Source organism: Streptomyces sp. NPDC001443, assembly GCF_053597355.1.
Genome location: NZ_JBSFIA010000050.1, coordinates 1 through 56,187, shown reverse-complemented (window position 1 = coordinate 56,187; position 56,187 = coordinate 1). Strand labels below are relative to the sequence as shown.

51 protein-coding genes, 3 tRNA genes and 2 pseudogenes (1 of these 56 only partly in view) are annotated in these 56,187 nt (G+C 72.5%); 38 read left to right on the top strand and 18 right to left on the bottom strand.

Translation table 11 applies throughout. The features are described 5' to 3' along the window. Positions 1-398, top strand: partial view of a non-homologous end-joining DNA ligase gene (gene ligD / locus ACWC24_RS36665; RefSeq protein WP_450667239.1) — the 3' portion only. 628 nt of this gene lie to the left of the window's left edge; 398 of the gene's 1,026 nt are visible here — the last part of the coding sequence; its start codon lies beyond the left edge, outside the window; the stop codon is at positions 396-398. An 88-nt stretch (positions 399-486) separates the two neighbouring features. Next, positions 487-1,524, top strand: a complete 1,038-nt coding sequence (locus ACWC24_RS36660) for a LacI family DNA-binding transcriptional regulator (RefSeq protein WP_450667238.1) — start codon at positions 487-489, stop codon at positions 1,522-1,524. Positions 1,525-1,552: 28 nt separating this feature from the next. Here the strand turns inward: ACWC24_RS36660 and ACWC24_RS36655 are convergent, their stop codons facing one another. Next, on the bottom strand, positions 1,553-2,344 hold the full coding sequence (locus tag ACWC24_RS36655) for a VOC family protein (RefSeq protein WP_450667237.1): 792 nt from the start codon (positions 2,342-2,344) through the stop codon (positions 1,553-1,555). Between the two features lie 281 nt (positions 2,345-2,625). Between ACWC24_RS36655 and ACWC24_RS36650 the strand changes: the two genes are divergently transcribed. The 4 genes from ACWC24_RS36650 to ACWC24_RS36635 all read left to right on the top strand — a co-directional run bounded on the left by ACWC24_RS36650 (position 2,626) and on the right by ACWC24_RS36635 (position 4,576). Next, on the top strand, positions 2,626-2,871 hold the full coding sequence (locus ACWC24_RS36650) for a WhiB family transcriptional regulator (protein ID WP_450667236.1): 246 nt from the start codon (positions 2,626-2,628) through the stop codon (positions 2,869-2,871). Positions 2,872-2,919: 48 nt separating this feature from the next. Beyond that, positions 2,920-2,991: transfer RNA gene (locus tag ACWC24_RS36645), tRNA-Asp, on the top strand. Between the two features lie 9 nt (positions 2,992-3,000). Then, positions 3,001-3,072: transfer RNA gene (locus ACWC24_RS36640), tRNA-Ala, on the top strand. Between the two features lie 13 nt (positions 3,073-3,085). Next, positions 3,086-4,576 carry an SDR family oxidoreductase gene (locus ACWC24_RS36635; RefSeq protein ID WP_450667235.1) on the top strand — a complete coding sequence of 497 codons (1,491 nt, stop codon included), beginning with the start codon at positions 3,086-3,088 and terminating at the stop codon, positions 4,574-4,576. On the opposite strand, the pseudogene ACWC24_RS36630 reads toward ACWC24_RS36635, so the two are convergent. Both ACWC24_RS36630 and ACWC24_RS36625 read right to left on the bottom strand, forming a co-directional pair. Continuing rightward, positions 4,555-5,157, bottom strand: a pseudogene (locus tag ACWC24_RS36630) (AAA family ATPase); the annotation flags it as partial. The gene ACWC24_RS36635 and the pseudogene ACWC24_RS36630 overlap by 22 nt on opposite strands. Then, positions 5,150-5,977 (bottom strand): annotated as a pseudogene (locus ACWC24_RS36625) (DUF2201 family putative metallopeptidase); the annotation flags it as partial. The pseudogenes ACWC24_RS36625 and ACWC24_RS36630, both read right to left, overlap by 8 nt. Positions 5,978-6,116: 139 nt before the next feature. Here ACWC24_RS36625 and ACWC24_RS36620 point away from each other — a divergent pair. Next, positions 6,117-6,192 (top strand) — tRNA-Trp (locus ACWC24_RS36620). 21 nt (positions 6,193-6,213) lie between these two features. Here the strand turns inward: ACWC24_RS36620 and ACWC24_RS36615 are convergent. From ACWC24_RS36615 to ACWC24_RS36600, 4 genes are all read right to left on the bottom strand, one after another. After that, positions 6,214-7,050, bottom strand: a complete 837-nt coding sequence (locus tag ACWC24_RS36615) for a hypothetical protein (protein WP_450667234.1) — start codon at positions 7,048-7,050, stop codon at positions 6,214-6,216. A gap of 65 nt (positions 7,051-7,115) precedes the next feature. After that, a complete protein-coding gene (locus ACWC24_RS36610; RefSeq protein WP_450667233.1) occupies positions 7,116-8,090 on the bottom strand; it encodes an acyl-ACP desaturase in 975 nt (324 codons plus the stop codon). Between the two features lie 316 nt (positions 8,091-8,406). After that, positions 8,407-9,183: a dimethylargininase gene (ddaH, locus tag ACWC24_RS36605; RefSeq protein ID WP_450667232.1), complete on the bottom strand. Its 777-nt coding sequence runs from the start codon at positions 9,181-9,183 to the stop codon at positions 8,407-8,409. A 166-nt stretch (positions 9,184-9,349) separates the two neighbouring features. Then, positions 9,350-10,963: an ABC-F family ATP-binding cassette domain-containing protein gene (locus ACWC24_RS36600; protein ID WP_450667231.1), complete on the bottom strand. Its 1,614-nt coding sequence runs from the start codon at positions 10,961-10,963 to the stop codon at positions 9,350-9,352. A 348-nt stretch (positions 10,964-11,311) separates the two neighbouring features. On the opposite strand from ACWC24_RS36600, the gene ACWC24_RS36595 reads away from it, so the two are divergent. Then, positions 11,312-12,154 carry an isocitrate lyase/PEP mutase family protein gene (locus ACWC24_RS36595; protein ID WP_450667230.1) on the top strand — a complete coding sequence of 281 codons (843 nt, stop codon included), beginning with the start codon at positions 11,312-11,314 and terminating at the stop codon, positions 12,152-12,154. Here ACWC24_RS36595 and ACWC24_RS36590 read toward each other — a convergent pair. Next, positions 12,151-12,567, bottom strand: coding sequence for an SsgA family sporulation/cell division regulator (locus tag ACWC24_RS36590; RefSeq protein WP_450667229.1), 417 nt, complete (start codon positions 12,565-12,567; stop codon positions 12,151-12,153). The two genes, ACWC24_RS36595 and ACWC24_RS36590, sit on opposite strands and share 4 nt — an antisense overlap. A 345-nt stretch (positions 12,568-12,912) precedes the next feature. On the opposite strand from ACWC24_RS36590, the gene ACWC24_RS36585 reads away from it, so the two are divergent. Further along, positions 12,913-13,980, top strand: a complete 1,068-nt coding sequence (locus tag ACWC24_RS36585; RefSeq protein ID WP_450667244.1) for a WD40/YVTN/BNR-like repeat-containing protein — start codon at positions 12,913-12,915, stop codon at positions 13,978-13,980. Positions 13,981-13,992: 12 nt separating this feature from the next. Here the strand turns inward: ACWC24_RS36585 and ACWC24_RS36580 are convergent, their stop codons facing one another. Then, a complete protein-coding gene (locus tag ACWC24_RS36580; protein ID WP_450667228.1) occupies positions 13,993-14,289 on the bottom strand; it encodes a YciI family protein in 297 nt (98 codons plus the stop codon). A 60-nt stretch (positions 14,290-14,349) separates the two neighbouring features. Between ACWC24_RS36580 and ACWC24_RS36575 the strand changes: the two genes are divergently transcribed. Both ACWC24_RS36575 and mmpA read left to right on the top strand, forming a co-directional pair. Beyond that, positions 14,350-15,063, top strand: coding sequence for an endonuclease V (locus ACWC24_RS36575; protein ID WP_450667227.1), 714 nt, complete (start codon positions 14,350-14,352; stop codon positions 15,061-15,063). A 62-nt stretch (positions 15,064-15,125) separates the two neighbouring features. Beyond that, positions 15,126-15,272, top strand: a complete 147-nt coding sequence (gene mmpA, locus ACWC24_RS36570) for a morphogenic membrane protein MmpA (RefSeq protein WP_392608773.1) — start codon at positions 15,126-15,128, stop codon at positions 15,270-15,272. Positions 15,273-15,517: 245 nt separating this feature from the next. Here mmpA and ACWC24_RS36565 read toward each other — a convergent pair whose 3' ends face one another. Then, a complete protein-coding gene (locus tag ACWC24_RS36565; RefSeq protein WP_450667226.1) occupies positions 15,518-16,696 on the bottom strand; it encodes a saccharopine dehydrogenase family protein in 1,179 nt (392 codons plus the stop codon). A gap of 293 nt (positions 16,697-16,989) precedes the next feature. Between ACWC24_RS36565 and ACWC24_RS36560 the strand changes: the two genes are divergently transcribed. The 3 genes from ACWC24_RS36560 (at position 16,990) to ACWC24_RS36550 (ending at position 21,667) form a co-directional block, all read left to right on the top strand. Continuing rightward, complete coding sequence (locus ACWC24_RS36560; protein ID WP_450667225.1) at positions 16,990-18,129, top strand: CaiB/BaiF CoA transferase family protein; 1,140 nt, start codon at positions 16,990-16,992, stop codon at positions 18,127-18,129. A 105-nt stretch (positions 18,130-18,234) separates the two neighbouring features. Further along, the gene (locus ACWC24_RS36555; RefSeq protein ID WP_450667224.1) at positions 18,235-19,449 is read left to right on the top strand and encodes an acetyl-CoA C-acetyltransferase; all 1,215 of its coding nucleotides are present in this window, start codon (positions 18,235-18,237) and stop codon (positions 19,447-19,449) included. A 40-nt stretch (positions 19,450-19,489) separates the two neighbouring features. Then, positions 19,490-21,667, top strand: a complete 2,178-nt coding sequence (locus ACWC24_RS36550) for a 3-hydroxyacyl-CoA dehydrogenase NAD-binding domain-containing protein (RefSeq protein ID WP_450667223.1) — start codon at positions 19,490-19,492, stop codon at positions 21,665-21,667. Positions 21,668-21,749: 82 nt separating this feature from the next. Here ACWC24_RS36550 and ACWC24_RS36545 read toward each other — a convergent pair whose 3' ends face one another. Continuing rightward, the gene (locus ACWC24_RS36545) at positions 21,750-22,493 is read right to left on the bottom strand and encodes a MerR family transcriptional regulator (protein WP_450667222.1); all 744 of its coding nucleotides are present in this window, start codon (positions 22,491-22,493) and stop codon (positions 21,750-21,752) included. A gap of 82 nt (positions 22,494-22,575) precedes the next feature. Between ACWC24_RS36545 and ACWC24_RS36540 the strand changes: the two genes are divergently transcribed. Together ACWC24_RS36540 and ACWC24_RS36535 are read left to right on the top strand one after the other, a co-directional pair. After that, on the top strand, positions 22,576-23,064 hold the full coding sequence (locus ACWC24_RS36540) for a macro domain-containing protein (RefSeq protein ID WP_450667221.1): 489 nt from the start codon (positions 22,576-22,578) through the stop codon (positions 23,062-23,064). Next, complete coding sequence (locus ACWC24_RS36535; RefSeq protein ID WP_450667220.1) at positions 23,061-23,984, top strand: PfkB family carbohydrate kinase; 924 nt, start codon at positions 23,061-23,063, stop codon at positions 23,982-23,984. The genes ACWC24_RS36540 and ACWC24_RS36535 overlap by 4 nt, the downstream gene beginning before the upstream one ends. Before the next feature lie 52 nt (positions 23,985-24,036). Here the strand turns inward: ACWC24_RS36535 and ACWC24_RS36530 are convergent, their stop codons facing one another. After that, on the bottom strand, positions 24,037-25,521 hold the full coding sequence (locus ACWC24_RS36530; RefSeq protein ID WP_450667219.1) for a M1 family metallopeptidase: 1,485 nt from the start codon (positions 25,519-25,521) through the stop codon (positions 24,037-24,039). 183 nt (positions 25,522-25,704) lie between these two features. On the opposite strand from ACWC24_RS36530, the gene ACWC24_RS36525 reads away from it, so the two are divergent. After that, a complete protein-coding gene (locus ACWC24_RS36525) occupies positions 25,705-27,678 on the top strand; it encodes a Xaa-Pro dipeptidyl-peptidase (protein WP_450667218.1) in 1,974 nt (657 codons plus the stop codon). Between the two features lie 27 nt (positions 27,679-27,705). Here ACWC24_RS36525 and ACWC24_RS36520 read toward each other — a convergent pair whose 3' ends face one another. Next, positions 27,706-28,662 (bottom strand): FAD-dependent oxidoreductase, encoded by a 957-nt coding sequence (locus ACWC24_RS36520; protein WP_450667217.1) that lies wholly within the window; start codon positions 28,660-28,662, stop codon positions 27,706-27,708. Positions 28,663-28,728: 66 nt separating this feature from the next. Here ACWC24_RS36520 and ACWC24_RS36515 point away from each other — a divergent pair, with 66 nt between their 5' ends. Then, positions 28,729-29,823, top strand: a complete 1,095-nt coding sequence (locus tag ACWC24_RS36515; RefSeq protein WP_450667216.1) for an oxidoreductase — start codon at positions 28,729-28,731, stop codon at positions 29,821-29,823. 141 nt (positions 29,824-29,964) lie between these two features. Further along, positions 29,965-31,605, top strand: a complete 1,641-nt coding sequence (locus ACWC24_RS36510; protein WP_450667215.1) for an ABC-F family ATP-binding cassette domain-containing protein — start codon at positions 29,965-29,967, stop codon at positions 31,603-31,605. 123 nt (positions 31,606-31,728) lie between these two features. Here ACWC24_RS36510 and ACWC24_RS36505 read toward each other — a convergent pair whose 3' ends face one another. Further along, positions 31,729-34,158, bottom strand: coding sequence for a Tex family protein (locus tag ACWC24_RS36505; RefSeq protein ID WP_450667214.1), 2,430 nt, complete (start codon positions 34,156-34,158; stop codon positions 31,729-31,731). Between the two features lie 181 nt (positions 34,159-34,339). On the opposite strand from ACWC24_RS36505, the gene ACWC24_RS36500 reads away from it, so the two are divergent. Further along, positions 34,340-35,305, top strand: a complete 966-nt coding sequence (locus tag ACWC24_RS36500) for a GlxA family transcriptional regulator (protein WP_450667213.1) — start codon at positions 34,340-34,342, stop codon at positions 35,303-35,305. A gap of 177 nt (positions 35,306-35,482) precedes the next feature. Beyond that, entirely contained in the window at positions 35,483-36,127 is a 645-nt protein-coding gene (locus ACWC24_RS36495) for a DJ-1/PfpI family protein (protein ID WP_450667212.1), read from the top strand. Here the strand turns inward: ACWC24_RS36495 and ACWC24_RS36490 are convergent. Further along, positions 36,105-36,854, bottom strand: coding sequence for an enoyl-CoA hydratase/isomerase family protein (locus tag ACWC24_RS36490; RefSeq protein ID WP_450667211.1), 750 nt, complete (start codon positions 36,852-36,854; stop codon positions 36,105-36,107). The genes ACWC24_RS36495 and ACWC24_RS36490 overlap by 23 nt on opposite strands. Before the next feature lie 269 nt (positions 36,855-37,123). Between ACWC24_RS36490 and ACWC24_RS36485 the strand changes: the two genes are divergently transcribed. Further along, the gene (locus tag ACWC24_RS36485; protein WP_450667243.1) at positions 37,124-37,645 is read left to right on the top strand and encodes an ATP-binding protein; all 522 of its coding nucleotides are present in this window, start codon (positions 37,124-37,126) and stop codon (positions 37,643-37,645) included. Positions 37,646-37,685: 40 nt separating this feature from the next. Here ACWC24_RS36485 and idi read toward each other — a convergent pair whose 3' ends face one another. The 3 genes from idi to galE form a co-directional block, all read right to left on the bottom strand. Beyond that, positions 37,686-38,279 carry an isopentenyl-diphosphate Delta-isomerase gene (gene idi / locus ACWC24_RS36480; RefSeq protein ID WP_450667210.1) on the bottom strand — a complete coding sequence of 198 codons (594 nt, stop codon included), beginning with the start codon at positions 38,277-38,279 and terminating at the stop codon, positions 37,686-37,688. Positions 38,280-38,532: 253 nt separating this feature from the next. Beyond that, positions 38,533-39,495: a cation diffusion facilitator family transporter gene (locus ACWC24_RS36475; protein WP_450667209.1), complete on the bottom strand. Its 963-nt coding sequence runs from the start codon at positions 39,493-39,495 to the stop codon at positions 38,533-38,535. Between the two features lie 164 nt (positions 39,496-39,659). Beyond that, positions 39,660-40,631, bottom strand: coding sequence for a UDP-glucose 4-epimerase GalE (gene galE, locus ACWC24_RS36470; protein WP_450667208.1), 972 nt, complete (start codon positions 40,629-40,631; stop codon positions 39,660-39,662). Between the two features lie 289 nt (positions 40,632-40,920). On the opposite strand from galE, the gene ACWC24_RS36465 reads away from it, so the two are divergent. The 16 genes from ACWC24_RS36465 to ACWC24_RS36390 form a co-directional block, all read left to right on the top strand. Continuing rightward, complete coding sequence (locus ACWC24_RS36465; protein WP_450667207.1) at positions 40,921-42,747, top strand: DUF5941 domain-containing protein; 1,827 nt, start codon at positions 40,921-40,923, stop codon at positions 42,745-42,747. Next, on the top strand, positions 42,744-43,505 hold the full coding sequence (locus tag ACWC24_RS36460) for a phosphocholine cytidylyltransferase family protein (RefSeq protein ID WP_450667206.1): 762 nt from the start codon (positions 42,744-42,746) through the stop codon (positions 43,503-43,505). The genes ACWC24_RS36465 and ACWC24_RS36460 overlap by 4 nt, the downstream gene beginning before the upstream one ends. Next, positions 43,493-44,554, top strand: a complete 1,062-nt coding sequence (locus tag ACWC24_RS36455) for an iron-containing alcohol dehydrogenase family protein (RefSeq protein WP_450667205.1) — start codon at positions 43,493-43,495, stop codon at positions 44,552-44,554. The genes ACWC24_RS36460 and ACWC24_RS36455 overlap by 13 nt, the downstream gene beginning before the upstream one ends. Continuing rightward, a complete protein-coding gene (locus tag ACWC24_RS36450) occupies positions 44,532-45,311 on the top strand; it encodes a CDP-alcohol phosphatidyltransferase family protein (protein WP_450667204.1) in 780 nt (259 codons plus the stop codon). The genes ACWC24_RS36455 and ACWC24_RS36450 overlap by 23 nt, the downstream gene beginning before the upstream one ends. Continuing rightward, positions 45,308-46,198, top strand: a complete 891-nt coding sequence (locus ACWC24_RS36445) for a glycosyltransferase family 2 protein (protein ID WP_450667203.1) — start codon at positions 45,308-45,310, stop codon at positions 46,196-46,198. The genes ACWC24_RS36450 and ACWC24_RS36445 overlap by 4 nt, the downstream gene beginning before the upstream one ends. Positions 46,199-46,292: 94 nt before the next feature. Further along, entirely contained in the window at positions 46,293-46,472 is a 180-nt protein-coding gene (locus tag ACWC24_RS36440; protein ID WP_450667202.1) for a hypothetical protein, read from the top strand. Next, entirely contained in the window at positions 46,465-47,244 is a 780-nt protein-coding gene (locus ACWC24_RS36435) for an ABC transporter ATP-binding protein (protein WP_450667201.1), read from the top strand. Before ACWC24_RS36440 ends, ACWC24_RS36435 begins: the two co-directional genes overlap by 8 nt. Positions 47,245-47,604: 360 nt before the next feature. After that, positions 47,605-48,507: a squalene synthase HpnC gene (gene hpnC / locus ACWC24_RS36430; RefSeq protein WP_450667200.1), complete on the top strand. Its 903-nt coding sequence runs from the start codon at positions 47,605-47,607 to the stop codon at positions 48,505-48,507. Beyond that, on the top strand, positions 48,504-49,454 hold the full coding sequence (gene hpnD / locus ACWC24_RS36425; protein ID WP_450667199.1) for a presqualene diphosphate synthase HpnD: 951 nt from the start codon (positions 48,504-48,506) through the stop codon (positions 49,452-49,454). The genes hpnC and hpnD overlap by 4 nt, the downstream gene beginning before the upstream one ends. Further along, the gene (locus tag ACWC24_RS36420) at positions 49,454-49,594 is read left to right on the top strand and encodes a DUF6380 family protein (RefSeq protein ID WP_450667198.1); all 141 of its coding nucleotides are present in this window, start codon (positions 49,454-49,456) and stop codon (positions 49,592-49,594) included. Before hpnD ends, ACWC24_RS36420 begins: the two co-directional genes overlap by 1 nt. Further along, on the top strand, positions 49,591-51,015 hold the full coding sequence (gene hpnE, locus ACWC24_RS36415) for a hydroxysqualene dehydroxylase HpnE (RefSeq protein ID WP_450667197.1): 1,425 nt from the start codon (positions 49,591-49,593) through the stop codon (positions 51,013-51,015). The genes ACWC24_RS36420 and hpnE overlap by 4 nt, the downstream gene beginning before the upstream one ends. A 71-nt stretch (positions 51,016-51,086) precedes the next feature. After that, a complete protein-coding gene (locus ACWC24_RS36410; RefSeq protein ID WP_450667242.1) occupies positions 51,087-52,145 on the top strand; it encodes a polyprenyl synthetase family protein in 1,059 nt (352 codons plus the stop codon). A 116-nt stretch (positions 52,146-52,261) separates the two neighbouring features. Then, a complete protein-coding gene (gene shc / locus ACWC24_RS36405; RefSeq protein ID WP_450667196.1) occupies positions 52,262-54,253 on the top strand; it encodes a squalene--hopene cyclase in 1,992 nt (663 codons plus the stop codon). Next, positions 54,253-54,894, top strand: a complete 642-nt coding sequence (locus ACWC24_RS36400) for a phosphorylase family protein (protein WP_450667195.1) — start codon at positions 54,253-54,255, stop codon at positions 54,892-54,894. The genes shc and ACWC24_RS36400 overlap by 1 nt, the downstream gene beginning before the upstream one ends. A gap of 6 nt (positions 54,895-54,900) precedes the next feature. Continuing rightward, the gene (gene hpnH / locus ACWC24_RS36395; RefSeq protein WP_450667194.1) at positions 54,901-55,923 is read left to right on the top strand and encodes an adenosyl-hopene transferase HpnH; all 1,023 of its coding nucleotides are present in this window, start codon (positions 54,901-54,903) and stop codon (positions 55,921-55,923) included. A 4-nt stretch (positions 55,924-55,927) separates the two neighbouring features. After that, positions 55,928-56,187, top strand: a 260-nt coding sequence (locus tag ACWC24_RS36390; RefSeq protein WP_450667193.1) for a flavodoxin-dependent (E)-4-hydroxy-3-methylbut-2-enyl-diphosphate synthase, incomplete at its 3' end; no start/stop codon positions are given.

Here is a 56,187-nt window from a genome sequence, read left to right as displayed (position 1 = left end):
TGACGGTCAAGTGGTGGAAGGAGGAGCGCGGCGAGCGCATCTTCCTGGACTACAACCAGACGGCCCGGGACCGGACGATCGCCTCCGCCTACTCCGTACGGCCCCGCCCGGACGCCCCCGTCTCCGCACCCCTGCGCTGGGACGAGGTCGGCGAGGCGCACCCCCGGGACTTCGACCTCATGACGATGCCCGCCCGCTTCGCCGGACTCGGCGACGTGCACGCCGACATGGACGACCACGCGTTCTCGCTGGAAGCCCTCCTCGACCTGGCGGCGAAGGACGAACGCGACCACGGCCTCGCCGATCTGCCGTACCCGCCGGAGTACCCGAAGATGCCGGGCGAACCCAGACGGGTCCAGCCGAGCCGGGCCCGGCACGAGGAGCCGGGTCAGGCCTGAGCGCTTGGAGCTCCGCTGCGAGAGCGCTCTCACCGATCTTTGGGGCCGGGGCTATCCTGATCCGCAATCGACGGTGAGGAGTCCCGAGATGACCGAGACAACCGCCCGTCCCACGCTGGAGGCGGTGGCCGCGCGGGCCGGCGTCTCCCGGGCCACCGCCTCCCGGGTGGTCAACGGCGGCGACGGGGTGCGCGAACCCCTCGTCGAGCGGGTCAGGCGGGCGGTGGACGAACTCGGCTACGTCCCCAACCAGGCCGCCCGCAGCCTGGTGACCAAACGGCACGACGCGATCGCCGTCGTCATCGCCGAGCCGGAGACCCGCGTCTTCGCCGACCCCTTCTTCGCCCTGCAACTGCGCGGCATCAGCAAGGAGCTGACGGTCCACGACAGCCAGCTCGTCCTGCTGCTCACCGAGGGCCGCGACGACCACGCCCGCGTCGGCCGCTACCTCGCCGGCGGCCATGTCGACGGGGCCCTGGTGTTCTCGCTGCACCTCGACGACGCGCTGCCCGGACTGATCCAGGGCGCCGGAGTGCCGACCGTGTTCGGCGGCCGCCCCGGCTGGGGCGACGGCACACCCGGTCCGGTCTACGTCGACAGCGACAACCGGGGTGGCGCCCGGGCGGCCGTGCGGCACCTCGTCGGACTCGGCCGCACCCGGATCGCGCACATCGCGGGCGCCCTCGACCAGACGTCCGCGGTGGACCGGCTCGACGGCTTCCGGGACGTCATGCCGGACGCCGACCCGGGGATGGTCGTCGAGAGCGACTTCACCCCGGCCGGCGGTGAACGCGCGATGCGTGAGCTCCTCGACCGCTGCCCGGACCTGGACGGCGTGTTCGCGGCCAACGACCTCACCGCCGCGGGCGCCCTGCGCGTCCTGCGCGAACGCGGGCGGCGGGTGCCCGAGGACGTCGCCGTGATCGGCTTCGACGACATGCTGCCCGTCGCGGAGCAGACCGACCCGCCGCTGACCACGATCCGCCAGGACATAGAGGAGATGGGCCGTCTGATGGCCCGTCTGCTGCTGCGCCGCGTCGACCGCGGCACCACCGGTGGGACCGACGCGGCCACGCCGGCCGCCGTGGTCCTGCCTACGACCTTGGTGCGTCGCGCCTCCGCCTGACCCGGACCCCGGAGCGGCGCGGGACCGGTCAGAGCTGCTGCTGCGCGCTCCGGATCACCGCGAAACGGGCTCCGGACGGATCGGCCAGCTTGGCGATCCGGCCCACGTCCGGCACGTCCGTGGCGGGCATCCGGACCGTGCCGCCCAACTCCTGCGCCTTGGCCACGGCCGCGTCCGTGTCGGTCACCTCGAAGTACGGCAGCCAGTACGGGCCGGTCGCGGCCTCCGTGGGGTCGTCGGCGAGCGGGACCAGACCGCCGAACATGGCGTCCTCACCGCCGACGGCGGGGTTCAGACAGGTGTAGGTGCCGCCGGGGAACGGCACCGCCGAGGTCTCGTGGCCGAGCACCTTGTGGTAGAACGCGGCAGCCGCCGCGATGTCCGGCGTGTACAGCTCGACCCAGCACAGCGAACCGGTCTCCTCGGCCACGTCCACACCCTTGATGCGGCCCGGCTGCCAGAGGCCGAACTGCACCCCGGCCGGGTCCGCGAGGATCGCCATGTGGCCCTGGCCCATGACGTCCATCGGCGGGTGCAGTACACGGCCGTGGGCCTGCTCCGCCGTCTTCGCGGTGGCCTCCACGTCCGGGCTCTGGAAGTACACGTTCCAGGACGGCGGCCCCTGTTCCGCGGTGGTCTGCATACCGCCGGCCGCGGTCCTCCCGCCGAGCTGGAAGAAGCCGTAGCCACCGGCCTCGGGGCCCGCCGAGACGAACTGCCAGCCGAACAGGGCGGCGTAGAAGGCGGTGGCGCCCTCGAGGTCGGACGTGCCGAGGTCGATCCAGTTCGGGGAGCCGTCGACGAAACTGGTGGTGAGCATCTACGCCCTCCTTGAAGGGGGTCCCGGTGCCTGCACTGCCGAGTCTTGCACCGCCCACTGACACCCGCTGCCGCAGCGACCCGACGGAGCGGGGCACGACGACGGCGGACACGGAGATCACCTTCCGTGACGGCGGATGCTCCGATTGTTCCTCCCGGCTCCGCGCGCCGCCGTGCGCCACGGCGGCGCGCGGGAGGATCATCGGTCGGCCGGAGCCGTCGGACCGCCGCGTTGATCCGGCGTTGATCGAACGTTTTTCGCCGCCCGGCACGATCCTGACCATGCAGATCGACACCATCGCCACGCCCGACCTCGCCTGGCAGGCCAGGGCTCTGTGCGCGCAGACCGGGGCGGACTTCTTCTTTCCCGAGCCGGGCAGCTCGGTGCGTGAGGCGAAGCGCATCTGTGGCATGTGCGAGATGCGCTCCGCCTGCCTCGACTACGCCCTCGCCAACGACGAGCGCTTCGGGGTCTGGGGCGGCCTGTCCGAGAAGGAACGGCTCCAGCTCCGGCGCACGGCCAACTGAAAAACCCTGTGTTCCACCGCCGCCCGGCCGGTTACGATCATGGCGCGTCCGGACGTAGAGCAGAGGCAGACTCGCCGCCTTGTCAGGGCGGATACGCCGGTTCGAATCCGGTCGTCCGGACGCACTGACGGCCCCGTGGAGCAGAGGCAGACTCGCCGCCTTGGCAAGGCGGATACGCCGGTTCGAATCCGGCCGGGCCCACGGTACGACGGACATGGGGCGGGCGGGACGGATGGGCGAGCTGATCACCGGGTCGGACACGGAGGCGGACACCGGGGCGATCATCCGATCGGACACCGGGTCGCAGACCGGGACGGCGATCGAGACGGCGATCGACGCGGTCGGCGGGGCGGAGACCGAGTCGGCCCCCGTAGCCGTCACCGAAGCCCTCACCGAGGCGGAACTGGCCGCCTTCCACCGGACCGTGGGCAAGCTGCGGGCGCTGCCCGTCGACGACGTCCGCAGGCTGCGGGCGGAGCAGGTCGCCGCGTCCTTCGCCCGCGACGGACGGCTGCGGCGCCGCAAGACGCGCAGCACCGAGGTCTCGGCCGCCGACGCGGCGGCGATGGCGGCCACCGCGACCGGCGCGGCGGACCGGCGCGAGGACGCGCCCCTGGCCGCACCCGGCAGCGGCGGCAGCTTCCACAGACCGCGTACCTGTTATGTCTGCAAGGAGCCCTATCGACAGGTCGACTCCTTCTACCACCGGCTCTGTCCACGGTGCGCCGAGGACAACACGACCCGCCGGGCCCTGAGCACCGATCTCGGCGGCCGTCGCGTGCTGCTCACCGGCGGCCGGGTCAAGATCGGGTTCCAGCTGGCCCTGATGATGCTGCGCGACGGCGCGGACGTGCTCGTCACCTCCCGCTTCCCGCACGACACCGTGCGCCGTTTCAGGGCCGCGCCCGGCAGCGCCGAGTGGCTCGACCGGCTCACCGTGCTCGCCGTCGACCTGCGCGACCCACGCCAGGTGCTGGGACTCTGCGAGGAACTGCGCCGAACGGGCGAGCCGCTGGACATCCTCGTCAACAACGCGGCGCAGACCGTGCGCCGACCGCCCGAGTCGTACGGGCTGCTCGCCGCCGGCGAGTACGACGCCCTGCCCGAGGGCGCCCGGCAGGCGCCGGGCTTCCGCCCGATGCGGATGCTGGAGGGCTCGGCGGCCGCCGTGCCCGCCGCCCTGCGGGAGGCCGACGAGGCCGGGCTGCTCCCGGACCCGTCCCCGGAGAACTCCTGGTCGGCGCGGCTCGGCGCCCTCGACCCGGCCGAGGTGCTGGAGACCCAGCTGGTCAACGCCCTCGCCCCGGCCCTGCTGTGCGACCGGCTGCTGCCGCTGCTGCTCGCCTCTCCGCACCCGCGCCGCTACGTCGTCAACGTCACCGCGGTCGAGGGCCGGTTCGCCGTACGCAACAAGACCGCCGGCCATCCGCACACCAACATGGCCAAGGCGGCCCTGAACATGCTCACCCGCACCAGCGCCGCCGAACTCGCCGAGCAGGGCGTGCACATGTGCGCCGTCGACACCGGATGGATCACCGACGAGAACCCGGCTCCGAAGAAGTCCCGGATGGCCCGGGCGGGGTTCCGCACCCCGCTGGACATCGTGGACGGAGCGGCCCGCGTCTACGACCCGATCGTGCGGGGCGAGTCAGGCGAACCGCTGTCCGGGGTGTTCCTCAAGGACTACCGAGAAGCGGAGTGGTGAGCACCGTCCGGGTTCCGGTCCGGGCGCCGCATCGTTGTGAACACCTCGGTCCAGAAACGCTGTTGTTGCGCCGACGCGCCCACCAGATAGGTCGCGCGCAGCTTCGCCGGCAGCAGCGGGACCAGCCGGGACACCGCGGCACGGTGCTTCTTCAGCTGTGACAACTCCGCGTTGGCCAGCAGCTGATGGACGATGTCGCTGTCGTCGCCGCCCTCGTCCGAGTGCCCGGCCGCGCGCCGCAGCCGGGCCTCCCAGGCGTCGATGTCGCGGGCGAGCTCCCGCAGACCGGTGACCGGACGGCCACGGAACCGGTCGATCGGCGCGGTGAGCGGTACCGGCGCGTACTCGCCGTCCCCGAGATAGACCGTGGCCATCTCCAGCGGCAGCCCGCGGCGGTGCAGCTTGATCAGCCGCTCCATGGTGCGCTTGGTGATCCAGGCCCGGCCCTCGTCGTCGATGTCGTGCTTCCACCACTCCAGGACCGTCTCCGCGTCCGCCCCGTAACGGGCGAGCAGCCACTCGTTGGCCGGGATGTCGTCCGGTTCCACCTCCAGGGACGCGGTGAACCGGGACGCCTGGGCCGAGGTTCCCCCAGATCCGCGAGGTCCGCGCCGGGCCGTCCTCGCTGCGGTGCATCAGGTCGAGCAGTTCGCGTTCCGCTCCCGCGTGCCCGCGCCGGGCCGCCAGCAGGGAGTTGAGCAGCACCGAGGACACGACCGTTTCGACGGTCTCCGGGTCGGCGGGCACCCCGCCCTCCGCCAGATGCACGCACAGCCGCCGCTGCGGGACCGGCGGATGCCGCATCCGCTTCAGCTCGCCGTGGACGCGCAGGTCCGTGGCGATGAACGCCTCGTAAGCGACGGGCTCCAGGTCGTGCGCCGTCAGGTCCGCGCGGTAGGCCTCGTACACCTCGCGCGGGTCGACCCCGGTGGGCCGGCCGTTCAGTGCGGGCAACGCCGTCCGGCCGAGGCGGACCAGCGCCACATGGTTGACGGACACCTCGGCCGCCAGCTCGAACACCGGGTCGTCGCGCAGTTCGGGTTCGGCGTACAGATGCCGGTGCACCAGGTGGCGAGCCTCGTGGAACAGCACGAACTTGACGCCGTCCAGGCCCAGTCGGACGAAAAAGTCCGGGTTGAACAGCAGCAGACAGGTGCCGTCGCCGGAGGCGACCACGGCCGCCGTGTCCACCGCGGTCGTCGGGATCTGGTGGTGGCACTTGGCGTACAGCCAGGACGCCACCGCCGACTCGGTCAGGCCGAAGTCCAGCAGGGCGGCCTCCTTCAGCCGCCGTGCCTCCGCGACCAGCGCGGGATCCGCCGGACGGTACCGCTCCAGCGCCCTGCGGTCGGCCAGGTCCACGACCGGGGGACGCCGACGCCCCCGCTCCCCGTACGCCATCGCGTGCCCCCGTTCCCCCGTGCGGCGCGCCACGTGCCATGGGCCCTGTGTCCCCGTGCCGCATGGCATGTGACCGCGTGACTCATTGGTACCAGCCCGCACCGACAACGGGCGAAGGCATTACGCTCGGGCCCCAAGGGCGGGGTCGTAGCGCAGAGGCAGGCGCACCGGTCTCCAAAACCAGAGCACGCTGGTTCGAATCCAGCCGCCCCGCCCCCCCCGCCACCGCCGCCGGTTCAGGCGATGGCGCCCGCGGTCGCCACCAGTTCGGGGGCGGTGCCGTGGAAGGTGGGTATTAGTTGTGCCAGCACCGCCCAGGCCTCCTCGCGGTCGCCCAGGTGGTCGTGCACGAGCGGGCGCAGGGCGTCCCGGGCGGCGCCCAGGCGCGCCGGGAACAGGGTGTGGCCCAGGGACAGCAGCCCCAGTACGCGCGCGGCGGGGCCGTGCTCCGTCGCGTACTCGGCGGGGCCGCTCAGGATTCCGGCCTGCCGCACGCGGTGGGTGAACTTGCGATGGGTGCCGAAGCCGGCGCGCAGCGCGGGCGGACAGTCGGGTCGTACGGACAGGGCCCAGCGGGCGTAGCCGGGCAGCGGACGCTCCCGGTCCGCGTCGGCGACCTCCTGCCAGGCCGGGCGCTCCACGACCATGGAGGCGGCCGCACGTCCCGCTTCCATGGAGGTGACCGCGCGCAGGGCGCCGACCAGGCCGAAGCGGGTGAAGCTCTCGGGCACCGGGGGTTCTTGTCCGTGCAGCGCGGGGGCGACGGGCACCGGCTCCGTACGACCGGGGCCGAACGGCACACCGCGGACGATGGCCCGGCGGATGCCGTCGTTCGCCGGCAGGTGCCGCCACACCACGGTGTTCAGCTCGGGGTCGTCCTCCTCCAGGACCCACAGCAGCATGGACGCGGGCACCGGCGGCCACGTCCACATGGACAGCAGCCGACGCTGTGCCGTCGGGGACCGGTCGGGGCGGGACAGGCCGATGCGCCGGCGGATCCGCCTGCCGGTTCTGTTCTCGACCAGGCCCACCAGGAAGTCGACCGCCTGCTGGGAGGTGCTGTCGTCACGCATGGCGGCATGATGCCGCAGGTCCGCGGCGGGCCGCACCGGGAATTCGGCCCGCCGCGCGCGTGCGGTCAGCCCGCGGCCCGCGCCGCCATCCGCGCCTTGCGGGCCGCGAGCTTCTCGTCGAACTTCAGGGCCTCCGCGTCGAGGCCGCCCATGAACAGGCCGAGCTCCTCCTGCGCCTGGAGACCCTCGGGGCCGAGGCCGTCGATCTCCAGGACCTTCAGGTGACGCAGGACGGGCTGGATGACGTCGTCGTGGTGGATGCGCAGGTTGTAGACCTCACCGATGGCCATCTGCGCGGCGGCCCGCTCGAAGCCGGGCATCCCGTGACCGGGCATCCGGAAGTTCACGACGACGTCCCGCACCGCCTGCATGGTCAGGTCGGGGGCCAGTTCGAAGGCCGCCTTCAGCAGGTTGCGGTAGAAGACCATGTGGAGGTTCTCGTCGGTCGCGATACGGGCCAGCATGCGGTCGCAGACCGGGTCGCCGGACTGGTGTCCGGTGTTGCGGTGCGAGATGCGGGTCGCCAGCTCCTGGAAGGCGACGTACGCGACCGAGTGCAGCATCGAGTGACGGTTGTCCGACTCGAAGCCCTCGCTCATGTGTGCCATGCGGAACTGTTCGAGCTTGTCCGGGTCCACCGCGCGCGAGGTGAGCAGGTAGTCCCGCATCACGATGCCGTGCCGGCCCTCCTCGGCGGTCCAGCGGTGGACCCAGGTGCCCCAGGCGCCGTCCCGGCCGAACAGAGAGGCGATCTCGTGGTGGTAGCTGGGGAGGTTGTCCTCGGTCAGCAGGTTCACCACCAGGGCGATCCGGCCGATCTCCGTGACCTTGGACTGCTCCTTGCCCCAGGCCTCGCCGTCCTCGAAGAGGCCGGGGAAGTTGCGGCCGTCGCTGAACGGCACGTACTCGTGGGGCATCCAGTCCTTGGCGACCTTCAGGTGACGATTCAGCTCCGTCTCGACGACCTCCTCCAGCGCGTACAGGAGCTTGGCGTCTGTCCACGCGGCAGAGCTGCCGAGGTGAGGGGAGGTGATCGTCACGGGTAACTCCAGGGGACGCGGTGCACGGTCGAACGGTCCGGCGAGCGGTGCCGGAACTTACGGAATCGTAGGCTACGAGGCCGTAGGTTACGTTGCCGTAGGTTAAGTTCTGCGTAAAGACCGCTGATCAGGCCGCCTTTTTCCGTGAAATCCGAACTGTTTCCCGTGGTCGGGTTCAGGGCGGCGCGACAGCCCCGGGAGGGGTGATTCCCGGGGCTGGACGGGTGATGTTCACCTGAACGGCGGTATCGCGGTAACGGGAGATGTGTCAGGTACGGGAGATGTGGGACGTAAGGGGTGTGCGGGGCGCACGGGGTCAGACGTAGAGGTCCCGCAGACGCACCGACAGGCAGGTCACGCAGCCTTCGAGCTTCTCGAACTCGCTGATGTCCACCACGACCACCTCATGACCCAGGTCCGTGAGCAGCTCCGCCGTCTTCGGCGCGCTCGCGGCCATGAGCAGCTTGCCGCCGCCGAGCAGCACCACGTGCGAGCCGGACTCCTCGGGCACCGGGAGGAAGCGGGGGAACAGCGAGGGCTGGTCCACGTTCGGGATGTGCCCGAGGACCGTCCCGTCGGGCAGCGCGGTGACCGCCGACTTCAGGTGCAGCACCTTGCTCACGGGCACGGACACGACCCGCGCGCCCAGCGGCTCGAAGGCGGCGCGCAGCTGCTGCACGCCGGCCGCGTTGGTGCGCCCGCCCCGGCCGACGTAGACCGTGTCGTCGATCTTCAGGACGTCGCCGCCGTCCAGCGTGCCCGGCTCCCAGATCCAGTTCACCGAACAGCCGAGCCGTGCCACGGCCTCCTCGACCCCGGCGGTCTCCTCGCGCCGGGCCTCGGCGCCGGGCCGGGCGATCACGGCGACGTTCCGGTACATGACCACCGTGTCCTCGACGAACACGGAGTCGGGGCAGTCGTCGGCCGGCTCCACCTCGACCGTCTCCCAGCCGTGCGCCCGGAGCGCCGCCACGTACGCCTCCCACTGCTCGGCCGCGAGCTCGACGTCGGGCTGCTCACGTTCGATGTGTGTCACCAGGCCTTCGGCGAGGCGCGGACCGGGGCGGCGGACGAGGGCCTTCTTGCTGGGCACGAGGAGTCTCCGTATCCACTGTGTAGTCGGTGTCCATGATGCGGCGCAGGCTGGACATCATGCAGCGCGCACGGGCGCGGGCAGAACCCTCGGGGACAGGATGTGGCACTCCTGAGACACGGCCGCGCCCGGCCTCCCGGGAGGACCGGGAAGCCGGGCAGGGCCGCTAACCGATCTCCTCCGGCGTGATCTCCCGCAGCTCCCCGTCCAGCAGCAGCCAGCGCGTGATGCCCAGGGACTCCAGGAACGCCAGGTCGTGGGAGGCCACGACCAGCGCGCCCTCGTAGGACTCCAGCGCCGTCGTCAGCTGCCGGACGCTCGCCATGTCGAGATTGTTCGTCGGCTCGTCGAGCAGCAGCAGCTGCGGCGCGGGCTCCGCCAGCATCAGCGCGGCCAGGGCCGCCCGGAAGCGCTCGCCGCCGGAGAGCGTTTCCGCCTGCTGGTCGGCGCGGGCCCCACGGAACAGGAAGCGGGCCAGCCGGGCCCGGATCTGGTTGTTCGTGGCGCCCGGCGCGAACCGGGCCACGTTCTCGGCGACGGTCAGCTCGCCGTCGAGTACGTCGAGCCGCTGCGGCAGGAAGCGCAGCGGGACATGCGGCTGTGCCTCGCCCGAGACCGGCGTCAGCTCTCCGGCGACGGTGCGCAGCAGCGTCGTCTTGCCCGCGCCGTTGCGCCCGATCAGCGCCACCCGCTCCGGACCGTGCAGGTCGAGGCCACCGGCCACGCTCGCACCGTACGCGAGTTCCAGGTCCCGCAGGGTGAGCACGGTCCGGCCCGGCGGTACGGCCGTGTACGGCAGGTCGACGCGGATCTCGTCGTCGTCCCGTACGGCCTCCACCGCGTCGTCGAGCCGGTCGCGCGCCTCGGAGAGCCGTTCCTCGTGCATGATGCGGTGCTTGCCCGCGGACTCCTGTGCCGCGCGTCTGCGCGCCCCCATGACGATCTTCGGTTCTCGTTTCTGCTCGTACATCTTCTGGCCGTACCGCTTGCGCCGCGCCAGTTTGACCTGCGCGTCGACCAGTTCGCGCTTCTGCTTGCGCAGATCGGCCTCCGCGACCCGCACCATGCGCTCGGCGGCCTCCTGCTCGGTGGCCAGCAATTCCTCGTACGACGAGTAGGTGCCGCCGTACCAGACGATCTCGCCGGAGCGCAGGTCCGCGATCTGGTCGACCAGTTCCAGGAGTTCGCGGTCGTGGCTGACCACGACCAGGACGCCGGGCCAGGCGGAGACGGCCGCGTAGAGCCGCTTGCGCGCGTACAGGTCGAGGTTGTTGGTGGGCTCGTCGAGGAGGAGGACGTCCGGCCGGTCCAGCAGGAGCGCGGCCAGCCGCAGCAGCACGGACTCGCCGCCCGACACCTCGCCGATCGTGCGGTCCAGGCCGATGTGGCCGAGACCGAGTTCGCCGAGGGTGGCGAGGGCGCGCTCCTCGACGTCCCAGTCGTCGCCGATGATCTCGAACTGCCGCTCGGACGCGTCGCCCTTCTCGATGGCGTGCAGCGCGGCGCGCCGGGCGGCGATGCCGAGGGCCTCGTCGACCTTGAGGGCGGTGTCGAGCGTGACGTTCTGCGGGAGGTAGCCGACGTCTCCCGCGATCCGGACGGATCCGTCGGCCGGGACCAGCTCCCGGGCGATCAGCTTCAGCAGGGTCGACTTCCCCGAGCCGTTGACGCCGACGAGACCGGTTCTGCCGGGGCCGAAGGAGGCGTCCAGGCCGTCGAAGACGGACGTGCCGTCGGGCCAGGCGAAGGAGAGGGACGTACAGGTGAGGGATGCGGACATACAGGCCTCGCGGTTGCTTGATGCGGTCAGGGCAAGCGCGTATCAAGACACCGCGGGGCAATCGCCGGAAAGTCCTGTGCCGGAACTCAGGAGGACGGCTCGGACGCCGAGGTCGCACAGCAAACACACACCCTCGGGTGTGTGCGGCGGTGTCTCAGGACCTCAGACGAGCAACGTCCTTCTCCAATCGACGACAACAGGAACATCCCCAACGTTACGAAGGCTCTCGGGGGACGTCAATCGGATTAGGACGAGGTCCGATGTGCCGTGCGACTCCTCCGCCCCGGGGCCCGTTGCCGTCGGATTCCTGCCAGCCGAGCCCGGGGACCCGCTGCTTGAGTGGTTCCCATGACGAACCCGAGCACCTTGCGTGAGCGCGCCCTCGCCTTTCGAGCCCTGCACATCCCCGGACGCCCGCTCGTCCTGCCGAACGCCTGGGACGCGGCGAGCGCCCGGGTCGTCGAGGACGCGGGTGCCGCGGCCGTCGCGACCACCAGCGCCGGCCTGGCCTGGTCCCTGGGCGCCGCCGACGGCGGCCGCCTCGACCGGGAACGGGCCGTCGGGGCCCTGGCGGCCGTCGTGTCCGCGGTCCGGGTGCCGGTCAGCGCGGACATCGAGGGCGGCTACGCGCCGGATCCGCAGGGTGTCGCCGCGACCGTCCGCGCGGTGCTCGCGGCGGGCGCCGTGGGCGTGAACATGGAGGACGCGCTGTACGACGGGCCGGAGCCGCTGCGGCCGGTCGCCGAGCAGGCCGAGCGCATCGCCGCCGCCCGCGCCGCCGCCGACGCGCAGGACGTGCCGCTGTTCGTCAACGCCCGGATCGACACCTTCCTGCGGAGTGCCGGGGGAGTGGACCGCACACTGGAACGGGCCGCCGCGTTCCTCGCCGCGGGCGCCGACGGGATCTTCGTCCCCGGGGCCGTCGACCCGGAGACCGTCAAGCTCCTCGTCGACGGCGTGGACGGTCCGCTCAACATCCTGGTCGGCCCCGGCTCCCTCCCGGTCGCCGCACTGGCCGGGCTCGGCGTCGCGCGCGTGAGCGCCGGTTCGGGCCTGGCCGAGGCCGCGTACGCCGAGGTCCGCCGGGTCGCGCGGGAACTGCTGGACACGGGGACGTACGAGGTGCCGGCCGGCGGGCCCGGCTACGGCGGGCTGAACAAGCTGCTGGCAGGCGCGCCGGACAGGATCTAGCCGGCGTCCCGCAGCAGTTCCGCCAGGTCGTGGTCGAGGTCGAGGTGGAGGTGCTCCTGACCGATCTCGACCAGCTCGCTCGTGGCGTGCAGGAAGCGGCGGATCTCCGCCGAGTGGACGTGCACGACCGCGGTGCCCTCGGGCGCGTGGAACTCCATGACGGTACGGCCGTACCCGTACGGCCGGATGCGTACGTCGCCGTGGCCCTCGGGGCCCTGGAGGCCGGCCGTGAGCAGGTCGCGGGCGAACGTCCAGCAGACGTCGACGCCTTCGAGGGTGGCCGGGGCCGGGAAGGTCATGTGGATCGCGAACGGGTCACGCCGGTCGTAGTGCAGCGTGGCGGGGATGCTCGGCACCCGTGGCGCGGCGGCGACCAGACGGGCCTCTACGGACTGCTCGATGACAGTGGACAACGCCTTGCTCCCTGGGACGGCTGGACGGCGGAACCGGACGGGACGGGTACTGGTAGAGACGTACGAAACGGCCCTTCCGTGCACCCGAGTGCCGAGTGACCTCGGTCACCGACTTCAATCCGGGAGTGATCGGGGAAGCCGTCGTGACGGTGACCAGGGGTGGATCGGAGGAGCTACTGCCGTTGCCCGCAAGGCACTTGAGGCGACCGGACGCACCCTGGACGCGGGCGGGGCGGTGGGCTAGCTTCGCCCGCCATGAGACGTTCGGTGCACTTGGGGAAGACGAGACGCACGACGCCTGCCGGCCGGTCGCGCCGGTCCGCCCGCCTCCTGGCCACGGTGGCGATGGTGACGGCGACGGTGTGCGCGCCGGCCGCCGTACCGGCGCAGGCCCGCACACAGCCCCGGCCGCAGACCCACGCGCGGCCTCACCCGACCCCGCACTGGGACCTGAAGGACACCGGCGCGCCCGGCGTCCGGCTGCGCGGACTGTCCGCCGTCGACCGGGACACGGCCTGGGTGGCCGGGACCGGCGGCACGGTCCTGCGCACCACGGACGGCGGGACGAGCTGGCGCGACGTCTCGCCGCCGGGCGCCGTCGACCTCCAGTTCCGGGACGTCGAGGCGTTCGACGCGCGACGCGCCGTGGTGCTGGCCATCGGCGAGGGCGAGGCGTCGCGGGTGTACCGCACCGACGACGGCGGGGCGAGCTGGACGGAGTCCTTCCGCAACACCGACGCCAAGGCCTTCTACGACTGCCTCACCTTCTTCGACCGGCGGCACGGCCTGGCGATGAGCGACCCCGTGGACGGCCGGTTCCGCATCCTGTCCACCGGCGACGGCGGCCGCACCTGGCGGGTCCTGCCGAACGCCGGGATGCCGGCCGCCCTGGACGGGGAGGCGGGCTTCGCCGCGAGCGGCCAGTGCCTGGTCGCCTCCGGGCCGCGGGACGTCTGGCTGGCCACCGGCGGGGGCGCACGCGCGCGCGTGCTGCACTCGGCCGACCGCGGTCTGACCTGGACGGCGGCCGACACCCCGGTCCCGGCCGGGGGCCCGGCCCGCGGTGTCTTCGCGCTCGCCTTCCGCGACCGCGGCCACGGTCTCGCGGTCGGCGGCGACTACCGTGCCGACCAGGCGTCCCCGGACGCGGCGGCCCGTACCTCCGACGGCGGCCGCTCCTGGGGGCCCGCCGCCGCGCCCCCGCCCGCCTACCGTTCCGGCGTCACCTGGCTTCCGCACAGCCGTACGGCAGCCCTCGCGGTCGGCCCCACCGGCACGGACCTGACGACGGACGGCGGCCGCACCTGGCGGACGGTCGACCCGGGCTCTTACGACACCGTGGACTGCGCGGCCGTCGGCCTCGGCTGCTGGGCCGCGGGGGAGAAGGGGCGGGTGGCCCGGCTGGCGTACTGACCCGGTCGCGCCTCAGCCGGGCGTCTCGCGGTACGGCTCCAGCGCGGGCGCCGTCTTCGTCGCCGTGAACTCGGTGACGCGGTACGCGCACACACCGGCCACGACGAAGGGGTCGCCCGCGGCGACCTCCTCGATCGCGGCCCGGTCCGCCGCGACGGCGAGGATCACCCCGCCGTCGCGGGGGTCCTTGCGTCCGGACGCCAGGAACAGCCCCTTCTCGTACTGCTCGTCGAGCCAGGCCACATGGGCCTCCAGCGCGGCGTCGACGGCTTCGAGCGGGGCGGTGTAGGTGAGCTCCAGTACGAACATGATCAAGAGCCTAGCCCGGCGGTGCGACAGGAGCGGAGGGGGTCGTAGGCTCGTCGCACCATGACGACCGTACCCATCCCCGCGGGCTGGCCCGCGACCGAGGAAGAGGCCCGCGCCGTCCAGGACGAACTGCGCGGACGGGTGGTGACGGACGAGCCGGGTCCGCCGCCCGGGTCCGGGCACGTCACCGGTGTCGACGTCGCCTACGACGACGAGCGGGACGTGGTCGTGGCGGCGGCCGTCGTCCTCGACGCGGCCGGGCTCGGTGTCGTCGCCGAGGCCACGGCGGTCGGCCGGATCTCCTTCCCGTACGTGCCCGGCCTGCTCGCGTTCCGCGAGATCCCGACGGTCCTCGCCGCCCTCGCGGCCCTGTCCTGCCCGCCCGGCCTGGTCGTCTGCGACGGCTACGGCCTCGCGCACCCGCGCCGCTTCGGTCTCGCCAGCCATCTGGGCGTCCTCACCGGCCTGCCGACGATCGGCGTCGCGAAGAACCCCTTCACCTTCGCGTACGACGATCCGGGCACCCGGCGCGGAGCGGCCGCGCCGCTCCGGGCGGGCACGGAGGAGGTCGGACGGGCCCTGCGCACCCGGGACGGCGTCAAGCCGGTGTTCGTCTCCGTCGGCCACCGGGTCGGCCTGGAGAACGCCTGCGCCCACACGCTCGCCCTCACCCCCGCCTACCGGCTCCCGGAGACGACCCGCCGGGCGGACGCGCTGTGCCGACGGGCGCTTCAGGAGGCGACCACGCGCCAGGAGCCCCAAGTGCCGCGCTGAGTACCCGTTCTGAGTACCTGTACGGATGTGGCCCGGCCGGATCGACCGACAGGCTGGGCCGCATGACGACGCAGCGTTCCCCGAAGCCCCTCGCCGACCCGAACCGGCCGGTCGAGCGGGCCGTGACGGCCGCCCTGATCCTCGCCGCGCTGGCGGGGGTCGCCTGGATAGCCGGGATGATCTACACGGTGGTGGCCTGGCCGCTCTAGGGCGTGTTTCGAAAGTAGCGTCGTCCGCCCGAAGGGCGGGCCCGGCGGCGTCTGGTGCGTGCGATCGCAAGGCGGAGGGTCGCCCCGATACTGGTTGTATCGGGGCGATCCCGACAACGCAGCGAGCGCGCGTGCCAGGCGTCGCCGGGCAGACGGGACTTTCGAAACACGCCCTAGAACTCTGAACCGAAGTGGGGCCCGGCGGGCGGCGCCTTCCGCCCGGAGCTCTCACGGCCTGTGCGGCCTCACCGGACGGCGGCCACCCGGAAGGTGATCCCGGCCCGGCGCAGTCGCTCCGTCAGCGCGTCGCCCATCGCCACCGCCGTCGTGACCTGCCCGGCCGTCGGCGGAAGGTCGTCGAAGGCCAGGGCGAGCGCCGACTCCGCGAACATCTTCGCCGTCTCGCCGTACCCGGGGTCGCCGCCCGCGACCTCGGTGAACACCCGCCGGCCGCCGCCCTCGCCGACGAAGCGCACCGAGAACCAGCTCTTCGCCCGGGTCCGCTCGCCGGGCCCCTCCCCGGGCTTGAGGCGGTCGGACAGCCAGCGCCGCGCGGGCGGGACCTGGGCGGCCGCGGCCAGCGCACCCACGGCGGCGACCCCGCCCAGCGCGACGGGCAGCCGCCGTACGGCCGCGTAGTGGCGGTAGCGGAAGTCGGGGCCGTAGCGCTCCAGGGCCTTCGCCGAACGCCGGACGATCTGCGGGTCTATGGTCGGCAGGGGCAGCGCCCAGGCGCCGACCTCCCCGGCGAACCGCGGCGCGCCCGTCGGGGCCGAGGCCCGGCGGCCCATGAGCCGCGGCTCGTGCCGCCCGCGGTCGCGCGCGGCGGCCGCCATCTGCCGTCCGCGCGCGAACTGGTTCAGCGCCGAGGCGAACGTGCCGCCGGAGAAAGTGGCGTGCGCCGTCACGAAGCCGTCGACCCGCAGCGGCACGCCCTCGGGGAGCCGGCGGACCGTGAAGAGCGCACCCAGGTCGTGCGGGACCGAGTCGAAACCGCAGGCGTGCACCAGCCGTGCGCCGGTCTCCCGCGCGCGTGAGTCGTGCCGTACGTACACGAGGTCCACGAACTCCGGCTCGCCCGTGAGGTCGAGGTAGTCCGTGCCGGCGTCCGCGCAGGCGGCGACGAGCTCCTCGCCGTAGCTGAGGTAGGGGCCGACGGTGGTGGCCACCACGCGCGCGTGGTCGGCGAGGGCGCGCAGTGAGGCCGGGTCGGACACGTCCGCCCGCAGCACGCCGACCTGCGCGGCGCCGGGCAGCCGGTCGCGCAGCTCCCGCAGCCCGCGCTCGCTGCGGCCCGCGATCGCCCAGCGCAGCCCCTCGGGCGCGTGGGCGGCGAGGTACTCCGCGGTGAGCGTGCCGACGAAGCCGGTGGCTCCGAAGAGCACGATGTCGTACGGACGGTCCGTCCTGTTCAGCCTGGTCATGACACCCCTCGCTTCGTGCAGCCGCGCCGCTGTCGGTGGCTGAGGCTAGCGTGAGGACCGCGGGGCCCCGCGACGAGCCCGCAGGTACCGGACGGCCAGGCCCGGGAATGGCCGGATGAAGCGCCGGAAGGCGCGCTTTTGCTCCACTTGGTGCCCTCGGGCGGCGATCCCGCGGCGCGCCGTCCATACTTGGCTAAGCGCTTGCTCGCCCAGGTCTTGTGTTGCGTAGAACGTGTTCTTAGCATCGTCGGTGTTACATCACTTGTGTCACGGTCACGGCTTCAGGGGGCTGGATGACAGCGGCAACGGCACCGGGCGGGGGCGGCCCGCTCTCGGGCGTACGCGTGGTCGAGCTCGCGGGGATCGGGCCCGGCCCGTTCGCCGCCATGCTCCTGGCCGACCTGGGCGCGGACGTCGTACGGGTGGACCGCCCCGGCGGCCCCGGACTCGGCGTCCCCCCGGAGTACGACGTCACCAACCGCAACAAGCGCTCGGTGGTCGTCGACCTGAAGGCGGACGGGGGACCCGCCCGCGTCCTCGACCTCGCCGCCCGCGCGGACATCCTGATCGAGGGGTACCGGCCGGGCGTCGCCGAGCGCCTGGGCGTCGGCCCCGAGGCCTGCCACGCGGTCAACCCGCGGCTGGTCTACGGCCGGATGACCGGCTGGGGCCAGCAGGGCCCGCTCGCCCACCGCGCCGGGCACGACATCGCCTACATCGCGCTCACCGGCACCCTCGGCATGATCGGCGAGCCGGACCGGCCGCCTGCCGTGCCCGCCAACCTGGTCGGCGACTACGCGGGCGGCTCCCTCTACCTCGTCGTCGGCGTCCTCGCCGCACTGCACCACGCGCGCGCGGGCGGCGGCGGGCAGGTCGTCGACGCGGCCATCGTCGACGGCGCCGCCCATCTCGCCGCGATGATCCACGGCATGGTCGCGGCGGGCGGCTGGCAGGACCGGCGGGGCGCCAACCTCCTCGACGGCGGCTGCCCGTACTACGGCACGTACGAGACCTCCGACGGCGGGCACATGGCGGTCGGCGCCCTCGAGCAGCAGTTCTACGAGGAGTTCCTGGACCTCATCGGACTGAAGGACTTCGCTCCGGCCCGCAAGGACTGGACCCGCTGGGGCGAGCTGCGCGAGGCGGTCGCGGCCCGCTTCCGCACCCGCACCCGGGACGAGTGGACGGCCGTCTTCGAGGGCTCCGACGCGTGCGTGGCGCCCGTGCTGTCGCTGCGCGAGGCCCCGCACCACCCGCACCTGGCCGCCCGTGGCACCTTCACCGACCACGGCGGCATCACCCAGCCCGCCCCCGCGCCCCGCTTCTCCGCGACACCCACCGCCGTCCGCAGCGGCCCCGCGCAACCGGGCGCCGACACCGCGGCGGTGGCCCGTGACTGGCGGATACCCGGACTCCTGGCGGACGGCGCCTGACGGACGTACGGCCCGCGCCGCGGAACCAGCGGCGCGGCCGGACGGACCCGAGGCTCCCACGCCCCCGATACCGCTCGGCAGAAACCCTCGTTGAAAGGCTTGTCAGTGAGCACCGAAGCGTACGTGTACGACGCGATCCGCACCCCGCGCGGGCGCGGCAAGGCCAATGGGGCCCTGCACGGTACGAAGCCCATCGACCTGGTCGTGGGGCTCATCCACGAGATCCGTGACCGCTTCCCGGGCCTCGACCCGGCCGCGATCGACGACATCGTCCTCGGTGTCGTGGGACCGGTCGGCGACCAGGGTTCCGACATCGCGCGGATCGCCGCCGTCGCGGCAGGTCTGCCCGACACCGTCGCCGGAGTTCAGGAGAACCGCTTCTGCGCCTCCGGTCTCGAGGCGGTGAACATGGCCGCGATGAAGGTCCGTTCCGGTTGGGAGGACCTGGTCCTCGCCGGTGGCGTCGAGTCGATGTCCCGGGTACCGATGGCCTCCGACGGCGGCGCCTGGTTCAACGACCCGATGACCAACCTCGCCGTCAACTTCGTGCCGCAGGGCATCGGCGCCGACCTCATCGCCACCATCGAGGGCTTCTCGCGCCGCGATGTCGACGAATACGCGGCGCTCTCCCAGGAGCGGGCGGCCACGGCCGTCAAGGAGGGCCGCTTCGAGCGTTCCGTGGTGCCCGTGCGCGACCGCAGCGGCCTGGTCGTCCTCGACCACGACGAGCACCTGCGCCCCGGCACCACCGCCGACTCGCTGGCCAAGCTGAAGCCGTCGTTCGCCGACATCGGCGACCTCGGCGGCTTCGACGCCGTGGCCCTCCAGAAGTACCACTGGGTCGAGAAGATCGACCACGTCCACCACGCCGGCAACTCCTCCGGCATCGTCGACGGCGCCTCGCTCGTCGCGATCGGCTCCAAAGAGGTCGGCGAGCGGTACGGACTCACCCCGCGCGCGCGGATCGTCTCCGCGGCCGTCTCCGGCTCCGAGCCGACCATCATGCTCACCGGACCCGCGCCCGCCTCCCGCAAGGCGCTCGCCAAGGCCGGTCTGACCATCGACGACATCGACCTGGTCGAGATCAACGAGGCCTTCGCGGCCGTCGTCCTGCGCTTCGCGCGGGACATGGGCCTGTCCCTGGACAAGGTCAACGTCAACGGCGGCGCGATCGCGCTCGGCCACCCGCTCGGCGCCACCGGCGCGATGATCCTGGGCACCCTGGTCGACGAACTGGAGCGCCAGGACAAGCGCTACGGCCTCGCCACGCTCTGCGTCGGCGGCGGCATGGGCATCGCCACCGTCGTCGAGCGCCTGTAACCACCCGGCGGACCCTCAGACTTCTACGGAGACACCAGTCATGACCGAGAGCACCACCATCCGCTGGGAACAGGACGACACCGGCGTCGTCACCCTCGTCCTCGACGACCCCAACCAGTCCGCCAACACCATGAACCAGGCGTTCCGCGACTCGCTCGCCGCGATCGCCGACCGACTGGAGGCCGAGAAGGACTCCATCCGGGGCGTCGTCCTCACCTCCGCCAAGAAGACCTTCTTCGCCGGTGGCGACCTGCGCGACCTCATCCGCGTCACCCCCGAGACCGCCCAGGAACTCCTGGACGGCGGCCTGGAGATCAAGCGGAACCTGCGCCGCATCGAGACCCTCGGCAAGCCGGTCGTCGCCGCGATCAACGGCGCGGCGCTGGGCGGCGGCTACGAGCTCGCCCTCGCCTGCCACCACCGCGTCGCGCTCGACGCCCCCGGCTCCAAGATCGGTTGCCCCGAGGTCACCCTCGGCCTGCTCCCCGGAGGCGGCGGCGTCGTCCGCACGGTCCGGCTGCTCGGCATCGCCGACGCCCTGCTGAAGGTGCTGCTCCAGGGCACCCAGTACAGCCCGCGGCGCGCCCTGGACAACGGCCTCGTCCACGAGGTGGCCGACAGCCCCGAGGACCTGATCGCCAAGGCCCGCGCCTTCATCGACGCCAACCCCGAGTCGCAGCAGCCCTGGGACCGCCCCGGCTACCGCATCCCGGGCGGCACCCCGGCCAACCCGAAGTTCGCGGCCAACCTGCCCGCGTTCCCGGCCAACCTGCGCAAGCAGACCAACGGCGCCCCCTACCCGGCCCCGCGCAACATCCTCGCGGCCGCCGTCGAGGGCGCCCAGGTCGACTTCGAGACGGCGCAGCTCATCGAGGCCCGCTACTTCGTGGAACTGGCGGCGGGCCAGACCTCCAAGAACATGATCCAGGCGTTCTTCTTCGACCTCCAGGCCGTCAATTCCGGCGCCAACCGGCCGCAGGGCGTCGAGCCGCGCCAGGTCCGCAAGGTCGCCGTGCTCGGCGCCGGGATGATGGGCGCGGGCATCGCCTACTCCTGCGCCATCGCGGGCATCGAGGTCGTCCTCAAGGACGTCTCGCTGGAGGCGGCCGTCAAGGGCAAGGGCTACTCCGAGAAACTGTGCGCCAAGGCGGTCTCCCGGGGCCGTACGAGCCAGGAGAAGGCCGACGCCCTCCTCGCCCGCATCACCCCGACCGCCGACCCGCAGGACCTCGCGGGCTGCGACGCGGTGATCGAGGCCGTCTTCGAGGACACCTCGCTCAAGCACAAGGTGTTCCAGGAGATCCAGCACGTCGTCGAACCCGACGCGCTGCTGTGCTCCAACACCTCCACCCTGCCCATCACCGCGCTCGCCGAAGGCGTGGAGCGCCAGAGCGACTTCATCGGGCTGCACTTCTTCTCGCCCGTCGACAAGATGCCGCTCGTCGAGATCATCAAGGGCGAGCGCAGCGGCGACGAGGCCCTCGCCCGCGCCTTCGACCTGGTCCGCCAGATCAAGAAGACGCCGATCGTCGTCAACGACTCGCGCGGCTTCTTCACCTCCCGCGTCATCGGGCACTTCATCAACGAGGGCGTGGCGATGGTCGGCGAGGGCATCGAGCCCGCCTCGATCGAGCAGGCCGCCGCCCAGGCCGGCTACCCGGCCAAGGTGCTGTCCCTGATGGACGAGCTGACCCTCACCCTGCCCCGCAAGATCCGCAACGAGTCCAAGCGGGCCGTCGAGGAGGCGGGCGGCACCTGGCCCGCGCACCCGGCCGAGGCGGTCATCGACCGCATGGTCGACGAGTTCGGCCGCACCGGCCGCAGCGGCGGCGCCGGCTTCTACGAGTACGGGGAGGACGGCGCGCGCACCGGGCTGTGGCCGGGGCTGCGCGAGCACTTCACCAAGTCCGGCCACCGGATCCCGTTCGAGGACATGCAGGAACGCATGCTCTTCGCCGAGGCGCTCGACACCGTCAAGCTGATCGAGGAGGGCGTGCTGACCTCCGTCGCCGACGCCAACATCGGCTCCCTCTTCGGCATCGGCTTCCCCGGCTGGACCGGTGGAGTCCTCCAGTACATCAACGGCTACGAGGGCGGCCTGCCCGGCTTCGTGGCCCGCGCGCGGCAGCTCGCCGACCGCTACGGCGACCGGTTCACCCCGCCCGCGCTGCTGGTGGAGAAGGCGGAGCAGGGCGGCACCTTCACCGACGCGCGCTGACCCGGCGACCGGCGAAGCGGGCTCCCGGGCGGCACGGTGCCGTCGTGGCGTACGACCACGACGGCACCGCGGCCGTACGCGCTCAGGTGCCGGTCGCGGACGGGTCCGGGAGGGTGCCGGTCGCGGACGGGTCCGGGAGCCACTCGCGCAGCTCCTCCCTGAGCGACCGCTGGAACGTGGTCAGCAGCGCTTGCACGATCAGCGGCTGCATGTGCGCGGACAGCTCCTTCACCGCGCGGGCGTCGCGCTGTCCGACCTCGCCGCGGAACAGCCGGGACAGTTCGTGCGCCGCCGCCCGCGAGTGCTCCAGGAGCACCTTCCTGGCCGCGAGGACGGACTCCTCGGCCAGCGGTACGTCCAACAGCTCCACCCCGAGCCGCAACAGCCCGAGGTCGACGCGGTAGCCGTCCTCCGTCCGCTCGACGACGTCCATCGCCACCAGCCGGTCCACGTCCTCCTCGGCCAGCGGCCGTCCCGCCCGGCGCCCCAGCTCCGCACGGGACACCGGCTCCACCGCGTCCGGCGCCCAGGAGGCGACCACCGCGCGGTGCAGCGCGAGGTCCTGCGCGCTCAGGTCCGAGGGCAGCCGGCTCAGGTACCGCTCGATCGCCGCGAGCGTCATGCCCTGGTGCTGCAACTCCTCGATCAGCGCCAGCCGGGCGAGGTGCTCCCGGCCGTAGTGCCCCACCCGGCGCGGACCGATCTCCGGCGGCGGCAGCAGACCCTTGGTGCCGTAGAAACGCACCGTGCGCACGGTGACCCCCGTGCGGGCGGCCAACTCGTCGATGGTGAGGGTCGGCTCCTGCTCCCCGGCATCGGTCGTCATGCGTAGCAGTATCGCTGTCCCACTCCCGCTGTGACAGTCCTGGTGCGACGGCGTTGTCAGTGCCGTCGCCTACGGTGGCGGCATGTCGGGGATCATGTACGTCCGGGGAGACGCCACCGTTCCGGCGGGGCGGGGTGTCAAGGTGATCGCCCATGTCTGCAACGACATGGGCGGCTGGGGCAAGGGCTTCGTCCTGGCCGTGTCCCGCCGCTGGCCCGAGCCGGAGGCGTCCTACCGCGCCTGGCACCGCGCCCGCGCGTCGAACGACTTCGGCCTGGGCGCGCTGCGACTCGTCCGGGTCGAACCGTATGTGTGGGTGGCCAACATGATCGGCCAGCACGGCACCAGATCCGGCAGCAAGGGCGTCCCCGTGCGCTACGAGGCGATCGACACGGCCCTTGGACGGCTGGCCGACCGGGTGATCGAACTGGACGCGTCGGTGCACATGCCCCGGATAGGCTGCGGGCTGGCGGGTGGCAAGTGGTCCCGCGTCGAGCCGCTCGTGGAGGAGCGGCTGGTGCGCCGGGGCATCCGAGTGACGGTGTACGACCATGGGGAGATGGCGAGTTGAGCCGTGACACCGACGTCCTGGTGCTGGGCGGAGCGGGCGTGGACACGATCGTGTACGTGCCGGAGCTGCCGCTCCCGTACGCCGACAGCTACATGATCGAGAGCGGGATCCGGGCCCGCGCCGGACAGACGGGGGACTTCGTCGCCCTCGGCCTGAGCGCGCTCGGTCTGCGCACCCACCACCTGGACATGCTCGGCGACGACCCCGAGGGCGAACTCGTGCGCGCCCTGCACCGGGAGAAGGGCATCCCCCTCACCGCGATCCCGCAGCCCGCCGGCACCAAACGCGCCGTGAACCTGGTGAGCCCGGACGGCCGCCGCCTCTCCCTGTACGACAGCAGCCGCGGCCACCCCGACGACCGCCTCCCGGAGGCCACGGTCCGGGCCCTGGCCGAGGCCAGCAGGCACGCGCACGTGTCCATCACCCAGCCGTGCGACCACGCCCTGCCCGTGCTGCGCGAGGCCGGTGTGAGCATCTCCACCGACCTGCACAACTGGGACGGTGCGAACCCCTACCACGAGGCGTTCGCGTACGCGGCGGACGTCGTCTTCCTGTCCACCACCGCGCTCGCCGACCCCGAGCGGACCATGCGCCGCATCGTCGACCGGGGCCGGGCCGAGGTGGTCGTGGCCATGGCCGGAGCCGAGGGTGCCTATCTGCTCGCCGACGACGAGCTGACCCGCGTACCGGCGGCCACGCCCGCGTCGCCCGTGGTGGACTCCAACGGCGCCGGCGACGCCTTCGCCGCCGCGTTCCTGTTCGGCTGGCTGAACCGCGAGGCACCGCAGCGCTGCGCCCGGTACGGCGCGGTGGCCGGCGCCCACGCCTGCACCGTGCCGGCCACCGTGGCCGACGCGATCGGCCGGGACGAACTCCTCGCCCGGGTCGCCGCGTCGGAGGCGGGCACCACCGCACGGTAGGCCCTCGGACACCCGGGGTTCCCGCCCCGGGTGTCCGCGCCCGCGTGAGCGGTCAGCGACCGTGCACGTCGTTCGTGGCCTCGATGCCCTTCCACGACGCGGGCTGCGCGGGAGGCCGGGCGGTCCGCGCGAGGGAGGCCGTCGGCGCGGCCGGCTTCGACGGCTGGAACAGCCAGGTGTCGAACAGGGCCGCGAGCGACTTCCCGGACACCCGCTCGGCGTACGCCCGGAAGTCGTCGACCGACGCGTTGCCGTACGCGTGCTCCTGCGGCCAGCCCTTCAGGACCGCGAAGAACGCGTCGTCGCCGATCTCGTCCCGCAGCGCCTGGATCGCCAGGGCGCCCCGGTCGTAGACGGCGAGGTCGAACTGGTCGTCCGGGCCCGGGTCCCCGGGCTTCACGGTCCAGAACGCGTCGTCGGCCGGGTGCGAGGCGTACACGTAGTCGGCGAGTTCGCGGGTGGTGCCCTCGCCCTCGTGCTCGGACCACAGCCACTGCGCGTAGCGCGCGAACCCCTCGTTGATCCAGATGTCCTTCCAGCCCTTGAGGGACACGGAGTCGCCGTACCACTGGTGGGCCAGCTCGTGCACGACCACCGAGGTGTTGGAGCCGTTCGCGAACTGCCGTGGGCTGTAGTAGACGCGGGTCTGGGTCTCCAGTGCGAACCCGGTGGTCGTGTTCGGTACGTAGCCGCCCGCCGAGCTGAAGGGATACGGCCCGAAATAGCCGCTCAGCCAGTCGACGAGCTCGCCGGTGCGCTCCACGCTCGCCCGCGCCGCCCCGTCGTTGTCGCCGAGGTCCGCGCTGTAGGCGTTGACGACCGGGACACCGCCCTCGGACGTGCCCGTCGTGACGTCGAACTTCCCGATCGCCAGGGTCGTCAGATAGGTCGCCTGCGGCTTGGCGGACCGCCAGTTGTAGCGGGTCCAGCCCAGCTTCGACACCGTGGACTGGAGGGTGCCGTTGGAGATCGCCTGAGTGCCGTCCGGCACGGCCACCGACACGTCGTAGGTCGCCTTGTCCAGCGGGTGGTCGTTGCTCGGGAACCACCACCAGGCGGACTCGGGCTCGTCGGCCGCGACCGCGCCGTCGGGTGTGCGGTGCCAGGTGCTGAACCCGTAGGCGCTCTTCGTCGACGGCACCCCGCGGTAGCGGATCACCAGGGTGACCGGCGTGCCCTTCGCGAGCGGGGTCTTCGGGGTGATCACCAGCTCGTGCTGACCGGAGGCGGCGAAGGCCGCCTTGGCTCCGTCGACCCGCACCTCGCTCACGTCCAGCAGGAAGTCCAGGTCGAGGCTGGACAGATCCTGCGTGGTCCGCGCCTCGATGGTCGCCGTGCCCTCCAGCTCGTCCGTCGCCGGCCGGTAGGTCAGCCGCAGGTCGTAGTGGGAGACGTCGTAACCGCCGTTGCCGTAGTACGGGTAATAGGGATCGCCGATGCCCGGGGCGCCGGGTGCGTAGCCTGCGGCCGAGGCCGGGATCGCCAGCAGGAGAGAGGCCGCCGCGAGCACGCCCGGCACGAAGATTCTGCGGTGCACGAGAACTCCAAGTAGTCGGGACATGAGGTCTGTTCGGAGCCTATTCAGTCCCGGTGGCCGCAGGGTTGTCCACCGCCCCTCGTGTCACACGATCGCCATTCGGCCGACATGTATCCACACGCGACCCGACGACCACTCAGCTGTCCTCTTCTGTAAGGGAGTTGACCGGGGTAACGTCCGCGCATGCCGAAACGCACGCGCTTCATGACCTGGAGAACGCTCGCGACCCTGGCCGTCGCAGCCCTGATGGCTGCCTTCCTCACCCCCGCGGCCGCCCGGGCCGCCGCGCGGGAGAGCCAACCCGTCTACTCGTACGCCGACGCCATCCGTGAGGCCGTCTGGGTGGACACCGGCCTCGACTCGGACGGCGACGGAAAGGCCGACCGGGTCGCCGCCGACATCGTCCGGCCCGCCGAACCCGCCCGCGAGGGCCGCAAAGTGCCCGTCATCATGGACGCCAGTCCCTACTACTCCTGCTGCGGCCGCGGCAACGAGAGCCAGTTGAAGACCTACGACGCCGCCGGCCACGTCGTCCAGATGCCGCTGTTCTACGACAACTACTTCGTGCCCCGCGGCTACGCCTTCGTCGGCGTCGACCTCGCCGGCACCAACCGCTCCGACGGCTGCGTGGACGTCGGCGGCCGCTCCGACGTCCAGTCCGCCAAGGCGGTGATCGACTGGCTCAACGGACGGGCCAGGGCGTACACCACCCGCACCGGGACGACCACGGTGAAGGCGGGCTGGACCAACGGCAGAACGGGCATGATCGGCAAGAGCTGGGACGGCACCATCGCCAACGGCGTCGCCGCCACCGGCGTCAGGGGACTGAGGACGATCGTCCCGATCAGCGCCATCTCCTCCTGGTACGACTACTACTTCGCCCAGGGCGCCCCGCTCTACGACTCGGGCCCCGACTGGCTCTCGGACTACGTCGACAGCCCCGACGCCCGCACCAGGTGCGCCGCCGTCCAGCGGAAACTCGTCGACCAGGCCCCGCGCACCGGCGACTGGACCGGTCTGTGGACCGAGCGCGACTACGTCAAGGACGCCGGCCGGGTACGGGCGAGCGTCTTCCTGGTCCACGGCATGCAGGACCTCAACGTCCGCACCAAGAACTTCGGCCAGTGGTGGGACGCCCTCGCCCGCAACGGCGTCGAACGCAAGATCTGGCTCTCCCAGACCGGCCACGTCGACCCGTTCGACTTCCGCCGCGCCGCCTGGGTCGACACCCTGCACCGCTGGTTCGACCACGAACTCCTCGGCTACGACAACGGCATCGACCGCGAACCCATGGCCGACATCGAACGCCACCCCGACCAGTGGGCCACCTCCACGGTCTGGCCCCCGCGCGACACCCGGGCGACCACCCTGCGCCCCGCGGCCGGTTCCACGGCAGGCGTCGGCACCCTGGGCCTGAAGCGCGGCACCGGCACCGAGACCTTCACCGACGACCCGCGGCTCGACGAGAGCGACTGGGCGGCACGGATCGACACCGCCACGTCCGAGAAGGCCGGGTTCGTCACCGGGCCGCTCACCGCGGACCTGCGGCTGTCCGGCTCCTCGAAGGTCACCGTCGCCGCGACCCCGACGACCGCCTCGGCCCATCTCACGGCCGTCCTGGTCGATCTCGGCCCGGACACCGTCCGCGACTACGCGGCGAGCGGCGAGGGCATCACCACCCTCACCGACCGCACCTGCTGGGGCGCGAGCAGCGCGGGCGACAGCGCCTGCTTCAAGGAGACCCGGGCGAAGACCGCCGACGTCGGCTTCACGGTCCTCAGCCGCGGCTGGGCCGATCTCGGCCATTACGCCTCCGCCCGGCACGGCGTCCCGCTCACCCCGGGCCGGACCTACACGATCACCCTGGACCTGGCCGCCACCGACCACGTGGTGCCCGCGGGCCACCGGCTGGCACTGATCGTGGCGGGCACGGACCGCGACCTCATCGACCCGCCGTCCACCACCCCGACCCTCGCCCTGGACCTGTCCCGCACCTCGGCCCGGGTGCCGTTCGTCGGCGGCGCGGCCGCGTTCGCCAAGGCCACGGCAGGATCGGCGTACTCCGCACCGGTCTCCGCGCGGCCGGCGCCGCTCACGACCGGTGCCACGACCCCGGCCGGCGTACGGGAGCCGTCGGCCGTCCACCGGATCCCGTAGCGACGCGAAGCCGGCTTCCGCAGCGGCTCAGCGGGAGGCGGCCGCCAGCGCGGCCGCCTCCTCGGCGCACCCCCAGGCCACCGTCACACCCGCGCCGCCATGACCGTAGTGATGGACCAGCACCCGCCCGTCCGGCAGCGGCGCGCGCTCCAGCCGCACCGTCTCCCGGACGGGCCGCAGCCCCACCCGGTGCCCCAGCACCCGGGCACCGGCGATCTCCGGCCGCAGCGCGGCGCACCGCCGGACGATCGCCGCCGCCACCGCCGGATCGGGCTCGGCCGACCAGACGTCGTCCTGCGCCGTGCCGCCGAGCAGCAGCCGGCCCGGCTGCGGGAAGAAGTACGCCATCTCGCCGGCCGGATCCGTGCTGACGAGCCAGTCGTCGACGCCGGGGTTCTCCACGACGACCAACTGCCCCCGCACGGGCCGTACCGCCGGATCCGGCACCAGGTCACGGGCGCCCAGCCCGGTGCAGTTGACCACGACCGGAGCGTCCGCCTCCGTCAGGTCGGACACCGTGCGCTCCTCGACCGAGCCGCCCGCCCGCAGCAACCGCCCCCGCAGCCAGGGAAGGTACGCCGCCATGTCGACCAGCGGCAGCCGGGCCCGTACGCCCGTCCCGGCGTATTCGTCCGGCGTCGACGCGCGCAGACCGGGCAGCCGGGCGGACGCCCAGCCGGCCACCTCGTCCAGGGCCGTCTCGCCCAGCACCCCGTCGACCAGGCGCACGCCGGTCTCCCCGGGCCGTTCGGCGAGCTCCTCGTACACCTCCAGCGAGCGCAGCGCCCAGGCCCGCGCCGAGGCGACCGGCTCGATGTGGTACGGCCACCACAGCGCGCCCGCGACCGCCGAGGTGGTCCGCTCGACCGGATCGCGCGTCCACACCCGCACCCGGCGGCCGCTCTCGGCCAGGACGACGGCCGTCGTCAGCCCGATCACTCCGCCGCCGATCACGATCACTTCGTCATTCGATCCCTGGGTCACGCGGGGACGTTAGCGGAATATGTCATGCCGTGCTCAGAACGTCCCCGCGCTGGGGATACTCACACCATGTCTGCCGCGTACGCGACCTTCGGCCTGGCCCCGGCGACGCGCGCCGGCGCGATGCTCGCCGACGGCGCATACCAGGTCCACCGGGACTTCCTCGACTTCGTCGTCGACGGACGCCCGCTGCTGCACCGGCTCTGCGACCTCGACGCCGTCTCCCCGCTCGCCTCCGACGTACCGCCCGCGATCTTCACCGAGCAGGTCCGCGGTCTGCTGCTGGAGGCGGGGGCACCGCTGCCCGGCGGACGGTACGTCATCTACGGCTGCCCCGAGTGCGCGGACCTCGCGTGCGGCGCGGTCACCGCCGTCATCGACGCCCACGACGACGACTACGTCTGGCGGGACTTCGCCTGGCAGACGCGGCCGGACGTCGACCTGGGGCTCGACGGCTACCACGGCATCGGCCCCTTCCGCTTCCGGGGCCACGAGTACCGCGCGGCCCTGCACGCGCTGCTCGCCGACGCGGACGCGGACGTCGCCATCGGCATCGGAGCCGACGGCGGCGACGGCGAACGCGGCCGGGACCGGCATGACGCCTTCGCCCGTACGGGCCGCCGTGTGCTGCTGATCGGCGCCCGGGTCGCCTTCCTGGCCAGACTCGCCGCGGCCCTGCGCATCATCGGCATCGGCGCCGACATCACCCGCGACGCGCAGGGCGTGCCCGCCGACGAACTGCGCGCGTACGGCGCCGTCGTCTTCGGCGCCACGGTCGGCGTCGGGCAACGCGCGGCCGTACGCGACGCCTTCGACCGCGCCGGGCTCGACGTCGCGTACGTCGACGGCCCGGCCCCCATCGTCGCGCTCCTGGTCGCCCGGATCGAGCACGCCCTCGACCGCAGCCCCGCCGACCAGCGCCGGCTGACCGGGCTGGCCGCCGCCGACGGCGGGGCCGACGTCGAGGTGACCTCGTCCTGCCGGGTCCGCCTCACCGCCTACCGTCTCGACCGGCTCTCCCGCACCCGTACCCACGAGCTCTTCGACGGCATCCTGGAACCCGGCCGGCACCGCATCGCCCTGGACCCCGAGGCGGTCCGGGGCGCCTGCTTCGTGGTGGCCAGGACGTCGGGGAGCGTCCTGGTGGCGGCGCTGCCCGGCTGACCGGCACCGCCTCGCCGCCGGGCGACCGTGACCAACGCGACTGCCGGGCCGGAGGCCCGCTGCCGCCGTCGTGATTCCCGCCACCGCCCGCCCGCCGCGCGAAGCACGCCCCGCCGACGGGCCACTAGGATCGACGACCTGATGACTGCCACCCTCGTCGCCAAGAACCTCGCCGCCGGACACGGCGACCGCTCGCTCTTCACCGGGCTCGACCTCGTCGTCGCACCCGGTGACGTGATCGGTCTCGTCGGTGCCAACGGCGCGGGCAAGTCCACCCTGCTGCGCCTGCTCGCCGGTCTGAGCACCCCCGAGCAGGGCGAGCTCAGGCTCTCCCCGCCGACCGCGACCGTCGGACACCTGCCGCAGGAACCCGAGCGGCGGCCCGGCGAGAGCGTGCGCGAGTTTCTCGCCCGCCGCACCGGGGTCGCCGCCGCCCAGCTGGCGATGGACGAGGCCACCCAGGGCCTGGTCGACGGCGCCCCGGGGGCCGACGACGCCTACGCGACGAGCCTGGAGCGCTGGCTCGACCTCGGCGGCGCCGACCTCGAGGAGCGGGCCGAGGAGGTCGCCGACTCGCTCGGCCTCGGCATCGGCCTGGACCAGCCGATGACGTCCCTGTCCGGCGGCCAGGCCGCCCGCGCGGGCCTCGCCTCGCTGCTGCTGTCCCGGTACGACGTCTTCCTGCTCGACGAGCCCACCAACGACCTCGACCTCGACGGCCTGGAGCGCCTGGAGCGCTTCGTGAGCGGCCTGCGCGCGGGCACCGTCGTCGTCAGCCACGACCGCGAGTTCCTCACCCGCACCGTGACCAAGGTCCTGGAACTCGACCTCGCCCAGCAGCAGGTGAACCTCTACGGCGGCGGCTACGCGGCCTATCTGGAGGAGCGGGACGTCGCCCGCAGGCACGCCCGCGAGGACTACGAGGAGTACGCCGACAAGCGGGCCGCCCTCCAGGACCGCGCGCAGATGCAGCGCTCCTGGATGGACAAGGGCGTCAAGAACGCCCGGCGCAAGGCGAACAACGACAACGACAAGATCGGCCGCAAGTTCCGCAGCGAGGCCAGCGAGAAGCAGGCCGCGAAGGCCCGGCAGACCCAGCGCATGATCGAGCGGCTGGAGACCGTCGAGGAACCGCGCAAGGAGTGGGAGCTGCGCATGGAGATCGCCACGGCGCCGCGCTCGGGCGCGGTGGTGGCGACCCTGCGGGACGCCGAGGTGCGGCGCGGGGACTTCACGTTCGGACCGGTGTCGCTCCAGATCGACTGGGCGGACCGGGTCGCGGTCACCGGCGCGAACGGCGCTGGCAAGTCGACCCTGCTCGGCGCGCTCCTCGGCCGGATCCCGCTGGACGCCGGACACGCCGCCCTGGGCCCCGGTGTCCTGGTCGGCGAGGTCGACCAGGCCCGCGGGCTGTTCCTCGGCACGGAGTCCCTGCTGGACGCGTTCTGCGCGGCCGTGCCCGACACCGAACCGGTCGAGGTCCGTACGCTGCTGGCCAAGTTCGGTCTGAAGTCGGACCACGTGCTGCGTCAGGCGTCGAGCCTGTCACCCGGCGAGCGCACCCGCGCCGCGCTGGCCCTGCTCCAGGGCCGGGGGGTCAACCTCCTGGTGCTCGACGAGCCGACGAACCACCTCGACCTGCCGGCGATCGAGCAGCTCGAGTCCGCCCTGGACGCCTACGAGGGCACGCTCCTGCTGGTCACCCACGACCGCCGGATGCTCGACGCGGTCCAGGTCACCCGCCGCCTGGAGGTCGCCGACGGCAAGGTGACGGAACGCTGACGCACGCGCCGCCGTACGTCGGGCCGACGAGGCGCCGACGCCCGTACGGCCGCCGTACACCGAGGTGGCAGTGCGCCGAGGGGCCCGGCCCCGGACAGCTCCGGGGCCGGGCCCTTCGCCGTGTCAGCCCTTGCCCTTCTTCGGGTCGAGCAGCCCGGCCCGGCGCAGCGCGTCGGCCATCGCGCTGTTGGCGGGGGCGGGAGCCGGCCGGCCACCGCCACCGCCGCCACCGGCACGACCCTGGCCCTGCCGTCCTTGCTGCCCCTGCCCCTGCCGCTGCTGCCCCTGGCGCTGCTGGGGCGGACGGCCGCCGCGCTGCTGACGGCCGCCGCCGCCCTGCCGCTGCTCGCCGTCCTGCGCCGCCGCCTCGTCGTCCAGCCGCAGCGTCAGCGAGATCCGCTTGCGCGGGATGTCCACGTCGAGGACCTTCACCTTGACGATGTCACCGGGCTTCACCACGTCCCGCGGGTCCTTCACGAACGTCCGCGACAACGCGGAGACGTGCGCCAGACCGTCCTGGTGGACGCCGACGTCGATGAACGCCCCGAAGGCCGCGACGTTCGTGACGACCCCTTCCAGGATCATCCCCGAGGACAGGTCGGAGATCTTCTCGACGCCCTCCTTGAAGGTCGCCGTCCTGAACGCGGGCCGCGGGTCGCGCCCCGGCTTCTCCAGCTCCCTCAGGATGTCGGTCACCGTCGGCAGACCGAACTTCTCGTCCACGAAGTCGTCCGGCCTGAGCGAACGCAGCACCGAGGTGTTGCCGACCAGCGAGGCCACCTCCTGCCCCGAGGTCTTCACCATGCGCCGCACCACCGGGTACGCCTCCGGGTGCACGCTGGAGGTGTCCAGCGGGTCGTCGCCGCCGCGGATCCGCAGGAAGCCCGCGCACTGCTCGTAGGCCTTGGGACCGAGCCGGGCCACGCCCTTGAGCTGGGCACGGGACCTGAACGGCCCGTTCGCGTCCCGGTGCGCCACGATGTTCTCGGCCAGCCCCGAGGAGATGCCGGACACCCGCGACAGCAGCGGGGCGGACGCCGTGTTCACGTCCACGCCGACGCCGTTCACACAGTCCTCGACCACCGCGTCCAGCGAGCGCGACAGCTTCACCTCGGACAGGTCGTGCTGGTACTGGCCGACACCGATGGACTTGGGGTCGATCTTCACCAGCTCGGCCAGCGGGTCCTGGAGCCGGCGCGCGATGGAGACCGCGCCGCGCAGCGACACGTCCATGTCGGGCAGTTCCTGCGAGGCGAACGCGGAGGCCGAGTACACGGACGCGCCCGCCTCCGACACCATCACCTTGGTGAGCTTCAGCTCCGGGTGCCTGGTGATGAGGTCACCGGCGAGCTTGTCGGTCTCGCGGGACGCCGTGCCGTTGCCGATGGCGATCAGCTCGACCGCGTGCTCCCCGGCCAGCCGGGCCAGCTTCGCGAGGGCCTCGTCCCACTTGTTGGCCGGGACGTGCGGGTAGATGACGTCGGTCGCCACCACCTTGCCGGTCGCGTCGACCACGGCCACCTTCACGCCCGTACGGAAACCGGGGTCGAGGCCCAGCGTCGCGCGCGTGCCCGCCGGGGCGGCCAGCAGCAGGTCCCGCAGGTTCGCCGCGAAGACGTTCACCGCCTCGTCCTCGGCGGCCGTGCGCAGCCGCAGCCTGAGGTCGATGCCCAGGTGCACCAGCAGCCGGGTGCGCCAGGCCCAGCGGACCGTGTCCGTCAGCCACTTGTCACCGGGCCGCCCGCGGTCGGCGATGCCGAAGCGGTGGGCGACGGTCCCCTCGTACGAGCTCGGGCCGTCCGTCGGCTCCTCCGGCTCCAGGACGAGGTCGAGGACCTCCTCCTTCTCGCCGCGCAGCATCGCCAGGATCCGGTGCGAGGGCAGCTCGGTGAACGGCTCGGCGAAGTCGAAGTAGTCGGCGAACTTGGCGCCCGCCTCCTCCTTGCCCTCCCGCACCCTGGCGGCCAGCCGCCCGCGCACCCACATGCGTTCGCGCAGCTCGCCGACGAGGTCGGCGTCCTCGGAGAACCGCTCGGTGAGGATCGCGCGGGCGCCGTCCAGCGCGGCCTGCGCATCGGCGACACCCTTGTCGGCGTCGACGAACGCGGCGGCCGCCGCGAGGGGGGCCACGGCCGGGTCGCCGAGCAGGCCGTCGGCCAGCGGCTCCAGACCCGCCTCGCGCGCGATCTGCGCCTTGGTGCGCCGCTTGGGCTTGTACGGCAGGTAGATGTCCTCCAGGCGCGCCTTGGTCTCGGCCGCCAGGATCTGCGCCCGGAGCTCGTCGGTGAGCTTGCCCTGCTCGCGCACCGACTCCAGGATCGCCGTCCGCCGCTCCTCCAGCTCCCGCAGATAGCGCAGCCGCTCCTCGATCGTGCGCAGCTGCGCGTCGTCGAGCATCTCGGTCGCTTCCTTGCGGTAGCGGGCGACGAAGGGCACCGTCGCACCGCCGTCGAGCAGCTCGACGGCAGCCTTGACCTGCCGCTCCCGTACGCCGAGCTCCTCGGCGATCCTGCCTTCGATGGACCCTACTTCGATGGACCCGGGTGTCGTCACGATCCCGTACCGCCTTCTCCACTGAGGTTGCGCGGCAATTGTGGCAGGTGGTGCCGACAACGGGGGAGCAAGGCGGGACGACGCCGCGGTGTCGCGTCGGATCGGCCGCCGACGGCCGATGGCAGGAAAGGTGGGAAACCCGTCGTTGCGGCCGTCGCCGGGCCCGCCGAGACTCGGACCCATGGCGCAGCGAACCGTTCTCGTCGTCCTCTTCGACGGCGTGCAGAGCCTTGACGTCACCGGCCCGGTCGAGGTCTTCGCGGGTGCGGAGAGCCACACCCCGGGCAGCTACCGCATCCGTACCGCCTCCCTGGACGGCGGGCCGGTCCGCACCTCCAGCGGGCTGACCCTGGTACCCGACGGGGCCCTCACGGATCCGGCCGACGACCCGCACACCCTCCTCGTGCCCGGCGGCGCGGGCACCCGCGAGGCCGACGCCCGCCTGGTCGACCGGCTGCGCGCGCTCGCGCCGCGGGCCGAGCGCCTGGTCTCCGTCTGCACCGGGGCGATCCTGCTCGCGGCGGCGGGCCTGTTGGACGGACACCGCGCCACGACCCACTGGGCCTACTGCGACAAGCTCGCCCGCGACCACCCGGCGGTCGAGGTGGACCCCGACCCCATCTACGTACGGGACCGGCGGGTCGCCACCTCGGCCGGTGTCACCGCCGGCATCGACCTGGCGCTCGCCCTGGTGGAGGAGGACCTGGGCCGGGAGGTCGCGCTGCGGGTCGCCCGTCATCTCGTGGTCTTCCTGCGCCGGCCGGGGAACCAGGCCCAGTTCAGCGCACAGCTCGCCGCCCAGACGGCACGACGGGAGCCCTTGCGCGACGTCCAGCAGTACATCACCGAGCATCCGGCCGGGGACCTGAGCGTGGAGTCGCTGGCCGCCCGCGCGGCCCTCTCGCCGCGCCACTTCGCCCGCGCCTTCCGGGCCGAGACCGGCACGACCCCCGGCCGGTACGTCGACCGGGTGCGCCTCGAACACGCCCGCCGCCTGCTGGAGGACACCGGGGACGGGGTCGAGGAGATATCCCGCGCCAGCGGCTACGGCACCGCCGAGGCCATGCGGCGCGCGTTCGTCAGGACGCTCGGCACCTCACCGGCCGAGTACCGGCGCCGCTTCCGCCCGGCCCGCGCCACCCGCTGACCGGCCCGGACCGGCCACTGCCACGCCACCCGCGACCGGCCCCGGGCCGGTCGTTGCCCGGCCCCGGGCCCCGCACCGGGCACCGTTCGCCGCCCTCGACGGCGGCCGTCATCCACTCACCACCCCTGACCCGAGCCGAGCCCGCTCCCCCGTCCGAAAGAAAAGAAAGGCCATTCGATGCAGATCGCCATCCTGCTCTTCGACCGTTTCACCGCCCTCGACGCCGTGGGCCCGTACGAGACTCTCGGCCGGCTGCCGGACGCCGACACCGTCTTCGTGGCCGAACACACCGGCCCGGTCCGCTCCGACACCGGGAGCCTCGCCCTTGTCGCCGACCGCACCCTCGCGGACGTGCCGCACCCCGACATCGTGGTCGTCCCGGGCGGCCCCGGGCAGACCTCGCAGATGGACAACGAGGTCCTCCTCGGCTGGCTGCGCACGGCGGACACGACCAGCACCTGGACGACCTCGGTGTGCAGCGGCTCCCTGCTGCTGGCCGCCGCCGGTTTCCTCCGGGGCCGTCGCGCGACCTCCCACTGGCTGGCCCTGGAGCACCTGGACCGGTTCGGCGCCGAGCCCACGGGCGAGCGGGTCGTGTTCGACGGCAAGTACGTCACCGCCGCCGGTGTTTCCGCCGGCATCGACATGGGCCTCACCCTGCTCGGCCGGATCGCCGGCGACGAGCACGCGCAGGCCGTACAGCTGCTGACCGAGTACGACCCGCAGCCGCCCTACGACGCGGGATCCCCGCAGAAGGCGCCCGCGCACCTGGTCGAGGAGTTCCGCCGGAACAGCCGGTTCATCCTGACGCAGTCCAGGTGAAGCGCGGCTGCCTGCGCTCCAGGAACGCGGCGACGCCCTCCGCGGTGTCGTCGGCTGCGCGGGCCTGCTCGGCCCAGTGGGCGTCCCGGTCGGTGCGTCCGTCCGCGAACTCCTTCGCCGCGGCCTGGGTGAGCCGGGAGCGCGAGACCAGGACGCGGGTGAACTCGGCGACCCGCTTGTCGAGTCCGCCCGCGGGCAGCACCTCGTCGACCAGGCCCGTCCGCAGCGCCCGCGCCGTGTCGATCAGCTCGCCCGAGAACAGCAGGTACTTGGTGGCGGCCGGACCGATCAGCGACGCCAGCCGCCTGGTCGAGGAGGAGGGGTAGACGATCCCCAGCTTCGCCGGGGTCACCCCGAACAGCGCGTCCTCCTCGGCGAACCGCAGATCGCAGGCCGCCGCGAGCTGCGAGCCACCGCCCACGCAGTGCCCCCGTACCGCCGCGAGCGTCGGCTTGGGGAAGGCGGCCAGCGCCTCCTCGGCGAGCACGGCCAGCCCCTGGGCCTCCGCGGGCGAGCCCTTGAGGGTGGAGATGTCGGCTCCGGCGCAGAACGTGTCGCCCTCGCCGGTCAGGACCAGGGCCCGTACGTCCGGATCGGCGGCCAGGGTGTCCAGCAGCGGCGGCAGTGCCCGCCACATCGCGGCGGTCATGGCGTTGCGCTTGGCCGGGTGGTGGATGACGACGGTGGCCACCGACTCGGTGACACGGTGCAGCAGCTGGGGCTCCATGCGGCGGATCGTAGCCGCAGGCCGGACGGGTGCGGCCGGCCGGTCCGGGGCCGGACGCGCGACCCTTCCCGACAAACACGTACAACCCGAATAGTTCGTGAAGTTGGCACGATCGGGGCAATACTCGACCTTTCAGGTGACTGAATTGGTCATCAAGAGTCAGAAGTGATCGATAATCGCTGACTTCTGTTCAGGTCTTCGGCGTGGAGCTTTGCGTTACCAACACTCGACGTGTGGTGACAATCGAGCGCAAGGGTGGCGACCGGACGATGGAGAACCACGGGCGCGGGGTGGGCCCACGTCCTGAAGACGCACCGGAGGGCGCGGCGGGCGAACCCCTCGGGGCGAGAGCCACCGATCCGCTGCCGTACGAGGGCGTGTGGCGGTTCACCGCCCCCGCTCTCGACGCGTCCGTCCCGCAGGCGCGGCACGCCGTGCGGGACCTGCTGTACCGCCAGGGCGTACCGGCTTCCGACGACCTCGTCCAGGGTCTGCTGCTGATCGTCTCGGAGCTGGTGACGAACGCCGTCAAGCACGCGGCGCTCCTGTCGCCGACGCTCGCCGTGGAGGTGGCCGTCGGAGCCGAATGGGTACGGGTGTCGGTGGAGGACAACCACCCCTACCGTCCGACCGCCCTGGAGGCCGACCACGCCCAGGTGGGCGGTCGCGGGCTGCTGCTGGTCCGTGAGATCACCCTGGAGGCGGGCGGGGTGTGCGACGTCGAGCACACGTCGAGCGGCGGCAAGGTGATCTGGGCCGCCCTGCCGCTCAAGCCCGTCCGGGTGCACTGACCGCGGGTCGTGCGCGCCGGTCGGCGAGCCGGCCGGGAGGTCACCAGCCCGCAGAGGTTCCCGTCAGTTCCCGCACGGCGGGCCGCGCGGCGTCCAGCACGGTCATGAACCACGCGGAGAACGTGTCCTTCGCGTGCCGCTCCGCCAGTTCGGCGGGGCTCACGAAGGCGGTCCCGCCGACCTCCTCCGGGTCCGGCCGCAGCGTGGACTGCACCAGGCCGACGAACAGATGGTTGTACTCCTGCTCGACCAGGCCCGAGTCCGGGTCCGGGTGGTTGTAACGGACCGTGCCGGCCTCCGCGAGCAGCGTCGGGGAGACCCCGAGCTCCTCGTACGTCCGCCGGGCCGCCGCCGCGAACGGCGCCTCGCCGGGGTAGGGGTGGCCGCAGCAGGTGTTCGACCACACGCCGGGGGAGTGGTACTTGCCCGGCGCCCGCTGCTGGAGCAGCAGCCGGCCGTGCTCGTCGAAGAGGAACACCGAGAACGCGCGATGGAGCTGTCCCGGCGGCTGATGGGCGGCGAGCTTCTCGGCGGTCCCGATCGTCACACCGTTCTCGTCGACCAGTTCCAGCAGAATCGCGTCCGCGGCGCCGTTCGACGCACTGTGCTTCGCGGTGGCAGGTGTGATCGGCATACCCATCCTTAGCATCGGTCCTCGCGCCCCAAGTCTGCCGTACGGATCCGGCACTCCCGGCACTTCACGGCGCCACCGCATGTCCCGTGCCGGGCGACGCGGGACACGGCTGACGCCGGTCGGACGCCGTGAGCCGGGCGCCCGGTAGGTGATCGTGCCCGTCGGGGTGAACGGGGAACCGCCCGTAAGGGGGGCGCGCGGACGTCGGGTCGCGCGAGGAACGACGCGCGCCCGCCGGACCGCCGGGACAGCCTCAGTGGCAGAGCCGTTCCTCGTGTTCCGCGTGGCCGACCGGTTCCAGCTGGAAGGTGCAGTGCGAGACGTCGAAGTGGTCGCCCAGGCAGCCCTGGAGTTCGTGCAGCATCTTCTCGTGGCCGATCGCGTTCAGTACGTCGGAGCGCACCACGACGTGCGCGGACAGCACCGGCATCCCCGAGGTGATCGTCCAGGCGTGCAGGTCGTGCACGTTCTCGACGCCGTCCAGCGCGAGTATGTGGGCCCGTACCTCCGCCATGTCGACGTTCTTCGGGGCCGCCTCCAGCAGCACGTCGAGGGTCTCGCGCAGCAGCTTCACCGTTCGCGGCACGATCATCAGACCGATGACGAGCGAGGCGATCGGGTCGGCCGCCTGCCAGCCGGTGGTGAGGATCACCGTCGCCGAGATCAGCACCGCCACGGACCCCAGCGCGTCGGCCGCCACCTCCAGGAACGCCCCCCGTACGTTCAGGCTGTGCTGCTGGCCGCGCATCAGCAGCAGCAGCGAGACGGTGTTGGCGACCAGACCGATCAGGCCGAACACGATCATGAGACCGCCCTCGGTGTCGGCCGGCGTGAAGAAGCGCTGGACCGCCTCGTAGAGGACGTATCCGCCGACGCAGAGCAGCAGTAGGCCGTTGGCGAGCGCGGCGAGGATCTCGGCGCGGGCGTACCCGAAGGTGCGGTGGGGGCTGGCCGGCCGGTTCGCGACATGGATGGCCACCAGGGCCATGCCCAGCCCCAGGGCGTCTGTCGCCATGTGCGCCGCGTCCGCGACCAGCGCGAGGGAGTCGGCGAGCACCCCGCCGACGATCTCCACCACCGTGACGGCGAGCGTGATCGACAGCGCCACGCGCAGCCGGCCCCGGTACGCGGCGGCCGCCGTCCCGGTCGCCGGCGCGCCGTGGCCGTGCGCATGACCGTGCGCATGACCGTGAGCATGGTCGTGCCCTACCCCCATGGGAAACGCCTCCTGTGATCCGCCCGGGACCACAGTCAACTACGGGTGGGGGGTATCGGGCAACGCGGCACTGAACACCGTTGTCATGTGCCCTGACCTGCACAAACGAAGCGCAGGTCAGGGCGGGTCGGCCGCCTGGACCGAGGGTTCGGCGGCCGTGGCGCTCAGCGGCGGTGGTGCAGTCGCCAGCCCTGCCAGGCCGACTCGACCATCTCGCGCGTCCCGCGCCGGGCCGTCCAGCCGAGCTCGTCCGCGGCCCGGACCGCCGAGGCGACCGCGCGGGGAGCGTCCCCGGGGCGCCGGGGCTCGACGACCGCCGGACGGTCGTCGCCCGTGACCTCGCCGATGAGCGTGACCAGCTCGCGTACGGAGACGCCCTCGCCGCGGCCGATGTTCACCGTCAGATCGCCCGAGGCCTCCGGCGCCGACAGCCGGCGGGCCGCCGCGAGGTGCGCCTCGGCGAGATCGGCGACGTGGATGTAGTCACGGACGCAGGTGCCGTCCGGCGTCGGATAGTCGTCGCCGAAGATCCGCGGGGCCTCGTCGCGGGTGAGCCGGTCGAACACCATGGGGACGATGTTGAAGACCCCGGTGTCCGCCAGTTCCGGGGCCGCCGCGCCCGCCACGTTGAAGTAGCGCAGACAGGTCGTCGCGATGCCGTGCGCCCGGCCGGCCGCCCGCACCAGCCACTCCCCGGCGAGCTTGGTCTCGCCGTAGGGGTTCACCGGGGCGCACGGGGTGTCCTCCGTGATGAGGTCCACGTCCGGGTTTCCGTAGACGGCCGCGGACGACGAGAACAGGAACCGTCCGACCCCGGCCCCGGCGACCGCATCGAGGAGCGTGGCGAGAGCGCCCAGGTTCTCCTGGTAGTAGCGCATGGGCTGCGCCACGGACTCCGCCACCTGCTTGCGGGCCGCGAGATGCACCACACCCGTCACCGCGTGCTCGGCGAGGACCCGCTTGAGCAGGTCGCCGTCCGCGGTCGAGCCGTGGACCAGCGGGATGCCCGCCGGCAGCCGGGTGGGCACCCCCGCCGACAGGTCGTCCAGTGCCACGACCCGTTCCCCGGCCTCGGCCATGGCCCGTGCCACATGCGCCCCGATGTATCCGGCTCCGCCGGTGATCAGCCATGTCATGGTCGCCCACCCTATGCCGGACGGCACGCTCCCCGGGGGTGCCCGCCGGGTGTGCCGCGCGGGGCGCGGGTTTGTCGGCCGGGCCGCCCATCACCCATGATGATCTCGGCAGAATCAGGCAAAGGCCGGAACAGACTACGCTGATCGGATCATGAACGGGCGGTGAACACGCCTCCGGCGACATCGGATAGCCTCTGCCGACATGCCGCCCGCCCGGAGCAGCCGAGCGGCGCCCCCATCGTGCACATGACCGGCGCCGTCGCGTCGGTTCCCAGGGAGATGAGTTCGGTTGTCGACCGCCATCCTCACCGGCCAACCGGTCCCCGGATCGTCGATCGAGACCGATCTGCGGTCACTGGGCTTCGACGTCCGGATCGCCGACGGCGCAGCCGACGTCGGACCCCTGCTCGCCCAGGTTCCGGGTGAGCAGCGGGTCGCCGTCGTCGACGCGCGGTTCGTCGGCCATCCGCACGCGCTGCGGCTCGGCCTGACCGACCCGCGCTTCCCGCTCGCCGCGGTGCCCGGTGCCGTGACCGCGCAGCCCGCGGCCCGCTCCGCGCTGACCGCCGCCCTCGACCGGGAGTACGCCACGGGCGCCGGCCCGGCACCGGCCGCCGACCCGCTCGCCGACGCCCCCGCCGACCACTTCGTCGACCGGGTCGTGACCGTCCTGGACGAGCAGGGCGCCGACGTCCGGCGCCCCGAGCTCGGCAGTCTGGTCGCCACGGTCCCCGACGACCCGCAGACCCGCAACGAGGCACGGCAGGCCGTCGCCGCCGTCGACGACGAGGCCGTACGCCTGAAGTCGGCCGTGAAGGCCCGAGACGGCTTCTTCACCACCTTCTGCATCAGCCCGTACTCGCGCTACATCGCCCGCTGGTGCGCCCGCCGCGGTCTCACCCCGAACCAGGTCACCACCGCCTCTCTGCTCACCGCGCTGATCGCGGCGGCGAGCGCGGCCACCGGCACCCGGGCCGGGTTCGTCGCGGCCGGCGTCCTGCTGATCGCGTCGTTCGTGCTGGACTGCACCGACGGCCAGCTCGCCCGCTACTCGCTCCAGTACTCCACGCTCGGCGCCTGGCTGGACGCCACCTTCGACCGCGCCAAGGAGTACGCGTACTACGCCGGTCTCGCCCTGGGCGCGGCCCGCGGCGGCGACGACGTCTGGGCCCTGGCCCTGGGCGCCATGGTGCTCCAGACCTGCCGGCACGTCGTGGACTTCTCCTTCAACGAGGCCAACCACGACGCCGACGCCAACACCAGCCCCACCGCGGCCCTCTCCGACCGGCTCGACAGCGTCGGCTGGACCGTCTGGCTGCGCCGGATGATAGTGCTGCCCATCGGCGAACGATGGGCCATGATCGCCGTCCTCACGGCACTGACGACCCCCCGCATCACCTTCTACGCGCTGCTGATCGGCTGCGCCTTCGCGGCGACGTACACCACGGCCGGCCGCGTGCTGCGCTCGGTGACCCGCAAGGCGAAGCGGACCGACCGGGCCGCGCGGGCGCTGGCCGACCTCGCGGACAGCGGACCCCTGGTGGAGCTGGTGCTGCGCACCGCGCGCGGTACCTACCGGCGCTCCGGGGTCTACGCCGCCGCGGCCGGCAGCGTCCTGGTGGCGGGCTCGGCGCTGCTCTGGGGCGCCGGCTGGCAGACCGTCCTGTGTGCTCTCGGTTACGTCCTGCTGTCCGCCGCCGCCGTCCAGCGCCCCCTCAAGGGCGCCCTCGACTGGCTGGTCCCCCCGCTGTTCCGGGCCGCCGAGTACGGCACCGTCCTGGTACTGGCGGCCAAAGCCGATGCGAACGGGGTGCTTCCGGCGGCTTTCGGGCTGGTGGCCGCCGTCGCCTACCATCACTACGACACGGTGTACCGCATCCGCGGTGACGCCGGCGCGCCCCCGGCCTGGCTGGTGCGCGCGATCGGGGGGCACGAGGGCCGGACTCTGCTGGTGACCGTTCTGGCCCTGGCACTGACCGCCTCGCAGTTCGGGGTCGCGCTCACGGTCCTCGCCGTGGCCGTCGCCCTGGTGGTGCTCCTCGAGAGCATCCGCTTCTGGGTGTCCGCCCACCAGGTCGGCGCACCCGCCGTACACGATGAAGGAGAACCCGCATGATCGGCCTCGTGCTGGCGGCCGGCGCCGGACGGCGTCTGCGCCCCTACACCGACAGCCTTCCCAAGGCTCTGGTGCCGGTGGGGCCCGCGGGCATAGAGGGCGGCCCCGACGAGATCACGGTTCTCGACCTCACCCTCGGCAACTTCGCCGAGATCGGTCTGACCGAGGTCGCGATCATCGTCGGCTACCGCAAGGAGGCCGTGTACGAGCGCAAGGCGGCCCTGGAGCAGAAGTACGGCCTGAAGCTCACCCTCATCGACAACGACAAGGCCGAGGAGTGGAACAACGCCTACTCCCTGTGGTGCGGCCGTGACGCCCTCAAGGACGGGGTGATCCTCGCCAACGGCGACACCGTCCACCCGGTCTCCGTGGAGAAGACGCTGCTCGCCGCCCGTGGCGACGGCAAGAAGATCATCCTCGCCGTGGACACCGTGAAGTCGCTGGCCGACGAGGAGATGAAGGTCGTCGTCGACGCCGAGCGCGGCATGACGAAGATCACCAAGCTGATGGACCCCGCGGAGGCGAGCGGCGAGTACATCGGCGTCACCCTCATCGAGGGCGACGCCGCCCCCGAGCTCGCGGACGCCCTGAAGACGGTGTGGGAGACCGACCCGCAGCAGTTCTACGAGCACGGCTACCAGGAGCTCGTCGACCGCGGCTTCCGCATCGACGTGGCACCGATCGGCGAGGTCAGCTGGGTCGAGATCGACAATCACGACGATCTCGCCAGGGGACGGGAGATCGCGTGCCGGTACTGACACGACTGATCCCCTCGCCGGTCGTCGTGGACATCCGTCCGGGTGCCCTCGACGACCTGGGCGGTGTGCTCGCGGACGAGCGCGTCTCGCACTCCGGCCGGCTCGCCGTCGCCGTCAGCGGCGGCTCGGGGGCCCGGCTGCGCGAGCGCGTCGCCCCCTCGCTGCCGGGTGCCACCTGGTACGAGGTCGGCGGGGGCACGCTCGACGACGCGATCCGGCTGGCCGGCGAGATCAAGGCCAGCCGCTACGACGCGGTCGTGGGCCTGGGCGGCGGCAAGATCATCGACTGCGCCAAGTTCGCCGCGGCGCGGGTCGGCCTCCCGCTGGTCGCCGTCCCGACGAACCTCGCGCACGACGGACTGTGCTCGCCGGTCGCCACCCTCGACAACGACGCGGGCCGCGGCTCCTACGGGGTGCCGAACCCGATCGCGGTCGTCATCGACCTCGACGTCATCCGCGAGGCCCCGGTCCGCTTCGTCCGGGCCGGGATCGGCGACGCCGTCTCCAACATCTCGGCGATCGCGGACTGGGAGCTCGCCCACCGCGTCAAGGGCGAGAAGATCGACGGCCTGGCCGCCGCCATGGCCCGGCAGGCCGGCGAGGCGGTGCTGCGCCACCCCGGCGGCATCGGCGACAACGGCTTCCTCCAGGTGCTGGCCGAGTCGCTGGTCCTCAGCGGTATCGCGATGTCGGTGTCGGGCGACTCCCGTCCGTCCTCCGGCGCGTGCCACGAGATCAACCACGCGTTCGACCTGCTGTTCCCCAAGCGCGCTGCCGCCCACGGCGAGCAGTGCGGACTGGGCGCGGCCTTCGCGATGTACCTGCGCGGCGCGCACGAGGAGTCGGCCTACATGGCCGAGGTCCTGCGCCGTCACGGGCTGCCGGTGCTGCCGGAGGAGATCGGCTTCAGCACGGACGAGTTCGTCCGGGTCGTCGAGTTCGCCCCCGAGACCCGGCCCGGCCGCTACACGATCCTCGAACACCTCGAACTCAAGACCGACCAGATCAAGGACATCTACACCGACTATGTCAAGGCCATCGGTAGCTGAACTCCGTCCGGTCGTCCATCCCGAAGGGGTGAAGGACCGGCGCAGCGGTGAGCACTGGATGGGGCGCCTCTACATGCGCGAGGTGTCCCTGCGGGTCGACCGCTACCTGGTGAACACCAGGGTCACGCCCAACCAGCTCACGTACCTGATGACCGTCTTCGGCGTGCTCGCGGCCCCGGCGCTGCTGGTGCCGGGGATCTGGGGCGCCGTGCTCGGCGTGGTCTGCGTGCAGATGTACCTGCTGCTGGACTGCGTCGACGGCGAGATCGCGCGCTGGAAGAAGCAGTACTCGCTCGGCGGGGTCTACCTCGACCGGGTCGGTGCCTATCTGACCGACGCCGCGGTGCTGGTCGGCTTCGGCCTGCGCGCCGCCGATCTCTGGGGCTCCGGGCGGATCGACTGGCTCTGGGCCTTCCTCGGCACGCTGGCCGCCCTCGGCGCGATCCTGATCAAGGCCGAGACCGACCTCGTCGGTGTCGCCCGCCACCAGGGCGGACTGCCGCCCGTCAAGGAGGCGGCGTCCGAGCCGCGCTCGTCGGGCATGGCACTGGCCCGCCGGGCCGCGGCCGCGCTGAAGTTCCACCGGCTGATCCTCGGCATCGAGGCGTCCCTGCTGATCCTGGTCCTGGCGGTGCTGGACCAGATGCGCGGCGACCTGTACTTCTCCCGGCTGGGCGTCGCGGTGCTCGCGGGCATCGCGCTGCTCCAGACCGTGCTGCACCTGGTGTCCGTCCTCGCGTCGAGCAGGCTGCGATGAGCGGCCTGAAGGTCGGCGCCGTCGTCATCACCATGGGCAACCGCCCCGACGAGCTCAAGGCCCTGATCGACTCGGTCGCCAAGCAGGAGGGCGACCTGGTCGAGGTGGTCGTCGTCGGCAACGGCTCGCCCGTGCCGGACGTCGGCGAGTACGCGTCGGCCGTGCGCACCGTGGAGCTCCCCGAGAACCTCGGCATCCCCGGCGGCCGCAACACGGGCATCGAGGCCTTCGGCCCGGCCGGCCGCGACGTCGACATACTTCTCTTCCTCGACGACGACGGCCTGCTGGCCCAGCACGACACCGCCGAGCTGTGCCGGCAGGCCTTCGCGGCCGACCCCGAGCTCGGCATCATCAGCTTCCGCATCGCCGACCCGGACACCGGCGTCACCCAGCGCCGGCACGTGCCACGGCTGCGCGCCGCCGACCCGATGCGCTCCTCCCGGGTCACCACCTTCCTCGGCGGCGCCAACGCGGTCCGTACGAAGGTCTTCGCCGAGGTCGGCGGGCTGCCGGACGAGTTCTTCTACGCGCACGAGGAGACCGACCTCGCGTGGCGGGCCCTCGACGCGGGCTGGATGATCGACTACCGCTCCGACATGGTGCTCTTCCATCCCACGACCGCGCCCTCGCGGCACGCCGTCTACCACCGGATGGTCGCGCGCAACCGGGTCTGGCTGGCCCGCCGCAACCTGCCCGCGCCCCTGGTCCCGGTCTATCTCGGCGTCTGGCTGCTGCTGACGCTGCTGCGCCGCCCCTCGCGACCGGCCCTGAAGGCCTGGTTCGGCGGATTCAGGGAAGGCTGGACCACAGCCTGCGGACCCCGGCGCCCCATGAGGTGGCGTACGGTGTGGCGGCTGACCCGGTTGGGCCGGCCCCCAATCATCTGACAAGCTCGTTCCCGACAGCGGGCGGGCCGCGCGAAGGTCCGGGTCCGTGCCGGGCACACACGGGCCGAGCACCCCGAGGACGAGAGTTTTCCTGGTGACAGAGACGACACACGACGGCGGAGCCGCGGCGGGCGCGGTCCCGCCGTCCGACGAGGGCCGCACGGCGGCGCGGCTCGCCGCGGAGTACGGGCCGTCCGTGCCCGGCGCCCGGCCGTCCGCCGGCGGCGGGTGCGGCCGCTTCCGGCACGCGGAGGAGAGGTACGGCCGTGGCTGAGCCGGAGCGCCGGGACGACCGGCCCACCGTGATCGCGGACGACGTGCACATCGTGTACCGGGTCAGCGGCGCCAAGTCCGGCAAGGGCAGCGCCACCGCCGCGCTCAGCCGTATCGTCAAGCGCGGCGAGGCGCGCGGGGTGCGCAAGGTGCACGCCGTACGGGGCGTCTCCTTCGTCGCCTACCGGGGCGAGGCCATCGGGCTGATCGGCTCGAACGGTTCCGGCAAGTCGACCCTGCTGCGGGCCATCGCCGGCCTGCTGCCGCCGGAGAGCGGCCGGGTGTACACCGACGGCCAGCCCTCCCTGCTGGGCGTCAACGCGGCCCTGATGGGCGACCTCACCGGCGAGCGGAACGTCATCCTGGGCGGTCTCGCCATGGGCATGTCCCGTGAGGAGATCAAGGAGCGCTACCAGGGAATCGTCGACTTCTCCGGCATCAACGAGAAGGGCGACTTCATCAGCCTGCCGATGCGTACCTACTCCTCCGGCATGGGCGCCCGGCTGCGCTTCGCCATCGCCGCCGCCAAGGACCACGACGTCCTGATGATCGACGAGGCGCTGGCCACCGGCGACCGCAGGTTCCAGCGGCGCTCCGAGGAGCGCATCCGCGAGCTGCGCAAGGAGGCCGGCACGGTGTTCCTGGTCAGCCACAGCAACAGCTCCATCCGCGACACCTGCGACCGCGTGCTGTGGCTGGAACGCGGCGAGCTGCGGATGGACGGACCGACCGACGAGGTCCTCAAGGAGTACGAGAAGTTCACGGGCAAGTAGCCCGTGTCGCCCGGGGCCCCGCCGGAACTGCTTCGGCGGGGCCCCGCGTCTGCAAAGGAAACGTCAACTCCGGCCCCGCGCAGGAATCTTGACGCCGATCGGTGTGTTGTTGTGATGTGCAGGACACCCCCGAGAACCTCACTGCGTTGTACAACGTAAGCTGTACTGGTCCCGAAACACGGCAAGTGGGGCGATAATGCGCGACAGCCTCTTCGCGGGCGGCCGCGCGGACGGCCGGGCGGCGTGTCCGAAATAGTATGCATGGGGTCGTCGGTGTAGAACGGGAGATGTGACGGCAATGGCTACGGAAACTCCCCAGCTCAGCGCAGCATGTGCCGTCTTCGCCCGGGGCAGTCGGCGGTGACGGGAACCGATGCGGCCCGCACCGGGGACCCGGAGCGCGGCACGCTCGACAAGGCCGCGGACGAGAACTTCCCCGTGGCCCCCTTCTTCCTGCCCAGGGCCTGGCGCACCGACCTCATGGCCGTCTACGGCTTCGCCCGTCTCGTCGACGACATCGGCGACGGCGACCTCGCGCCCGGCGGCGCGGACGCCCGGCTGCTCGGCGTGCCGGACGCGGCGGCCGAGGACCGGCTCGTCCTGCTGGACGCCTTCGAGGCCGACCTCCACCGGGTCTTCGACGCCACCCCGCGCCACCCCCTGCTGCGCCGCCTCCAGCCGACCGTCCGCCGCCACGCGCTGACCCCCGAGCCGTTCCTCGGCCTGATCGCCGCCAACCGCCAGGACCAGCTCGTCCGCCGCTACGAGACCTACGACGACCTGCTCGCCTACTGCGAGCTGTCCGCCAACCCCGTCGGACGCCTCGTCCTCGCCGTCACCGGCACCTCGACCCCCGAGCGGATCCGCCGCTCCGACGCGATCTGCACGGCGCTCCAGATCGTCGAGCACCTCCAGGACGTGACCGAGGACCTCGGCCGCGACCGCGTCTACCTGCCCGCACAGGACATGAAGCGCTTTCACGTCCGGGATGCGGATCTCGCCACGGCCACCGCGGGCGCGTCGGTGCGCGCACTGGTCGCGTACGAAGCACAACGCGCCCGCGATCTCCTGAATGAAGGCGCCCCTCTGGTGGGTAGCGTCCACGGCAGGCTGAGACTGCTGCTCGCGGGGTTCGTGGCGGGGGGAAGGGCGGCGATCCGAGCGATCGCCGCCGCCGAATACGACGTACTTCCCGGCCCGCCCAAGCCCGGCAAGCTCCAGTTGCTGCGCGAGGCGGGCGTGGCTCTGCGAGGAGAGAGGTGATCCGGACCGTGGAGTCGGAACAGCACGTGTCCGCACCGGTGCTCGCCGCCTACAGCTACTGCGAGGCAGTGACCGGACAGCAGGCGCGCAACTTCGCCTACGGCATCAGGCTGCTGCCGACGCCCAAGCGCCGTGCCATGTCGGCGCTGTACGCGTTCTCGCGCCGTGTCGACGACATCGGCGACGGCTCGCTGGCCGACGACGTCAAGGTGACCCGGCTGGAGGACACCCGGGCGCTGCTGACCCGGATCCGCGAGGGCGCGGTCGAGGAGGACGACACCGACCCGGTGGCCGTCGCCCTCACCCACGCCGCCGGGGCCTTCCCGATCCCGCTGGGCGGCCTGGACGAGCTGATCGACGGCGTGCAGATGGACGTACGCGGCGAGACCTACGAGACCTGGGACGACCTCAAGGTCTACTGCCGGTGCGTGGCCGGCGCCATCGGACGGCTCTCCCTCGGGGTGTTCGGCACCGAGCCGGGTGCCCGGGGCGCCGAACGCGCGGCGGAGTACGCCGACACGCTCGGGCTCGCGCTGCAGCTCACCAACATCCTCCGCGACGTCCGCGAGGACGCCGAGGGCGGCCGCACCTACCTGCCCGCCGACGACCTCGCGAAGTTCGGCTGCTCGGCCGGGTTCGACGGCCCGACACCGCCCGAGGGCTCCGACTTCGCGGGCCTGGTGCACTTCGAGGTGCGCCGGGCACGCGCGCTGTTCGCCGAGGGCTACGGGCTGCTGCCCATGCTCGACCGGCGCAGCGGCGCCTGCGTGGCCGCCATGGCCGGCATCTACCGGCGCCTGCTCGACCGCATCGAGCGCGACCCGGGGGCCGTGCTGCGCGGCCGGGTCTCGCTGCCCGGACGGGAGAAGGCCTACGTCGCCGTGCGCGGACTGTCCGGACTCGACACCCGGCACGTCTCCCGGCGCACCCTCAGGAGGCGCGCCTGATGGACGGCGTGGGAGAAGGCGACTCCGCCGCGGAAATGCGGCACGCAACCCTCCGGCCGGGCACGGCGTCCCTGACTGCGACGGCCTGTCGTGCACGGTTCCAGCGGTGCGACCGGGCCGCAGGGGAGGGTGCACGATGAGCGACGCACAGCGGTCCGGGCCGCCCGCGGGCGCCGGATCGGCGACCGGGCGGGACGCCGTCGTGGTCGGCGGCGGACTGGCCGGGGTCACCGCCGCCCTCGCGCTCGCCGACGCGGGCGTGCGCGTCACCCTGCTGGAGGGTCGGCCCAGACTCGGCGGCCTCGCCTTCTCGTTCCGGCGCGGCGAGCTGACCGTCGACAACGGACAGCATGTCTTCCTGCGCTGCTGCACCGCCTACCGGTGGTTCCTGGAGCGCATCGAGGGGACCGCGCTGGCCCCCTTGCAGGATCGTCTCGACGTGCCCGTTCTCGACCTGGACCGGCCCGCGGGCCGCCGTCTGGGCAGACTCCGGCGCGACGCGCTGCCGGTGCCCCTGCATCTCGGCCGCAGCCTGGCGACGTACCCGCATCTCTCGCTCGCCGAGCGGGCCCGGGTCGGCCGTGCCGCACTCGCGCTCAAGGGACTCGACCTCACCGATCCCGCCCTGGACACCCAGGACTTCGGGACCTGGCTGGCCGCGCACGGTCAGTCGCCGCGCGCCGTCGAGGCACTGTGGGACCTGGTGGGGGTCGCCACCCTCAACGCGGTGGCCCAGGACGCGTCCCTCGGGCTCGCCGCGATGGTGTTCAAGACCGGTCTGCTGTCCGACCCGGGTGCCGCCGACATCGGCTGGGCGCATGTCCCGCTGGGCGAACTGCACGACCGCCTCGCCCGCAAGGCGCTCGACTCCGCGGGCGTCCGTACCGAGGTCCGTACACGCGTCACCTCCGTCTCCCAGAACGAGAACGGGCGGTGGAGCGTTCAGGTTCCCGGCGAGACGTTGGAGGCCGACGCGGTCGTACTCGCCACCGCCCAGCGCGAGGCCCACGACCTCTTGCCGGCCGGCGCCCTCGACGACCCCGGCCGGCTGCTGGAGATCGGCACCGCGCCCATCCTCAACATCCACGTCGTGTACGACCGCAAGGTGCTCGACACGCCCTTCCTCGCGGCCCTCGGCACCCCGGTGCAGTGGGTCTTCGACCGTACGGCCGCCTCCGGGCTGCGCGAGGGCCAGTACCTCGCGCTCTCCCAGTCGGCCGCGCAGGACGACATCGACGCGCCCGTCGCCGCCCTGCGCGAGCGCTACCTGCCCGAGCTGGAGCGGTTGCTGCCCGGCACCCGGGCGGCAGCCGTACGGGACTTCTTCGTCACCAGGGAGCGCACGGCCACGTTCGCCCCCGCCCCCGGCGTCGGGCGGCTGCGCCCCGGCGCCCGCACCCAAGCCCCCGGCCTCTACCTGGCCGGCGCGTGGACCGCCACCGGGTGGCCCGCGACCATGGAGAGTGCGGTCCGAAGCGGTGTGAGCGCGGCGGACGCCGCGCTCGGCGCCCTGGGCCGGCCCCGCCCCCACCACCTCTTCGCCCTCGAGGAGGCGGCCTGATGCTCGATCAGCACGGCCCGGCAGGCCCCCGCACCCCTGGCACCGCAACAAGAGGAGAAACTGTGCCCACTGTGCCCCCGGCCTCGACGGCTGCCGAGGCGGTGGACGTGACCGCGCTCCTGGAGCGCGGCCGAACCCTGGCCACACCGGTGCTGCGCGCGGCCGTCGACCGTCTGGCGCCGCCCATGGACACCGTCTCGGCCTACCACTTCGGCTGGATCGACGCCCAGGGCAACCCCACGGAGGGCGACGGCGGGAAGGCCGTGCGCCCCGCGCTCGCCGTGCTCTCCGCCGAGGTCACCGGAGCCGCTCCCGAGGTCGGCGTGCCCGGCGCGGTGGCCGTGGAACTCGTCCACAACTTCTCGCTCCTGCACGACGACCTCATGGACGGCGACGAGCAGCGCCGCCACCGCGACACCGTCTGGAAGGTGCACGGTCCCGCCCAGGCGATCCTCGTCGGCGACGCCCTGTTCGCCCTCGCCAACGAGGTCCTGCTGGAGCTCGGCACCGTCGAGGCCGGCCGGGCCACCCGCCGGCTGACCGCCGCCAGCCGCGCCCTGATCGACGGCCAGGCCCAGGACATCTCCTACGAGCACCGCGACCGCGTCAGCGTCGAGGAGTGCCTGGAGATGGAGGGCAACAAGACCGGCGCCCTGCTGGCCTGCGCCAGCTCCATCGGCGCGGTGCTCGGCGGCGCGGACGACCGGACCGCCGACACCCTGGAGCGCTACGGCTACCACCTCGGCCTGGCCTTCCAGGCCGTCGACGACCTCCTCGGCATCTGGGGCGACCCGGAGGCCACCGGCAAGCAGACCTGGAGCGACCTGCGCCAGCGCAAGAAGTCCCTGCCGGTCGTGGCCGCCCTCGCGGCGGACGGGTCCGCCTCGACGCGGCTGGGCGAGATCCTCGCCGCCGACGCCAAGAGCAGTGACTTCGCGAACTTCTCCGAGGAGGAGTTCGCGGCCCGCGCCGCTCTCATCGAGGAGGCCGGCGGCCGCGAGTGGACCGCCGAGGAGGCGCGCCGGCAGCACACCATCGCCATCGAGGCGCTGAACGCCGTCGACATGCCCGAGCAGGTACGGGCCCGGTTCACGGCGCTCGCCGACTTCGTCGTCGTACGAAAGAGATGATCACTATCGGTCGAATAGCCCTCGCGTAGTCGCCGGCCGGTGTCGCGGGTAGCGGCACACCGGCCGACGGCGGACCCACAGCAGCACGACTCGTACGACTGCACGAAGGGGAAGCCATGACAGCGACGACCGACGGAAGTCCCGGGGCCCTGCCGCCCCGTGCTGCCGCGGCCAGCGAAACCGACGTCACCATCCCCGCGGCGGCCGGGGTACAAGAAGCCGCCGAAGGCGCCGTGCGGCGCGCCACCGACTTCCTGCTCGCCAGGCAGGACGCCGAGGGCTGGTGGAAGGGCGACCTCGAGACCAACGTCACGATGGACGCCGAGGACCTGCTGCTACGTCAGTTCCTGGGCATCGAAGACGAGTTGACGACCAGGGCGGCCGGACTCTTCATCCGGGGCGAGCAGCGCGAGGACGGCACCTGGGCCGGCTTCTACGGCGGTCCGGGCGAACTCTCCACCACCATCGAGGCGTACGTCGCGCTCCGGCTGGCCGGGGACGCCCCCGACGAACCGCACATGGCGAAGGCGTCGGCCTGGATCCGCGACCGGGGCGGCATCGCCGCCGCCCGTGTCTTCACCCGGATCTGGCTCGCCCTGTTCGGCTGGTGGAAGTGGGAGGACCTGCCCGAACTCCCCCCGGAGATCATCTACTTCCCCAAGTGGGTCCCGCTCAACATCTACGACTTCGGCTGCTGGGCCCGGCAGACCATCGTGCCGCTGACGATCGTCTCCGCGAAGCGCCCGGTGCGCCCGGCCCCCTTCTCCCTCGACGAACTGCACACCGACCCCGCCCGTCCCAACCCGGGCGGAGCGCTGGCCCCGGCGGCGAGCTGGGACGGCGCCTTCCAGCGGCTCGACAAGGCCCTGCACGCGCTGCGCAGGGTCGCGCCGCGCAGACTGCGCCGCGCGGCCCTGAACTCGGCGGCCCGCTGGATCGTCGAACGGCAGGAGAACGACGGCTGCTGGGGCGGCATCCAGCCGCCGGCCGTGTACTCGGTCATCGCGCTGTACCTGCTCGGCTACGACCTCCAGCACCCCGTGATGCGCGCGGGCCTCGAGTCACTGGACCGGTTCGCCGTCTGGCGCGAGGACGGCGCCCGGATGATCGAGGCCTGCCAGTCCCCGGTGTGGGACACCTGCCTGGCCGCCATCGCCCTCGCCGACGCCGGACTGCCCGCCGACCATCCGCAACTCGTCAAGGCCGCCGACTGGATGCTCGGCGAGCAGGTCGTGAGGCCCGGCGACTGGTCGGTCAAGCGGCCCGGACTCCCGCCGGGCGGCTGGGCGTTCGAGTTCCACAACGACAACTACCCCGACATGGACGACACCGCCGAGGTCGTCCTCGCGCTGCGCCGCATCCGCCACCACGACCCCGAGCGGGTCGAGAAGGCGATCGGACGCGGGGTGCGCTGGAACCTCGGGATGCAGTCGAAGAACGGCGCCTGGGGCGCCTTCGACGTCGACAACACCAGCCCGTTCCCCAACCGGCTGCCGTTCTGCGACTTCGGCGAGGTCGTCGACCCGCCGTCGGCGGACGTCACCGCGCACGTCGTCGAGATGCTCGCCGTCGAGGGTCTCGCCCACGACCCGCGCACCCGGCGCGGCATCCAGTGGCTGCTGGCCGCACAGGAGCCGAACGGCTCCTGGTTCGGGCGCTGGGGCGTCAACTACGTCTACGGCACCGGCTCGGTGGTGCCCGCGCTGACCACGGCCGGCCTGCCCACCTCGCACCCCGCGATCCGCCGGGCCGTCCTGTGGCTGGAGTCGGTCCAGAACGACGACGGCGGCTGGGGCGAGGACCTGCGCTCCTACCAGGACAGCAGGGAGTGGAGCGGCAAGGGCGCCTCCACCGCCTCGCAGACCGCGTGGGCGCTGATGGCGCTGCTCGCGGCGGGGGAGCGCGACTCCAAGGCCGTGGAACGCGCCGTCGAGTGGCTCGTGACCACCCAGCGGGCGGACGGCTCCTGGGACGAGCCGTACTTCACCGGCACCGGCTTCCCCTGGGACTTCTCCATCAACTACCACCTCTACCGGCAGGTGTTCCCGCTCACCGCGCTCGGCCGGTACCTGCACGGCGAGCCCTTCTCCGAGGCCGAGGGGGGCTGATGAGCGCCAAGTCCGCCCCGGCCCCGATGCTGATCGCCTGCGCGCTCGGCATCGAGCACCTCGCGCTGCGGACCAGCGACCGCAGCGGCGCGGACGGCCCGGTCACCGTGCTGCGCACGGGCATGGGGCCCAGGGCGGCCGAGCGCTCGGTGACCCGGGTGCTGGCCGAGGCGCCGCTGACCGAGGCCGCCGTGCTGGCCACCGGCTTCTGCGCGGGGCTCGCCCCGGGGATGCACCCCGGTGACCTGGTGGTCGCGGAGGAGACCCGGGACCCGCGCGGAAACGTTCCGTGCGTGGGGACCGAGCTGCTCGTCAAGGAGCTGGTGCGCACCCTGCCCGGACGTACCGTCCACACCGGGCCGCTCATCGGCTCCGACCACGTCGTCCGCGGGCCGGAGCGGTCCGCCCTGCTCGCCACCGGCGCGATCGCGGTCGACATGGAGTCGGCCGCCACGCTCCTGGGCGCCGTACGGGCGGGCGAGCGCCCGGTTGCGGCCGTACGGGTGGTCGTGGACGCTCCCGAACATGAACTCGTCCGGATCGGCACCGTACGCGGTGGAATATCGGCCTTCCGCGTCCTTCGCTCCGTACTTCCCGCTTTTTTCGAATGGCACCGTTCTTTGCTGCTCCCCCGGAGGTGAGCCCAGATGGCCATGCCGCTGCGTCAGTCCATCAAGGTCGCTACATACCTGGCCGAACAGAAGCTCCGCAAGCGGGACAAGTTCCCGCTGATCGTGGAGCTGGAACCGCTCTTCGCGTGCAACCTGAAGTGCGAGGGCTGCGGCAAGATCCAGCATCCGGCGGGTGTCCTCAAGCAGCGGATGCCGGTCGCGCAGGCCGTCGGGGCGGTGCTCGAGTCCGGTGCCCCCATGGTGTCCATCGCCGGCGGCGAGCCGCTGATGCACCCTCAGATCGACGAGATCGTGCGCCAGTTGGTGGCCAGGAGGAAGTACGTCTTCCTCTGCACCAACGCGATGCTGCTGCGCAAGAAGATGGAGAAGTTCACCCCCTCCCCCTACTTCGCCTTCGCGGTGCACATCGACGGGCTGCGTGAGCGGCACGACGAGTCGGTCGCGAAGGAAGGCGTGTTCGACGAGGCGGTGGCGGCCATCAAGGAGGCCAAGCGGCGCGGCTTCCGGGTGACCACCAACTCCACCTTCTTCAACACCGACACCCCGCAGACCATCATCGAGGTGCTCAACTTCCTCAACGACGACCTCAAGGTCGACGAGATGATGATCTCGCCCGCCTACGCCTACGAGAAGGCGCCCGACCAGGAGCACTTCCTGGGCGTGGAACAGACCCGCGAACTGTTCAAGAAGGCCTTCGCGGGCGGCAACCGGCGCAAGTGGCGGCTCAACCACTCCCCGCTCTTCCTGGACTTCCTGGAGGGCAAGGTCGACTTCCCGTGCACCGCGTGGGCGATCCCGAACTACTCGCTGTTCGGCTGGCAGCGTCCCTGCTACCTGATGAGCGACGGGTACGTGCCGACGTACCGCGAGCTGATCGAGGAAACCGACTGGGACAAGTACGGCCGCGGCAAGGACCCGCGCTGCGCCAACTGCATGGCGCACTGCGGCTACGAGCCCACCGCCGTCCTCGCCACCATGGGATCGCTGAAGGAGTCGCTGCGCGCCATGCGCGAGACGGTCTCCGGAAACCGCGAGTGACGTCATGACGGCCATCTCCTTGGGCGTTCCCGAGGTGCCGGCCCGGCCGATCGCCCAGCGGCGTGCGTCGCGGCGGATCGACGTCGGGCCGGTGGCCGTCGGGGGCGGCGCGCCGGTGTCGGTGCAGTCGATGACGACGACGCGGACGTCGGACATCGGTGCGACGTTGCAGCAGATCGCGGAGCTGACGGCGTCGGGGTGTCAGATCGTGCGGGTGGCGTGTCCGACGCAGGACGACGCGGACGCGTTGGCGACGATCGCGCG

What these genes read in the sequence shown, in the direction of transcription:
- ACWC24_RS36660 (WP_450667238.1), top strand. Translation starts at nt 487, where the DNA reads ATGACCGAGACAACCGCCCGTCCCACGCTGGAGGCGGTGGCCGCGCGG.
- ACWC24_RS36655 (WP_450667237.1), bottom strand. Translation starts at nt 2,344, where the DNA reads ATGCTCACCACCAGTTTCGTCGACGGCTCCCCGAACTGGATCGACCTC.
- ACWC24_RS36650 (WP_450667236.1), top strand. Translation starts at nt 2,626, where the DNA reads ATGCAGATCGACACCATCGCCACGCCCGACCTCGCCTGGCAGGCCAGG.
- ACWC24_RS36635 (WP_450667235.1), top strand. Translation starts at nt 3,086, where the DNA reads ATGGGGCGGGCGGGACGGATGGGCGAGCTGATCACCGGGTCGGACACG.
- ACWC24_RS36615 (WP_450667234.1), bottom strand. Translation starts at nt 7,050, where the DNA reads ATGCGTGACGACAGCACCTCCCAGCAGGCGGTCGACTTCCTGGTGGGC.
- ACWC24_RS36600 (WP_450667231.1), bottom strand. Translation starts at nt 10,963, where the DNA reads ATGTCCGCATCCCTCACCTGTACGTCCCTCTCCTTCGCCTGGCCCGAC.
- ACWC24_RS36595 (WP_450667230.1), top strand. Translation starts at nt 11,312, where the DNA reads ATGACGAACCCGAGCACCTTGCGTGAGCGCGCCCTCGCCTTTCGAGCC.
- ACWC24_RS36585 (WP_450667244.1), top strand. Translation starts at nt 12,913, where the DNA reads ATGGTGACGGCGACGGTGTGCGCGCCGGCCGCCGTACCGGCGCAGGCC.
- ACWC24_RS36580 (WP_450667228.1), bottom strand. Translation starts at nt 14,289, where the DNA reads ATGTTCGTACTGGAGCTCACCTACACCGCCCCGCTCGAAGCCGTCGAC.
- ACWC24_RS36575 (WP_450667227.1), top strand. Translation starts at nt 14,350, where the DNA reads ATGACGACCGTACCCATCCCCGCGGGCTGGCCCGCGACCGAGGAAGAG.
- mmpA (WP_392608773.1), top strand. Translation starts at nt 15,126, where the DNA reads ATGACGACGCAGCGTTCCCCGAAGCCCCTCGCCGACCCGAACCGGCCG.
- ACWC24_RS36565 (WP_450667226.1), bottom strand. Translation starts at nt 16,696, where the DNA reads ATGACCAGGCTGAACAGGACGGACCGTCCGTACGACATCGTGCTCTTC.
- ACWC24_RS36560 (WP_450667225.1), top strand. Translation starts at nt 16,990, where the DNA reads ATGACAGCGGCAACGGCACCGGGCGGGGGCGGCCCGCTCTCGGGCGTA.
- ACWC24_RS36550 (WP_450667223.1), top strand. Translation starts at nt 19,490, where the DNA reads ATGACCGAGAGCACCACCATCCGCTGGGAACAGGACGACACCGGCGTC.
- ACWC24_RS36545 (WP_450667222.1), bottom strand. Translation starts at nt 22,493, where the DNA reads ATGACGACCGATGCCGGGGAGCAGGAGCCGACCCTCACCATCGACGAG.
- ACWC24_RS36540 (WP_450667221.1), top strand. Translation starts at nt 22,576, where the DNA reads ATGTCGGGGATCATGTACGTCCGGGGAGACGCCACCGTTCCGGCGGGG.
- ACWC24_RS36525 (WP_450667218.1), top strand. Translation starts at nt 25,705, where the DNA reads ATGCCGAAACGCACGCGCTTCATGACCTGGAGAACGCTCGCGACCCTG.
- ACWC24_RS36515 (WP_450667216.1), top strand. Translation starts at nt 28,729, where the DNA reads ATGTCTGCCGCGTACGCGACCTTCGGCCTGGCCCCGGCGACGCGCGCC.
- ACWC24_RS36510 (WP_450667215.1), top strand. Translation starts at nt 29,965, where the DNA reads ATGACTGCCACCCTCGTCGCCAAGAACCTCGCCGCCGGACACGGCGAC.
- ACWC24_RS36500 (WP_450667213.1), top strand. Translation starts at nt 34,340, where the DNA reads ATGGCGCAGCGAACCGTTCTCGTCGTCCTCTTCGACGGCGTGCAGAGC.
- ACWC24_RS36495 (WP_450667212.1), top strand. Translation starts at nt 35,483, where the DNA reads ATGCAGATCGCCATCCTGCTCTTCGACCGTTTCACCGCCCTCGACGCC.
- ACWC24_RS36490 (WP_450667211.1), bottom strand. Translation starts at nt 36,854, where the DNA reads ATGGAGCCCCAGCTGCTGCACCGTGTCACCGAGTCGGTGGCCACCGTC.
- ACWC24_RS36485 (WP_450667243.1), top strand. Translation starts at nt 37,124, where the DNA reads ATGGAGAACCACGGGCGCGGGGTGGGCCCACGTCCTGAAGACGCACCG.
- idi (WP_450667210.1), bottom strand. Translation starts at nt 38,279, where the DNA reads ATGCCGATCACACCTGCCACCGCGAAGCACAGTGCGTCGAACGGCGCC.
- ACWC24_RS36475 (WP_450667209.1), bottom strand. Translation starts at nt 39,495, where the DNA reads ATGGGGGTAGGGCACGACCATGCTCACGGTCATGCGCACGGTCATGCG.
- galE (WP_450667208.1), bottom strand. Translation starts at nt 40,631, where the DNA reads ATGACATGGCTGATCACCGGCGGAGCCGGATACATCGGGGCGCATGTG.
- ACWC24_RS36460 (WP_450667206.1), top strand. Translation starts at nt 42,744, where the DNA reads ATGATCGGCCTCGTGCTGGCGGCCGGCGCCGGACGGCGTCTGCGCCCC.
- ACWC24_RS36450 (WP_450667204.1), top strand. Translation starts at nt 44,532, where the DNA reads ATGTCAAGGCCATCGGTAGCTGAACTCCGTCCGGTCGTCCATCCCGAA.
- ACWC24_RS36445 (WP_450667203.1), top strand. Translation starts at nt 45,308, where the DNA reads ATGAGCGGCCTGAAGGTCGGCGCCGTCGTCATCACCATGGGCAACCGC.
- ACWC24_RS36420 (WP_450667198.1), top strand. Translation starts at nt 49,454, where the DNA reads ATGGACGGCGTGGGAGAAGGCGACTCCGCCGCGGAAATGCGGCACGCA.
- hpnE (WP_450667197.1), top strand. Translation starts at nt 49,591, where the DNA reads ATGAGCGACGCACAGCGGTCCGGGCCGCCCGCGGGCGCCGGATCGGCG.
- shc (WP_450667196.1), top strand. Translation starts at nt 52,262, where the DNA reads ATGACAGCGACGACCGACGGAAGTCCCGGGGCCCTGCCGCCCCGTGCT.
- ACWC24_RS36400 (WP_450667195.1), top strand. Translation starts at nt 54,253, where the DNA reads ATGAGCGCCAAGTCCGCCCCGGCCCCGATGCTGATCGCCTGCGCGCTC.
- hpnH (WP_450667194.1), top strand. Translation starts at nt 54,901, where the DNA reads ATGGCCATGCCGCTGCGTCAGTCCATCAAGGTCGCTACATACCTGGCC.